Origin of the sequence: Isoptericola sp. S6320L (genome assembly GCF_023015685.1) — a bacterium.
In the GTDB taxonomy this organism is placed as follows: domain Bacteria; phylum Actinomycetota; class Actinomycetes; order Actinomycetales; family Cellulomonadaceae; genus Isoptericola; species Isoptericola halotolerans_A.
On record NZ_JALKAT010000033.1, the window covers coordinates 1 to 43,419 of the forward strand.

Consider the following 43,419-nt stretch of genomic DNA (forward strand, 5'->3'; position numbering starts at 1 on the left):
CCACCCACGGGTGGCCGGCAGCCGTGCGTCCGGGGTCAGTGCGGGCTGGCCGCCAGCGACGCCGCCCCGACGATGCCCGCCCGGTTGCGCAGGGTCGCCGGGATGATCTCGGCCCGCAGGTCCAGCAGGGGCAGGAACTTCTCGTGCTGCTTGCTGATGCCGCCACCCACGACGATGAGGTCGGGGGAGAGCAGCATCTCGACCGTCTCGAAGTAGCGCTGCAGCCGCTTGGCCCACTTCTCCCAGGACAGGTCCTCGCGGTCGCGGGCCGATTCCGCCGCCCGGGACTCGGCGTCGTGCCCGTCGATCTCCAGGTGCCCGAGCTCCGTGTTCGGCACCAGGACGCCGTCCACCAACAGGGCCGATCCGATGCCCGTGCCGAGCGTCGCCAGGAGCACCACGCCGTCGCGCCCCTGTGCGGCGCCGTAGCGCTGCTCGCCGACGCCGGCCGCGTCGGCGTCGTTGACCGCCACCGCCTCGTGCCCGGTCGCCTCGCGCACGAGCGCGGGCAGGTCGACGCCCTTCCACGACTTGTGGAGGTTGGCGATGAAGCGGACGACGCCGTGGTCCAGCGGCGCGGGGAAGGCAACCCCCACGGGGGCGTCGTCGGGCAGGTCGAAGCCGCCGATGAGCTCCGCCAGGATCTCGCCCACGGCCTCGGGCGTCGAGTGGTGGGGTGTGCGGATCCGCTGCCGGTCCGCGGTGAACTCCCCGGTGGTCAGGTCCACGGGCGCGCCCTTGATCCCGGACCCGCCGATGTCGATGCCGAAGGCCACCTGGTGCTCTCGTTGCTCAGCCATGGGCACCATCTTGGTGCAGGATCGTGCCATGAGCGAGAACAGCCCGCGTCAGACGCAGTACTGGTACAACACCGAGACCGGCGAGGTCGAGGAGGCGGCGCAGAAGTCGTCGTGGACGCACCTCATGGGCCCGTACCCCACCCGGGAGGCGGCCCAGCAGGCTCTCGACACGGCCGCTCGGCGGAACGAGAGCTGGGAGGAGGAGGACGCCGACTGGCGAGGCCCGTCCTGACGACGGCAGGCCGCTCGACCGGCTACTGCTGGAACGCGTGCTCGGGTGCCGGGAACGCACCGGTGCGCACCTCGGCGGCGAAGTCCGTGACCGCCTGGCCCAGCACGCGACCCAGCTCGGCGTAGCGGCGGGCGAACCGCGGCGACCAGTCCGTCATCCCCGCCATGTCGGTCCACACCAGCACCTGACCGTCCACGTCCGGTCCGGCCCCGATGCCGATGGTCGGGATGGCGAGGAACTCGGTGATGCGTGCGGCGACCTCCACCGGCACCATCTCCAGGACCACGGCGACCGCGCCGGCCTCCTGCACGGCGAGGGCGTCCTGGCTCAGCTCCTCGGCGGCGTCGTCGCCCCGGCCCTGCACGCGTGGTCCGCCGAGCGCGTTCTCCGACTGCGGCGTGTACCCCAGGTGCCCGACGACGGGGATGCCGGCCGACGTGATCGCCTGGATCTGGGCGGCGGACCGCCGTCCGCCCTCGAGCTTGACCGCGGAGGCTCCGGTCTCCTTCATGATCCGCACCGCCGAGGCGAGGGCCTGCTCCGGCCCGGCCTCGTAGGTGCCGAACGGCAGGTCGACGACGACGAACGCGTGCTGCGTCACCGAGGCCACCGCGCGGCCGGCCCGGACCATGTCGTCCAGGGTGACGGGCAGGGTGGTGGCGTGGCCCAGCATGGTGTTGCCGATGGAGTCGCCGACCAGGAGGGTGTCGATGCCCGCCGCGTCCATGATCGCCGCGGTGGCGGCGTCGTAGGCGGTCAGCATGGTGATCTTCTCGCCACGCTCCTTGGCCTGCTGCAGGTGGTGGACCCGCACGCGCCGGGCGCCGGCGGCGATCCCCGTCGGGGCGTCGTCGCCTGAGGTGACGGACCTCACACCGGGTGCGGGGTCGCTCGGGGCAGGAGTGTTGTGGCTCGTGGTTGCCATGGTCGATAGCGTAGGCGACAGCCGGTCGGGACCCTGTCTCGCTCCGGTCGGCGGTGCCGGAGCGGTACGTCACCCACGGTTAACAGGTATCGGGCAGGATGGGGTCATGGACAGGCAGCAGGAGTTTGTGCTCCGCACGGTCGAGGAGCGCGACATCCGCTTCATCCGTCTCTGGTTCACCGACGTGCTGGGGGTGCTCAAGTCCGTCGCGGTCGCCCCGGCGGAGCTCGAGCAGGCCTTCATCGAGGGCATCGGGTTCGACGGCAGCTCGATCGAGGGGCTGACACGGGTCTACGAGGCGGACATGATCGCCAAGCCCGATCCGACGACGTTCCAGGTGCTGCCCTGGCGCGGCGAGCGGCACGGCACCGGCCGGATGTTCTGCGACATCCTCACGCCCGAGGGCGAGCCGTCACTGGCGGACTCGCGCAACGTCCTCAAGCGTCAGCTCGCCAAGGCGAGCGACAAGGGCTTCACGTTCTACACGCACCCCGAGGTCGAGTTCTACCTGTTCAACCAGATGTCGGCGGCCGACCAGCCGCTCGTCCCGGTCGACAACGGCGGCTACTTCGACCACCTCGCCCGCGGCAGCACGCACGACTTCCGCCGTGCCGCGATCACGATGCTCGAGTCGATGGGCATCTCGGTGGAGTTCTCCCACCACGAGGCCGGTCCCGGCCAGAACGAGATCGACCTGCGCTACGCCGACGCGCTCACCACGGCCGACAACCTCATGACGTTCCGCACGGTGGTCAAGGAGGTGGCGCTCGAGCAGGGCGTCTTCGCCTCCTTCATGCCCAAGCCGTTGGCCGACAAGCCGGGCTCGGGCATGCACACCCACATGTCGCTGTTCGAGGAGGACCACAACGCCTTCCACGAGCCCGGTGCGCAGTTCGAGCTGTCCAAGACGGGCCGGCAGTTCATCGCGGGGCTGCTCGTGCACGCGGGTGAGATCACGGCCGTGACGAACCAGCACGTGAACTCGTACAAGCGCCTCTGGGGCGGTGCCGAGGCACCCAGCTACATCTGCTGGGGCCACAACAACCGCTCGGCCCTGGTGCGCGTGCCGATGTACAAGCCGGGCAAGGGCAACTCGTCGCGGGTGGAGTACCGCGCGCTGGACTCCGCCGCGAACCCGTACCTCGCCTTCGCCGTGCTGCTCGCCGCCGGTCTCAAGGGCATCGAGGAGGGCTACGACCTCCCCGAGGCCACCGAGGACGACGTGTGGGAGCTCACGGGGTCCGAGCGCCGGGCGCTCGGCATCGCACCGCTGCCCGACTCGCTCGACGAGGCGGTCGAGCTCATGGAGTCGTCCGAGCTCGTGGCCGAGACCCTCGGCGAGCACGTCTTCGACTACGTCCTGCGGAACAAGCGCAACGAGTGGGACGCCTACCGCGCGCAGGTCACGCCGTACGAGCTGCAGACGTCGCTGCAGTTCCTCTGAGCCGCGGTGGGGAACGGTGCGGCTAGGGTCGACCCGTGAGCTCGACGACGTCCGGCACCGGTAGACGCGAGACCCTGACCCGGAGGCTGCTCCGGGCAGGTTTCGCCGACCTGACACGCTCGTCCTCCCTGTGGGCCGACGACGCGCTCCAGCAGCGGTTGCGGCCGGACGACGGCGAGTCCTTGCTGCAGGCGCTCGGGGCCACGGCCGACCCGGACCTCGCGCTGCTGCAGCTGGTCCGGCTCGCCGCCGCGCCGGGCGCAGGGGACCGCATGGACAGTCTGCTGGCGGCCGACGCCTCGACACCGGCGGGACTCACCCGCGCGCGTCTCCTGGCGGTGCTCGGTGCGTCCTCGGCGCTGGGTGACGAGATCGTGCGGCGGCCGGAGCTCCTTGACGTCCTGGCCGACGAGGAGCCGAGCACCGGTGCCGACCCCGCCCAGGTCCGCGCGGAGATGCTGCGTGCCGTCGGGGCGGACCCCGCCGCCGAGGTGCCCGTCGCCGCAGCCGACCCGACCCCCGGCACCGACGAGACGCCGTCGTGGGCGGACACCGAAGCCCGCACCGCCACCGATGCGCTGCGACGGGCCTACCGGGCGCGCCTGCTGCGCATCGCCGCGACCGACCTGACGGCGGCCGACCCGCTGGTCGTGCTCCCGGGCGTCGCCGCGGCGCTGTCGGACCTGGCCTCGGCCGCCCTGGAAGGGGCGCTCGCCGTCGCCCGGGCACAGCTGCCGGACCATGGAGCCGGCGTGCGCCTCGCCGTGATCGGGATGGGCAAGACCGGCGGCCGCGAGCTCAACTACGTCTCCGACGTCGACGTCGTGTACGTGTGCGAGCCCGCGCTCGCCTCGGACGGCACGCCCGCCATGGAGGAGTCGGCGGCCATGCGGGTGGGCACGCAGCTCGCCTCCCGCCTGCAGAAGGTGTGCGCCGGGACGTCGGTCGAGCCGTCGCTGTGGGAGGTGGACGCCGCACTGCGGCCCGAGGGCAAGAACGGGCCGCTGGTGCGCTCGCTGGAGAGTCACCTGGCCTACTACGAGCGCTGGGCCGAGACGTGGGAGTTCCAGGCCCTGCTCAAGGCGCGGCACGTCGCGGGCGACGTCGAGCTCGGTGCCGCCTACCGCGACGCCGTCGACCCGTTCGTGTGGGCGGCCGTGAACCGCGACCACTTCGTGGAGGACGCGCAGGCGATGCGCCGCCGCGTCGAGCAGAACGTCCCGGTCGCCGAGTCCGACCGGCAGATCAAGCTCGGCAAGGGCGGTCTGCGCGACGTCGAGTTCACCGTCCAGCTCCTCCAGCTCGTGCACGGTCGCGCGGCCGAGGGCATCCGCGCGGCCAACACCTTCGCGGCCCTGGACGCGCTCGCGCACGCAGGGTTCGTCGGCCGCGAGCACGCGGCACGCATGGGGGAGTGCTACCGGTTCCTGCGTTCCCTCGAGCACCGGGTCCAGCTCTTCCGCCTGCGGCGGACGCACCTGCTGCCCACCTCCGAGGAAGACCTGCGCCGGCTCGCCCGCTCGCTGGGCATGCGCGGCCAGGGCGCCGACGACCTGATGCGTCGCTGGCGCGACACCCGTCGCGAGGTCCGTGCCCTGCACGAGGCCGTCTTCTACCGACCGCTGCTGCCGGCCTGGGCCCAGCTGTCGGACGACGAGCTGTCTCTCGCGCCCGACGCCGCCCGCGCCCGGTTCGCCGCCGTCGGCTACCGCGACCCCGACGGCGCGATGCGCCATGTCGTGGCGCTCACCGAGGGCACCTCCCGGCGCGCAGCCCTGCAGCGCCAGCTGCTACCGGTCATGCTCGGCTGGTTCGCCGAGGGCGCGGACCCCGACGCCGGCCTCCTGGCCTTCCGCAAGCTCTCCGAGAGCCTCGGGGCGACCCCCTGGTACCTGCGGCTGCTGCGGGACTCGGGCAACGCCGCCTACCATCTGGCGCACCTGCTGGCCTCCTCGCGGTACCTGGCCGACGCCCTGGCCAGGTCGCCGGAGTCGGTGCAGTGGCTCGCCGACACGTCGCGGCTGGAGCCGCGCGGGCCGGAGCGGCTCGCCGCCGAGGCCGACGCCGTCCTCACCCGCTCCGAGGATCCCGGCCCCGCGGCGACCAAGCTGCGTGCCCTGCGCCGCCGCGAGCTGGCCCGTACCGGTGCCGGCGAGGTGCTGGGCGTCCTCGACCCCGTGCGCGCGCAGGCCGCCATCTCCGACGCGGCGGACATGGTGCTGCTGGGCGGGATGCGCGTGGCCCAGTACTCGGCCCGCTCGGAGATGGGGCTCGGACCCGACCCTGCCGCCAACCCCACCCGCATGCTCGTCGTGGCGATGGGTCGCCTCGGTGGCCGCGAGATGGGGTACGGGTCGGACGCCGACGTGATGTTCGTGCACGACCCGGTGCCCGGCGCCGACACCAAGCAGGCCCAGGACTTCGCCCTGCGCACGGCGCGGACCCTGCAGAAGATGCTCTCCGCCGTCGGCCCCGAGCCGAACCTGCCCGTCGACGCGGACCTGCGCCCCGAGGGGCGCCAGGGGCCGCTGGTACGCACCTTCGACTCGTACGCCGAGTACTACGAGCGGTGGATCGACGTCTGGGAGCAGCAGGCGCTGCTCCGGGCGCGGCCGGTCGCCGGAGCGCTCGGCGGTGACGCCGACCTCGCGCGACGGTTCACCGAGATGGTCGCCCGGTACCGCTACCCGGCCGGCGGACTGGCCGAACCGGCGTCGCGGGAGGTCCGCCGCATCAAGGCGCGGGTCGAGGCCGAGCGGCTGCCGCGGGGCGCCGACCCCACACGACACCTCAAGCTCGGCCGCGGCGGGGTCTCCGACGTCGAGTGGGCGGTACAGCTCCTGCAGCTCCAGCACGCCCACGAGGTGCCGGCGCTCCGCGTCACGGAGACCGTCGCCGCGCTCGACGCCGCGGAGGCGGCCGGGTTGCTCGACGAGCTCGACGCGGAGTGGTTGCGCGAGGGCTGGGTGCTGGCCTCACGCCTGCGGTCCGCGCTGGTGCTGTGGTCCGGGAAGGTCGGCGGGCCGCGTGGCGACGTGCTGCCCGCCGACGCGTGGGCGTTGTCCGGGCTGGCGAACCTCCTGGGCGACGTCGGGACCGGCGGCGAGCTCGAGGAGCTCTACCTGCGCACGTCCCGCAGGGCCCGGACCGTCATGGAGCGGGTGGTCTACGGCGAGGAGTGAGCCGGCGCGCTGTCATTCCTCCGAGGTCAGGGTGAGGGCGTTGAGGCGGCTGCCCGCGTACCAGGTCGCGGCGACGAACCCGCCGACGATCAGGCCGTAGGCGAGGCCGAGACCGACGTCGGCCGTGACCAGGCCGGACGGCGCGATGGACTCGGTGACCGACAGCGCCCACTGCTGCACGCTGAGGTTCCGCGCGCCCGGCACGAAGCTGCCGACCAGGCTCTCCCAGATCAGCGCGTACACCAGGCCGATGATGACCGCGTGCCGGGTGACGATGGTGAGCAGCAGGAAGAGCACGCTGTACACCGCTCCGGCGGCCAGGGCCCCGGCGCCGAACGCGAGCACGGTGCGGGGGCCGGCGCCGAGCACGGCTGCGGCCAGCATCGTCGGGACGACGGCGAGCGCGACGACCGCCCCGACCGCGACCAGCAGCTTGCTCTGCACGATGGTGTGCCGGGAGACGGGCTTGGCGAGCAGGTGGACGATCGAGCCGTCGTCGATCTCCGGGGCGATCGCGCCGGTGCCCACGATGAGGCCGAACAGCGGCAGGAACGTGGAGAAGGCGACGGCGCGCAGCAGCGCCGCGGCGTCGGCCTCCGAGACGGGGGCGAGCAGGCGGGTGGCCACCGCGATCACGACGAGCAGCAGCGCCAGGGCGCCGAGCAGCCACAGGCGTCGGCCGCCCAGCATGCCCTGGGCGGTCAGGCGGACGATGGTGCGATTCACGATGGCTCCTAGTTCTCGACGAGGTAGGAGAACACGCTCTCCAACGACTCGTCCGCGGGCGAGACCTCGAACAGACGGACGTCCGCGTCGCGGGCGACCCGGGGGAGCAGCTCGGCGAAGCGGAGGAACTCCCGGGCCTGGACCCGCAGCACCCCGTCCTCGAGGCTGACGCCGGCGGTCGACGCGTCCGCCACGAGCGCGGAGGCGAGGGCCCGGTCGTCGCTCGAGGCGATGGTGTACTGGTGCGGCCGGTCGGTCATCAGCCGGCGGATCTCGCGGTAGTCTCCCGACGCCGCGTACCGGCCCGCGACGACCACCTCGATCTGGTGCGCGAGCTGCTCCACCTCCTCGAGGATGTGCGAGCTGAACAGCACCGTGCGCCCCTCGGCACCCATGCGCCGCAGCAGCTCGATCAGGTGCAGCCGCTGGCGCGGGTCCATCCCGTTGAACGGTTCGTCCAGCAGCAGCACCTGCGGGTCGTGCACCAGCGCGGAGGCCATCTTGACCCGCTGCTTCATCCCCTTGGAGTACTCGCCGATCTTGCGGTCCTGCGCCTGCTGCATGGCGACCGTCTCCAGCGCGCGCTGCGCGGCGGCGCCGGCGTCGGGCAGACCGTGCAGCTCGGCGCTCGCCACGACGAGCTGGCGTCCCGTGAGGAAGTCGTAGGTGGCCTCCCGCTCGGTGACGATGCCGAGGGCACGGTAGACCTCCGGGTTCTTCCACGTGGCCGCGCCGTCGAGCGTGACCGCGCCGGCCGACGGCGGCAGGAACCCGGCGAGCATGTTGATGAGGGTGGACTTGCCGGCGCCGTTCGGTCCCAGCAGCCCGGTGATCCCCGGACCGATCGACATCGTGACGTCGTTGACCGCGACGACGTTGCCGAACCAGCGCGAGCACGTGTCGATCGTGAGGGTGGCCATCAGACCTTCACCTTCCGGTAGCGGCGGGTCAGCGCCCAGTAGGTCAGGGCGACCACTCCCAGCGTCACGACGAGGAACACGAGCCCGGCGAGGTCGCTCGGCGGCCCGGCCGGCGTCGACGCCGTCACGCCGAACGCCCAGACCTGCACGCCGTCGACCAGCGTCATGGGGGAGAAGAGGCCGATCCACCCGGCCGCGGCCGAGTTGTCGGCGTCGAACGCGACCACGCCCTGGAGGCTGGAGACGATCGAGTAGCTGAGCGCCAGCACGGTGACGATCGCGGCGATGCCGAACCCGCGGCGTGAGGTGAAGGAGGCGATGAGCACCGAGAGGCTCGCCAGCACGGCGGAGAACAGCACCGCACCCAGCAGCGCCTGGGCGACGTCGACAGACTCGCGCCCGGCGTCGAATCCCGCGGCCAGCGAGCCGAGGTAGAGCACGACCAGCGGGACGGCGAGCAGGACGAGCACCGCCGTCGTCATCGCGGCGAGCTTCGCCCGGACGTAGTCGACGCGTTCGAGCGGCCGTGCCAGGTAGAGCGGCAGCGAGTGGAACCGCAGGTCCAGCGACACCGCCTGCGGTGCCGCCACCGCGACGAAGATCGCCAGCGCCGCCTGCATGATCATCGCGTACCGGGTGTACGGCACCACCGGGGCGTCGAGCTGACCCATGTTCGCCCCGACGACGGCGACGACGGCGAGCACGACCGCCGGCAGCACCAGGACGACGAACATGCCGATCGGCACGACCTTGGACCGCGCCGCGCGGCCGAGGCCGAAGGCGCCGCGCAGGCTGTGGGTGTACAGCCCGAGCGTGATCGCTCGGCGGGTCAGGCGCTCGCCGTCGTAGCCCCGGTAGCCGATGTTGTGGATGACGCCTGTCGGCGAGCCGTCAGCGTGCGACACGGGTGGCCTCCTCGTCGAACACCTCGGCGATGTGGTGGCGCCGGGGCTCCAGGCGGACCAGCCCGAGCCCGTGGTCCGCGACGACGTCGCGCACCAGGTCGTACGTCTCGTCGCCGGCGAGCTCCACCAGCAGCAGCAGCCCGTCCCGGGTGACCTCCAGGCCCGCGGCGCGCAGCGCGGCGAGCGCCGTGGCGGGCTCCGCGACGACCTCGAGCGCGAGCTGCGCGCTGGACCGGGTGAAGTCGGCGACCGACGACGACCGCAGGAGCGTGCCGCCGTCGATGATGACGACGTTGTCGCAGATCCGCTCCAGCTCGCCGAGCAGGTGGGACGTGACGAGCACCGAGATCCCGAAGTCGGTGTAGATGCGCCGCACCAGCGCGAGCATCTCGTCGCGGCCGGCGGGGTCCAGGCCGTTGGTGGGCTCGTCGAGGAACACCACGTCCGGGTCGTGCACCAGGGCCTGCGCCAGCTTGACCCGCTGCTTCATGCCGGTGGAGTACCCGCCGATCGGCCGGTAGCGCTCCTCGTAGAGCCCGACGTGCCGCAGCGTGTCGGCGGCGCGTTCGCGGGCCGCCGACGTCGGCAGCCCGGACATGCGCGCCAGGTGGACCACGAGCTCGGTGGCGGAGACGTCGCCGGGCAGGCAGTCGTGCTCGGGCATGTAGCCCACGCGGCTGCGCAGGGCGAGGCCTTCTGTGTCGATGTCGTGCCCGAGGACGCGCGCGCCGCCCGACGTCGCGCCCGTCAGCCCCAGGAGGATCTTGATGAGCGTCGACTTGCCGGCGCCGTTGGCGCCGACCAGCCCGGTGACGCCGTCACCGACGTCGATGGACAGCGACTCCAGGGCGGTGACACCCGGATATCGCTTGGTGAGTCGTTCCGTGGAGATGACTGGCACGGGCCTCACGCTAGCGACGCGGGCCGGCGGCGGATAGCCCTTCGGGCGCGGACCAGGGACTTCTCAGGGTGAACCCTGACGAGGTCGAGCCGGCGGGACGAGCGGCGGGTCGTCCGACAGGCCGGCCGGTGGCAGCGCGATCCACCCCTCGGTGCGAGCGTCCTGGACGGCGTCGGGCGGGACCGGCTCGCAGCGGCCGTGCAGCACGAGGCCTGCCACGAGGGCGCAGACGACGGCGTCGAGCGCGTCGTCGTGGTCGAGGCAGAAGGGTTCGTGACCACCCAGGTCCAGCCACGGGACGGACGCGGCGAGCTCCTCGAGGAGCCTGGCACGGACGGTCCCAGCCTCCGCCGAGCTGCCCTTGTACGTCCGGTACGGCAGCCCCCAGATCTTCAACGCCGCCGCCGGGTAGGTCTCGACCACGGCGCCCGATCCTCCGGTCCGGTCGACGACCGTCCCGGCCCGCACCAGACGGGACAGCACGGCCGCGCACCGCATGGCCGTGGCGCCGATCCGCTCGGCGGAGACGCTGAGCGGCCGGACCCCGACGCGTTCGACGACGTACCGGTCCGTCGCCCGCAGCAGGAGCGGTGCCCGGCTGAGCGGCACATCGAGGTCGAGGCCGCCGTCGCGGTGCGCGACGACGTAGTCGACGAAAGCCGTCGGCCAGCCCAGCGGGCAGTCGACGCCGGTCCTGTCCGCACGGTCGACCAGCGCGACGAGGTCGTCGTCGTCCGCGCCGAGTGCGACGTCCGTCAGGCGCGCTCCGTCGGCGTGCCAGTCGATCGTCGCGACGCCCGTCTTTCGCGGGTCGGTCGAGAGGTCGATGCCGCCGGACCGCATACGTGACCGCTCAGGACGCCAGGCGCTCGCGGGCGCTGCGACCGGTGCCGGCGGGCTCGGCGTCGCGCTCGGCGCGGGTGACCTCGGCCCAGACCTCGTCGAGGGAGAGGCCGAGGACGTCGGCGATCGCCGCGATGGTCGAGAACGCCGGGGTGGCGACGCGACCGGTCTCGATCTTCCGGAGGGTCTCCGGCGAGACTCCTGCGTCCAGCGCGGTCTGGAGCATCGAGCGGTCTGCGCGGGCATGACGGAGCACGGCGCCGAGGCGGCGCCCTCGCTCGACGTCCTCGGGGGTGAGCGGCAACCGGACCATGCTGCCGATTGTAGTACCGGGATAGTATGGCCGGGATAGTTATTGGGAGCACATGGAAGAGGCGTCGCATGATCGAGATCCTGAACCCTGCCGAGCTGGCCCGTGCGAAGCAGGCCGGCGCTCTGGTGGCGGACATCCTGCAGACGCTGAAGCGCCGGGCATCGGTCGGGACGAACCTCCTGGACATCGACCGGTGGGCGCGATCGATGATCGACGACGCCGGAGCGGTGTCGTGCTACGTCGACTACGAGCCGTCGTTCGGGCGGGGGCCGTTCGGCCACTACGTCTGCACGGCGGTCAACGACGCCGTGCTGCACGGGCGACCGCACGACGCCACGCTCCGCGACGGAGATCTGCTGACGCTCGACCTCGCCGTCCTCCTCGACGGGATCGCCGCCGACTCCGCGATCAGCTTCGTCGTCGGTGACTCGAGGCCAGCGGCGAGCATCGCGATGATCGAGACCACCGAGCGTGCGCTGGCGGCGGGCATCGCCGCGGCCCGGCCCGGGGCGCGCATCGGCGACATCTCGCACGCCATCGGCACCGTGCTGTCGGAGGCCGGGTACCCGATCAACACGGAGTTCGGCGGTCACGGGATCGGGTCGACGATGCACCAGGACCCGCACGTGGCCAACACCGGCCGGCCGGGCCGCGGGTACAGGCTCCGGCCGGGCCTGCTGCTGGCGCTCGAGCCGTGGGTCATGGAGGACACCGCCGAGCTCGTCACCGACCCGGACGCCTGGACGCTGCGCAGTGCAACCGGCTCTCGGACCGCGCACAGCGAGCACACCATCGCCATCACCGACGACGGGGCGGAGATCCTCACGCTGCCGACGCCGCCCGCGTGAGGTCGACGGCATTTCACTCGATCAGCATGATTCGACGCGGGCCGGGCAGCGGTGAGATGGACGCACGACCCAAGTGCCGCCCGGGACATCGCATCGAGCGCCTCGCGTTCAGCGACGGACCCCTCGCCATGCAGACTGCCTGGTCGAGGTCGACAGCGGTGCGGGAGGGAACGGAAATGACTCAGCAAGCCATGCCGATGCCGCGGGCGGGCGACGTCGACGAGGAGCGAAGCGGTCTGGCGACCGGCTTCATCGTGTTCGCCGCCGTCATGATGATGCTGGCCGGGAGCTTCCAGGCCGTCGCCGGCCTGGTCGGGATCTTCCAGGACGACTTCTACGTCACGACCTCGAACTACCTGCTGCGGCTCGACACCACCACGTGGGGCTGGATCCACCTGCTGCTCGGCGTGCTCGTCCTGCTCGTCGGGTTCGCCGTGCTGTCCGGCAGGACGTGGGGGCGAGTCGTCGGGATCGGTCTGGCGTCCCTCAGTGCGCTGGCGAACTTCATCTTCATCCCGTACTACCCGGTGTGGTCCCTGGTGGTCATCGCCGTCGACGTCTTCGTCATCTGGGCGCTGGCAGCACACGGGCGTCAGATGGCTCACTGACGCTCGTGGGGCTGCGGGCTGCGGGCTGCGCCCGTTCCCACCGACGTGCTGCACCGCACCGAGCGACGCAGAACGGCGGCTGACACCGCACGACGTCGGTGGACGTCCGTGCGGGTCAGCCGCCGTTCCGGCGACATCAGGAGGCCCTAGGCGGGCCGCCGATCAGATGTCGTAGTAGAGCTCGAACTCGTGCGGGTGCGGGCGCAGACGGATCGGGTCAATCTCGTGCGTGCGCTTGTAGTCGATCCACGTGGCGATGAGGTCCTCGGAGAAGACGTCGCCCTCGGTGAGGAAGTCGTGGTCGGCCTCGAGGTTGTCGAGGGCCTCGCCGAGGGAGGCGGGGACCTGGGCGATCTCCGCGTGCTCCTCGGGCGGCAGCTCGTAGAGGTCCTTGTCGACCGGCGCCGGCGGCTCGATGCGGTTCTTGATGCCGTCGATGCCCGCGAGGAGCTGGGCGGCGAACGCCAGGTACGGGTTGGCCGAGGGGTCCGGCACGCGGAACTCGACGCGCTTGGCCTTCGGCGAGTTGCCGGTGACCGGGATGCGGATGCACGCGGAGCGGTTGCGGGCCGAGTAGACCAGGTTGACCGGGGCCTCGTAGCCGGGCACGAGGCGGTGGTACGAGTTGGCAGACGGGTTCGTGAACGCCAGCAGCGACGGGGCGTGCTTGAGCAGGCCGCCGATGTACCAGCGGGCCATGTCGGACAGGCCGCCGTAGCCCTTCTCGTCGTAGAACAGCGGCTCGCCGTTCAGCCACAGCGACTGGTGCGAGTGCATGCCCGAGCCGTTGTCGCCGAAGATCGGCTTCGGCATGAAGGTCACGGACTTGCCGGCCTGCCAGGCGACGTTCTTGACGACGTACTTGAACTTCATCAGGTCGTCGGCGGAGTGCAGCAGGGTGTTGAACTTGTAGTTGATCTCCTGCTGGCCGGCGGTGCCCACCTCGTGGTGCGCGCGCTCGACGTCGAGACCGACCTGTGCCAGCGCGGCGCAGATGTCGTCGCGGAGGTCCGCGAACTGGTCGTTGGGCGAGACGGGGAAGTAGCCACCCTTGTAGCGGGTCTTGTACCCGAGGTTGCCACCTTCCTCCTCGCGGCCGGTGTTCCACGCGGCCTCGACGGAGTCGATCTGGTAGAAGCTCGAGTTCGCCGACGTGGCGAAGCGGACGTCGTCGAAGATGTAGAACTCGGCCTCGGGGGCGAAGAACGCGGTGTCCGCGATGCCGGTCGAGCGCAGGTACGCCTCGGCCTTGGCGGCGATCGTGCGCGGGTCGCGACCGTAGGGCTCGTCCGTGAACGGGTCCACGATCGAGAAGTTCATGATGAGCGTCTTGCGCTTGCGGAAGGGGTCGAGGTACGCCGTGGTGACGTCCGGGACCAGCTTCATGTCCGACTCGTGGATCGCCTGGAAGCCTCGGATCGAGGAGCCGTCGAACATCAGGCCCTCGGTGAAGGAGTCCTCGTCGAACTGCCCGACGGGGATGTTGAAGTGCTGCATCACGCCCGGCAGGTCGATGAACCGGACGTCGATGAACTCCACCCCCTCGTTGCGGGTGAAGGCGATTGCCTCCTCGGCATTGGTGAACATGCAGGCTCTCCTTGGTGAGACGGTGCCAGGTCGCTCGGCGCCCATGACGCTAGGGCCGCAGGGTTACCCTTGCATAGCGCGAATGTTTCGGCGGTGTTACGTGACCCTCTGGTTGCCGCGCGTAGGCTGATCACATGGCTTCACGAGGCGATCTTGGTTCCTGGTTGAACGGCGGAAACGTCCCGCCTGGTGAGACGCCGGGTCCCGACAGGCTCGGTCTGCCCTCGGCCGGAACCGGTTCGCGCGCGCCGCTGGGCCGCCGACTGGTCGCGCTGTGCCTCGACTGGGCGGTCGCCAGCGGTATCAGCTACGGATTCTTCGCCTACGACGCGGGCGCCACGCTGGCCGTCTTCGCCGTCATGAACCTGCTCCTGGTCGCGTCCGTCGGCTCGACGATCGGGCACCGGCTGCTCGGCCTGCGGGTGCGGCGACTCGGGGTCGCCGGGGAGCACATCGTCGGTTTCGGCCGCGCCGCGGTGCGCACCGTCCTGCTCTGCCTGGTGATCCCCGCCGTCGTGTGGGACACCGACGGCCGGGGCCTGCACGACAGAGCGGCCGGCACCGTCATCGTTCGTCGATGACCGTGCCGACCGCCGGGAGCTCGTCGGGCTCGGCGAGCCGGGGGCTCAGCGCCCGCGCATCCCCTTGCGGTCCGGACGGGCCTTCATGGGGTCGACGCCCTTGGGCACCGGGAGCCGGACCCCGCCGAGCGCCTTGAGCCGCTTGCCGACCTCGGCCGCCTCGGCGCGCGTCAGCGTCTTCTTCATCCGCTGCACCTTGCGGGCGACCTTCGGCAGGGGGATCTGGTCCGGCTCGGTGCCGACCTGCAGCGTGGTGATCGGGACGTTCTGCAGCACCCGCGCCGTGCGCCGGCGCTCGTCGTCGAGCATCCGCTGCACCCGGTGCGACGGGCCCTCGGAGACCAGGACGACGCCCGGCCGACCGATGCCCCGGAACACGAGGTCCTGCTGGCGGTTGACGGCGACCGGCTCGTCCTCGAAGCTCCACCCGCCGCGCACCGTGCCGAGGGCGGCACGGACGGCGCCCGGCTGCCCCTCGATCTGGGTGTACGCGGCGCGCTCGGCCTTGCGGGTGAGGACGAACATGGCCCCCAGCAAGGAGAACGGCAGCCCGATGACGGCCGCGTAGACCGGGTGGCCGGTGAGGAACCCGATGAGCAGCGCGATCGCGAGGATGCCGCAGAAGACCGCGAGCATGATCCAGGTGACGAGGGGGTCCTGCCGCCTCGTCATCTGGTAGGCGGCCCATACCTGGTGGTACCACCGCTGCTTCTTGGGCTTCTTCTGCTTCTTCGTGGGCGCGTCGGCGGAGTCGCCGGCGCCGGACTTGGTGCGGGCCATGGTGGTTGAGTCTACTGGGCCCGAGAGGCCATCAGGCTCGCGGCCTCCTGGCGCGCGGTCGTCGGCTCGGTGAGGTGCGCCAGAGCCGCGGGCACAGCCTGCCCGCGCTGGGTCATGGCCTGGCCCCACAGCCGCCCGGCGCGGTACGAGGAACGCACGAGCGGACCGGCCATGACGCCGAGGAACCCGACCGCCTCGGCGTGGTCGCTCAGCTCGACGAACTCCTCCGGGCGGACCCAGCGGTCGACCGGGTGGTGGCGCAGGGAGGGGCGCAGGTACTGCGTGATGGTGATGAGGTCGCAGCCGGCGGCGTGCAGGTCCTCGAGCGCCTGCTTGACCTCGTCGATGGTCTCGCCCATGCCGAGGATCAGGTTGGACTTCGTCACCAGGCCGGCCTCGCGGGCGCGGGTGAGCACCGACAGGGACCGCTCGTAGCGGAACGCCGGACGGATCTGCTTGAAGATCCGCGGCACCGTCTCCACGTTGTGCGCGAGCACCTCGGGGCGGGAGTCGTTGACCTCGTCGAGGAGCTCGGGGATCGCGTTGAAGTCCGGGATGAGGAGCTCGACACCCGTGCCCGGGTTGAGGGCGTGGATCTGCCGGACGGTCTCGGCGTAGAGCCAGGCTCCGCCGTCGGCCAGGTCGTCCCGGGCCACACCCGTGATCGTCGAGTACTTCAAGCCCATCTCCTGGACCGACTCGGCCACGCGGCGGGGCTCGTCGGCGTCGAAGTCGGCCGGCTTGCCGGTGTCGATCTGGCAGAAGTCGCACCGGCGGGTGCACTGGTCGCCCCCGATGAGGAAGGTCGCCTCCCGGTCCTCCCAGCACTCGAAGATGTTCGGACAGCCCGCCTCCTCGCACACCGTGTGCAGGCCACCGCCCTTCACGAGCCCCTTGAGCTCCTTGTACTCGGGACCCATGACCGCGCGGGTCTTGATCCAGTCGGGCTTCTTCTCGATGGGGGTGGTGGCGTTGCGGGCCTCGACCCGCAGCATGCGGCGGCCCTCAGGTGCGATGGTCACGACGTCGGTCCCTTCGTAGACGCGACTCAGCCTACGGCGGCTGTCGTGGACGGGGGGCGGGTGTCTTGATCGGTGACCGTGAGTTCCGTCACCAGGGGTGCCAGGTGCTCGACCAGGGCCGACGCCAGGAGCGGCCGGACCTCCTCGACGGTCACCGGCCGGCCGGCCTCGACGGACAGCGAGGTCACGTCGGCGTCGGCGATCCCGCACGGGACGATGGTGTCGAAGGCCGTCAGGTCAGGGTCGCAGTTGAGCGCCAGGCCGTGCATGGTGACGCCCTTGGCGACGCGCGCCCCGATGGCGCACACCTTCCGCTCGCGGCGCGCGGACGCTCCGTCCGCGGCGAACCAGACGCCGGAGCGTCCGTCGACGCGGACCGTCGCCAGCCCGAGCGTGGCGCAGACGTCCATCACGGCTTCCTCGAGCGTGCGGACGTACCGGACGACGTCGACGGGGGAGCGCAGCGCGACGACGGGGTACGCGACGATCTGGCCCGGCCCGTGCCAGGTGATCTTCCCTCCACGGTCGACGTCCACGACCTCGGTGCCGTCGGTGGGGTACTCGTCGCGTCGCGTGCGCCGCCCGGCGGTGTAGACGCCGTCGTGCTCGAGCAGGTAGGTGACGCCGGGCGCGCCGCCCCGGACGGACTCGTGCGTGCGGCGCTGCAGGTCCCAGCCCTCGCGGTAGTCCGTGAGGCCGGGCAGCGTGACGACGTCCATGCGGGCAGGCTACTCCTCGGCGTCCGGCTCGCTCGTGCGCTGTGCGCGGACCATCGTGACGAGCAGCTCCCGGAGCTCCTTCGCCTGCTGCTCGTCGAGGCCGCGCAGCGCGAGGTCCTCCGCGGGCTGCCTGCGCGCGGCCTCCTGCGCGGCGGCCATCCCGGCACCGGTGACCGTCACGGTCCGCCGCCGGCGGTCGCGCGGGTCCGTGGTCCGCGTGACGTAACCGGACCGCTCGAGCCGGGCGACGACCTTGCTCATGGTCTGCTCGGTGACGCCGGAGACGGCGGCCAGCTCGCGCTGGGTGTGCGGGCCGCCCATGAGGTGCAGCAGCACGGGGAAACCGGCATGGTTGAGCTCCCAGCCGGCCAGGTGCTCGTTCCACTCGTGCTCGATGCGGCGCACGACGGTGAAGAGCAGCCGACCGGTGGGCCAGTCGGCCGGTTCGTCGCTCGTCGGGTCGGTCACTTGCCCAGGATCCCCTTCCCGTGGAGAATACTCAACATGCTGAGTAATAGATGGACGGGCGTTGTCCGTGGTCTGGTCATTCTGGCAGCCATCGGCGTGTGGCTCGCGGTCGGGGCTTTCGGGGGGCAGGCCCAGGGCCAGCTCAGCAGCGTCCAGACCAACGACTCCGCGGCGTTCCTCCCGGCCAGCGCCGAGTCCACCGAGGCCGCCGAGCTGGCCGCGCAGTTCACCGACGACGAGGCGCTGCCCGCCCTCGTCGTGGCCGAGACCGCCGACGGCTCGCAGCTCACCGAGGACCAGCTCGCCGCGGTCCAGGCGTTCGCCGACGCCGCCCCCGACGCCCCGCTCGAGGGCACCAGCGGCGACGAGCCCGCCACGGTCGGCGACGCCAGCGTCGCCGACCCGGTCGTCGTCCCGTCCGAGGACGGCCAGGCCGCCCTGGTGGTCGTCTCCCTGGACGCCGATCTCGCGCAGGAGGACGTGGGCGCCGAGGAGTCCAGCGTCTCCGAGCTGGCGATCGGCGCGCTGCGCGCCCTGTCGGCCGCCGACACCGCCGACGGCGGGCTCGCCGGTTCCGGTCTCGAGTCCTGGGTCACCGGGCCCGCCGGGTTCGTCGCGGACCTCGTGGCAGCGTTCGGTGCCATCGACACCGTGCTGCTGCTCGTCGCCCTGGGCGCCGTCCTGGTGATCCTCGCGCTCGTGTACCGCTCGCCGGTGCTGCCGTTCGTCGTGATCTTCAACGCCGTCCTCGCCCTGAGCCTCGCCGGCCTGGTCGTCTACCAGCTCGCGGCCAACGACATCCTGACCCTGAACGGCCAGTCGCAGGGCATCCTGTCGATCCTCGTCGTCGGCGCGTCGGTCGACTACGCGCTCCTCGTCGTCGCCCGCTACCGCGAGGAGCTGCTCGTCACACCCTCGCCGTACACCGCCCTGCGCCGGGCGGTGCGAGCCTCGATCGAACCGATCGCCGCCAGCGCGGGGACCGTCATCGCGGGTCTGCTGTGCCTGCTGCTGTCCGACCTGTCCTCGAACCGCAGCCTCGGCCCGGTCGCGGCGATCGGCATCGTCGCGGCGTTCCTGTCCGCGCTCACCCTCCTGCCGGCGCTGCTGCTGGTCGGCGGACGCCGTGCCCGCTGGGTCTTCTGGCCCCGCATCCCGCACGCCGCCCCCGGCGCGGCCGACGGTCTCGGCACGCCGCAGGGCGAGCAGCCGGCCACCGTCGCCGCCGCCGAGGCGTCCGACGACGACGTCCAGGTCGCCGTCGCCGGTCACGGGGTGTGGTCGCGCGTCGCCAGGTTCGTCGGCCGGCACGACCGGCCCGTCTGGATCATCACCGCCCTGGTCCTCGCGGCGGGTGCGGCGTTCGTCCCGACCCTCGACGCCGACGGCACCGGCGACTCCGAGGTCTTCCTGACGCAGGTGGACTCGGTCGACGGGGAGGAGGCCCTGACCCGGCACTTCGAGGGCGTGTCGGCACAGCCGGTGACCGTCATCGCGCCGGCCGAGGACCTCGACGCCGTCGTGGAGGCCGCGGAGTCGACCGACGGCGTCTCCGCCGCCACGCCCGTCACCGACCAGCCTGCTCCGGCACCCGGGGCGCCCGCCCAGGGTGATCCCCTCGTCATCGACGGCATGGTGCGCGTCGACGTCACCACGTCCGCACCCTCCGACAGCCAGGAGGCCGTGGAGACGGTCTCCGCGGTGCGGGACGCCGTCCACGACATCTCGCCCGACTTGCTGGTGGGCGGTGCGGCGGCGGAACGCCTCGACACGCAGGTGGCGGGTCAGCGGGACCTGCGGGTCATCGTGCCGGTCGTGCTCGCGGTCGTGCTGCTGATCCTCATGCTGCTGCTCCGCTCGGTTCTCGCGGCGGTGCTGCTGATGGCCGCCAACGTGCTGTCCTTCGGCGCGGCGCTCGGCGTCGCGGCGCTGCTGTTCAACAACGTCTTCGACTTCCCGGGGGCGGACCCCTCGGTGCCGCTCTACGCCTTCTGCTTCCTCGTCGCGCTCGGCGTCGACTACTCGATCTTCCTCATGACGCGGGTCAGGGAGGAGAGCCTGCGCGTGGGCACCCGGCAGGGGGTCCTGCGCGGGCTGGCGGTGACCGGGTCGGTGATCACCTCGGCCGGCGTGGTCCTCGCCGCGACCTTCGCCGCGCTCGGCGTGATCCCGCTGCTCTTCCTGGCCCAGCTCGCCTTCATCGTGGCGTTCGGCGTGCTCGTCGACACGCTCGTGGTGCGCAGCCTGCTCGTGCCTGCGCTGGTGCACGACATCGGCGACCGGACGTGGTGGCCGGCACGGCTGGCACGGCACACGGCGCGCTGACCGGCCGGACCGCCCGGCGTCGGGCACCATGGTCCCCATGGTGGATCACGGGGACACGACGGTGACGGCCGACGCGGACGGCGTCGCGCCCGCCGACTACGCGCCGCTGCGGCTGGCGATCATCGGGTACGGGGGAGCCGGGCGCGAGATCCACGGCCGGCTCGCGGCCGAGGCCGGGCACACCGTCACGGCCGTGCTGACGCGGGACTCGGGCCGGCGCAACCAGGCCGCCGGCGACTGGCCGGGTGCGCGCCTGCTCGGTGACCTGGCCGAGCTGATCGAGCTGCGGTCTCGCTACGACCTCGTCGTCGTGGCGAGCCCGACGGCGCTGCACGCCGAGCACGCGGCGGCGCTCGCCCGCGCCGGCGTCCCGTTCGTCCTCGACAAGCCGATCGGCGTCGACGTCCACGAGGCCCGCGCGGTCGTCGCGGAGGCCGGTGCGACCGGCACGCCGTTCACCGTGTTCCACAACCGTCGCTGGGACCCGGAGCAGCGCACGCTGGCCGCGTTGCTCGGCCGCGGGCAGCTCGGCGAGGTGCACACGTTCGAGCGTCGCTGGGAGCGGTGGCGTCCCGTGCCGCGCAAGCGGTGGAAGGAGAACGACACGGCCGGCGGTGGCCTGCTGCTGGACCTCGGGCCGCACCTCGTGGACTCCGCCACCCAGCTCTTCGGCCGCGTCACCAGCGTGTGGGCGCAGACCCGGGCGCTGACCACGCCCACCGAGGACGACGTCTTCCTCGTGCTGGCGCACGAGCCGGGCGGTGGGTCGGCCGCCAGCCCGCACGCCGTCGTCTCCCGCTTGTGGGCAGGTTCCGTCGTCGGCGCGCCCGGGCCCCGGACCCGGGTCCTGGGGACCGGCGGCGCCTATCTGGTCACGACGTTCGAGCAGGACGCCTCACCGCTCGAGCGGTTCGACGACGACGCCCCGGCCGGGACGCACGGCTGGCTCACCCGCGGTCGGGACCGCGAGCCGGTGCCGGTCGCGCCCGGGGGGCACGCCGACTTCTACCGGTCGCTCGCGCCCTGGCTCGCGGGGGACGCTCCCGCCCCCGTGGACCCTGCGGACGCCGTCCGCACCACCGAGGTGCTCGACGCGGCACGGACGTCCGCCCGGGAGGGCCGCCAGATCAGCCTCTGAGCCGGGGCTGTGGACGGCCGGAGCAGGGCGATGCCCGTTCGGTGTTCCATGGGGGCGTGCAGACCGACGACGTCCTGACCGTCCCCGCCGATGCCGCCGCCCGCGCGGAGCTCCTGGAACGGCTGCGGCTCCTCGCCACCGTGGACCATCCCTGCGTGGAGCCGGTGGGCACCGCGGCGACGAGCTCCGACGGCACCCTCCGTGTCCCGCGCGGCGCCGGGACCGCGACCGATCTGCCGACGGTGCTCGCCGTGCGCAGCCGGTGCGACGTGCCCGAGGCAGCGGGGATCGCCGTCGCCGTCGCCCAGGGCTTGGCGGCGCTGCACAGCGCCGGGATCGTGCACGGGCCGCCCGCCGCCGCCGACGTCGTCGTGGCGCTCGACGGCCGGCCACGCCTCCGCCCGCGGCTCGCCTGCCCGGAGGGAGCCGTCGCGGAGGCCGACGACGTCCACGGCCTCGCGCTGCTCGTCGACTCGCTGGTCGACCCGGCCGACTCGGACGCGACCGTGGCGCTCCGGGCCGCCCTGGCTCCGGCGCTCGCGGGTGATCCACGCGTCCGGCCGGAGGCGGGCACGCTCGCCGCCAGGGTCGACGACGCCGTGCCGCCGGTGCCCGTACGGCTCCCGGAACCGGCCGTGCTCGCCGCCGCCGTGCTGGGACGTGGCCGGGGAGCCGAGCGGACGGCCGACCCGGGGCGCCGTTCCCGGCACCGCCGGGCGCGCCGGCCGCGGACCGGTCCGGTGCCGACCACCCGACGCCGTGCGGACCTGCGGCCCCGGCCACGCCGTGCGGGCGCCGTCCGGCGTGCCGGTGCGTGGCGGACCGGGCTCGGGGTCGCCGGCGTGGCCGTCGTCGTGGCGGCGCTGGTCGGCGTCGGCCTGCACGTCGCCGGACCGGCAGGTCCGCCGGCGGTGGTGACGGCGGCCGAGGAGCCTGCGCCCCGGGGACCGGTCGGCGCGGAGCCACCCGGCGCGGAGCCGCAGGGCGCGGACGCCGGGGACGTGGAGGCGGAGGACGACGACCTGACGCTCGACCGCACCGACCCGGCGGGAGCAGCGGCGGAGCTGACGCGGCGGCGTGCCGAGCTCCTGACGGGAGAGCGGGCTGTGGAGGAGGTCTCGCTGGCCGGCTCGGCCGCCCACCAGGCCGATGCTGCGCTCGTGGCCCGCGCGCAGGGGGACGGCACCTCGGTGTCCGGTGCCGAGCTCAGCGTCACCTCGGCACGGACGACCAGTGGGCCGGCCGACGGTGCGGCGGAGGTGGTCGTGGAGTACGTCGTCGGGCCGCACGAACAGGTCGGCCAGGACGGGAGCACGGTACAGGTACCGGGCGGGGAACGGCAGACGGCGGTCCTGACCCTCTCCTGGACCGCCGACGGGTGGCGCGTCACCGACGTCGCCTGAGGGGCAGGGTGCCCCGCCCGGTGCTGCCCGGTGCTGCCCGGTGCTGCCGAACGCCGACGGGCGAGGACCCCTGAGGGTCCCCGCCCGTCGGCGTGATCGGTCAGCGGGTCAGAGCCCGACCTCCGACTCGAACGCGGCCTCCTCGATGCGGTTCTTGATCGCGGTGAGGAAGCGGGCGGCGTCCGCGCCGTCCACCAGGCGGTGGTCGTACGAGAGGAAGATGTGCGCGAACTGGCGGATCGCGATGCTCTCCTCGCCGTCGGGCCCGGTCACCACGGCGGGCCGCTTGGTGATGGTGCCGGTCCCCAGGATGGCGACCTGGCCGACCGGGACGATCGGTGTGTCGATGAGCGCCCCGCCGGAGCCGGTGTTCGTGATGGTGAACGTGGCACCGCTGAGGTCGTCCGGGCCCACCTTGTTGTCCCGCGTGCGGGCTGCGAGGTCGCCGATCTGGCGGGCGATGCCGGCCAGGTTCAGGTCGCCGGCGTTCTTGATCACCGGGACGATGAGACCGCGCTCGGTGTCGACCGCCAGGCCGATGTTCTCCGAGCTGTGGTAGGTGATCTCGCCCTTGTCCGTGTCGATCGAGGCGTTGATCTTGGGGAACGCCTTGAGGGCCTCGACCGCGGCGAGCGTGTAGAACGGCAGGAACGTGAGGTTCGCGCCCTCGCGCGCCTTGAAGCCGGCCTTCGCCTGCGCACGGAGCCTGGCGACCTTGGTGACGTCGACCTCGACCACCGTGGTGAGCTGGGCCTGCGTCTGCATCGCCTCGAGCATGCGCTCCGCGACGACCTTGCGCAGCCGCGACATCTTCTCGGTCGTGCCGCGCAGCGGCGAGACCTCGGGGACCGTCGGCTTCTTCGGTGCGGACGCCGGAGCCTCCGACGCGGCGGGTGCCGCGGCCGGGGCGGCGGCCTTCTCCGCAGCGGCGAGGACGTCCTCCTTGCGGACGCGACCGCCCACGCCGGTGCCCTGGATGGACGAGACGTCCACGCCCTTCTCCGCGGCGAGCTTGCGCACGAGCGGGGTCAGGTAGGAGCTCTTGCCACCGGCGGGTGCCGCCGGTGCCTCCGAGGCGGGGGCAGGCTTCTCGGCCGCCGGAGCGGGCTGCTCGGCGGCGGGGGCCGGAGCGGGCGACGACGGAGCCGGGGACTGTGCCGGTGCCGCCTTCTCAGCGGCGGGCTCCGCGGGGGCCGGCTCGGGGGCGCCGACGGGCTCGGGAGCCTTGGCGGGCTCCGGCTCGGCCTGCTCCGCCGGGGCGGAGCCGGAGCCGACGAGCGCCAGCACGGCGCCGACCTCGACCGTCTCGTCCTCGTCCACGACGATCTTCTGGAGCGTGCCGGCCACGGGGGAGGGGATCTCGGTGTCGACCTTGTCGGTGGAGACCTCGAGCAGGGCCTCGTCGACCTCGACGGTGTCGCCGACCGCCTTGAGCCACCGGGTGACGGTGCCCTCGGTGACGGACTCGCCGAGTGCCGGCAGGGTCACCTCGGTGCCCTCGCCGTCTCCACCCGGCGAAGCCTGCTCGGCAGGCTCCTCGGCGGACTGCTCGGAGGACTCCGCGGGGGCGGGCTCCGGCTCGGCCTGCTTCTCCGGCTCCGGCTCGGCGGGCTTCTCGGGCTCGGCCTCGGGCTCGGGAGCGGCCTCGGCCGGTGCCGCAGCATCGCCGCCGCCCGATCCGTCGCCGATGACGGCGAGCGTGGCGCCGACCTCGACGGTCTCGTCCTCCTCCGCGAGGATCTGCTCCAGCACGCCCGCGACGGGGGAGGGGATCTCGGTGTCGACCTTGTCGGTGGAGACCTCGAGCAGGGGCTCGTCGACCTCCACGGTGTCGCCGACCGCCTTGAGCCAGCGGGTGACGGTGCCCTCGGTGACGGACTCGCCGAGTGCCGGCAGCTGCACGTTCTCAGACATGACCTGTGGAGTCTCCTTCGATCAGTGGGTCAGGCGACGTGCCGAGGCCGGTCGACCGGTGTTCCGGTCGGAACCTCTCCGGTTGCCGCGTTCCTGGGTCACTGCGCCTCATCTTGTCACTTCCTGGTGTTCGGCCCCAATCGTGGCCACCCTCCGAGAACTGTGACGCTCGGTACATCTCGCGCGGATCGGCCGCTTTCGTGTCATCGGGCACCTTCACCGTCGTCTCCGGGGTGACCGTGCTCACCCTCAGCCGGCAGAGGTAGTCTCGCGACATGTCGTTGAGGTCCGCGATGGACCGCCTGCTCGGGCGGTCCCCGTCGTCGTCGTCCAGTGCCGCGCCGTCCGGGGGCGGACGTGCCGCTGCCGTCGGGCACCTGCAGGAGTTCGTGCGTTCCCGGGTGGGCGTCGAGGCCTACGTCGAGCCGCCCAACGCGCAGACGCCCGCCACGGTGCTGCTCGTGGCTACTACGGGGGAGTGGACCCGTCGCCGGGTCCCCGACGAGCGCACCGGGTTCGACGTCGCCCGGTCGCTCGGCGTGCCGGTCTACAACGTGCGCTTCACGGGCTATCCGCAGCGGATGCGGGACTGGAACTCCGCGCAGCGCGCTGAGAGACGGCGGGGTTCCGCCTCGTCCTGAGGCCGGACGACGGCGCGGCCGTCCGGCACGGTGGGTCCCGCGCCGGACGGCCGCGACGATCAGGCCGTGCCGGCGCGGCCCTCGAGGAAGCCGAGCAGCGTCCGCACACCGACGCCCGTGCCGCCGACCGGCGTGTAGCCGAACGGGGCCTTCTCGTTGTACGAGGGGCCGGCGATGTCGAGGTGCGCCCACGGGGTGTCCCCGACGAACTCGGCGAGGAAGTGTCCGGCGAACAGCATCCCGCCCGCGCGGTCGGACGCCGCGTTGACCAGGTCGGCGGTGTTCGACTTCAGCCCTGCCTTCAGCTCGGCGGGCAGCGGCATCGGCCAGAAGGGCTCCCCGGTGGCGTCCGCGGCGACCTTCACCTCGTCGCGCACGTCGTCCGAGCCCATGACGGCGGAGGTCCGGTTGCCGAGCGCCACCATCTGCGCGCCCGTCAGGGTCGCGATGTCCAGGACGGCGTCGTGGCCGTCCTCCACCGCGGCGACGAGACCGTCGGCCATGACCAGCCGGCCCTCCGCGTCGGTGTTGGTGATCTCGACGGTCTTGCCACCGCGCATCGTCACGACGTCGGAGGGGCGCTGGGCGGTGGCGCTGGGCATGTTCTCGGCGAGGCACAGGTAGCCGGTCACGGCGACGGGCAGCCCGAGGCGGGCGGCGGCCACCACCGTGTGCAGGACGGCAGCGGCTCCGGCCATGTCCGACTTCATGGTGAGCATGCCGGCCGGCGGCTTGAGGGAGATGCCGCCGGTGTCGAAGGTGATGCCCTTGCCGACGATCGCGACCTTCCCGGTCGCCTTCGGCGGGGCGTAGGTCAGCTTGACCAGCCGCGGCCCCCGCGACGAGCCCTGCCCGACGCCGGCGATGCCGCCGTAGCCACCGGCGACGAGCTGCTTGTCGTCGAGCACGGTGACCTTCACGCCCTTGGCGCCGAGCTCCTTGACGGCCGTCTTGGCCGCGTCGGCGAACGCCGCCGGGTAGAGCACGTTCGGCGGGGCGTTGACGAGGTCGCGCGTGCCGTGCACGGCCGCGGCGAGCACCGTGGCCCGCTCGACGACGGCCTTGGCCCGGGCCGAGCGCGTGAACGTCGTCGACACCTGCAGCGTGGCGACGGGGGTCAGCCGGGTGGCGGCCTTCTCGTCGCGGTAGGCGGTGTACGCGTAGGCGCCCAGCAGCGCACCCTCGACCACGGCGCCGAGCTCGGCCTCGTCGACGGCGGGGAGCGCCACGACGGCGTCGGTGGAGCCGGCGAGCGCGCGCACGGCGGCTCCGGCGGCGACCCGCAGGGTCTCGTGGTCGAAGGTGCCGTCGGCCCGGCGCTCACCGAGGCCCGTGAGGACCAGCACGTCGGCCGCGACGCCGTCGCCGGCGGGCACCGTGCGCACCTCCTCGAGCGCACCGGTCACCCCCAGGCGCGGGGCCAGGGACTCGATCTGCTCGACGAGCCGGGTGGGGAGCTGGTCCGCCACGACGGCGACGCCGTCGGAGGTGGAGCAGGTCCCGACGACGAGCGCGTCGGCAGCGATGGTGGACGGTTTCTTGCCTGTCAGGGTGAGGTCAGCCACGCGGTCCAGGTTAGCGCGGCCGCCGGCGTGGGTGCGTCGGGCGCGTGCCGGTAGTCTGCGGGCGTGGTCCTTCCCCTGTTCGTCCTCGCCGTCGCCCTGTGCATGGCTCTCGCGGGGTGGGCCGCGTGGTTCGCGGCCCTCGACCGCGCCGTGATCCTGCGCCAGCTCTTCGGCGCGGGCGCGGTCGAGGCGGTCCTCGTCCTGCAGGCCGTGGTGGCGGGCGTGCTCCAGGTGCGCGGTCACGACGTCGACGGTGCGCTCTTCTGGGGCTACCTGCTCACGGCGGCCCTGCTGCTGCCGATCGCGGCCGTGTGGGCGTTCGCCGAGCGCAGCCGCTGGTCCTCCGTGGTGCTCTGCGTGGCCTCGCTGACGGTCGCCTTCCTGCAGTGGCGGCTCTGGATCATCTGGGGGGCGTCCTGATGGGCGCGGCCCCCGGGCCGGGCGCGACGGGGGGCGGGTTCGGCCGGCTGCTCGTGACGGTCTACGGCATCCTGGCCTTCGCGGCGACGGGCCGTTCGGCGTACCAGGTCGCGACCAAGCTCGACGAGGCCCCGGCGGCCTACCTGCTGTCGTTGCTCGCCGCGGCCGTCTACGTCGTGGCGACGATCGCCCTCGCCCGGGGTGGACGCGGCCGGTGGCGCACGGTGGCATGGTGTGCTGTCCTCGTCGAGGCGGTGGGCGTCGTCGTGGTCGGCGTGCTGTCCGTCGTCGTCCCGGAGCTCTTCGTCGAGGCCACCGTCTGGTCGGCCTTCGGGCAGGGCTACGGCTACGTCCCCCTCGTACTGCCCTTCATCGGTCTCTGGTGGCTCTGGCACACTCGCCCAGGACAGCACGCACCCGTGACCGCGCCGGACGAACCGACGGAGGCTCGATGACCCCGTACTCCCTCCTCTTCCACGGCGTGCTGCGCCGCATCGAGCCGGAGCGTGCGCACGAGCTCGCGTTCCGGGCGATCGAGACGGCCGGGCGCGTGCCCGTGCTGCGCGACGTGGTGCAGGGCGCGCTCGCGCCGTACCTCGGCCGCGGTGCCGGCGGTCCGGGCAGCGTCGAGGTGCTGGGCCGGACGATCCCGGCGCCCTTCGGGCTGGCGGGCGGGTTCGACAAGAACGCGCGTGCGGTGCGCGGGCTGACGATGCTCGGTTTCGGGTTCGTCGAGGTCGGCACGGTCACGCCGCGTCCGCAGCCCGGCAACGAGGCACCGCGCATGTGGCGCGAGCTCGACGTGCGCGGCGTGCGCAACCGGATGGGCTTCAACAACGACGGCGCCCTGGAGATGGCCGAGCGACTGCGTCGGCTCCGGGCGACGCCCGCCGGGCGTGCCGCCGTCGTGGGCGTCAACATCGGCAAGAACAAGACCACGCCGGCCGACGACGCGGCGCAGGACTACGCGACGTGCGCGCGGCTGCTTGCCCCGCACGCCGACTACCTGGTGGTCAACGTCTCCTCGCCGAACACACCGGGCCTGCGTGACCTGCAGACGACGGCGGAGCTGCGACCCATCCTCGCGGCGGCCCGGGAGGCCGCGGACGAGGCGACGTCGGTGGCGGGGGTGCGCAGGACGCCGCTCCTGGTGAAGATCGCCCCGGACCTGGCGGACGTCGACGTGGACGCCGTCGCGGACCTCGTCGCCGAGCTCGGGCTGGACGGTGTCGTGGCGGTGAACACGACCATCGGCCACGACCGCGGCCCCGGCGGGCTGTCGGGGCCGGTGCTGCTGCCCCGCGGTCTGGAGGTCGTGGCACGGCTTCGCGCGCGGCTCGGTCCGGAGCCCGTGGTCATCGGGGTCGGCGGCGTCACCTGCGCCGACGACGTCCGTGCCTACCTGCGGGCCGGCGCCGACCTGGTGCAGGGCTACACGTCGTTCGTCTACGAGGGGCCGGGGTGGCCGTCCCGGCTCAACCGGGCGTTGACGCGGTCGGCGGGCTCGGCCAGCGCGGGGCGAGTCGCGTGATCCGACCACGGTGGGAGTGGTCGCTGGTGGACCTCGACGGCCGGCGGCTCGATCCGTCGCTCAGCCCGGTGTTCACCGCCCAGTACGACGCCGAGCAGTGGCTCGGGGAGCACTGGCGCGAGCTCGCCGGCTCGGGGGCTGCGGCGGCGACGCTGCTGCACGACGGCACGCAGGCGACCCCGACGATCGAGCTGCGCGTCCCCTGACGGCCCGCCCTGCGGGCCGGGTGCACCCGGCACGACGGGTCGGGTTCACCCGGTGACGCGTCGCCAGGCCCGCGCGAGGCGCTCCACGGCCTCGGCGAGCGTCTCGGGGGTGGCGGTGTAGATGAGCCGGATCCGGTCCTGGGCGGTGCCGTCCGGCGTGAACTGGGGGCCGGCACCGATCCGCAGGCCCTCGGCGACCGCCGCGGCCGTGAGCGCCTGGGCGGCCGGCCGGCCGATCCCTGTCCAGAGGCAGAGCCCGCCCTTCGGCACCGGTACGTCCCAGTCGGGGAACCGGTCACGGACGAGCCCGACGAGCAGGTCGCGACGCTCGCGCAGCCCCGCCACGCGGGCGGGCAGGATCTCGTCGCGGCGCGCGAGGAGCTCGACGACGGCGAGCTGCTCGAGCACCGGGGTGGCGATGTCGAGGGCCTGACGGGTCCGCGCCAGGCGCTGCACCAGCTGCGGCGTCGCGCGCACCCAGCCGATCCGGATCCCGCCCCAGAATGACTTGGAGGCCGACCCGACGGACACCAGCCGGGTGTTGGTGCCGTCGCCGCAGAACGGGCCGGGCACCGTGCCGCCCTCGAGGTCGAGGTCGGTGAGCGTCTCGTCGCCCACCACGGTCACGCCGTAGCGGTCGGTCAGGTGCACGACGGCGTCGCGCTCGTCGGCGGTGAGGGTCCGGCCCGTGGGGTTGTGGAAGTCGGGGACCAGGTATGCCAGGCGGGCGCGGGTGCGGTGCACCGCCGACGCGAGCGACTCGACGTCGCCCGTGGGCACGCCGATGACGCGGGCGCCGGCCCGCTGCAGGGCCTCGATGGCGTGGTAATAGGTGGGGGACTCGACGACCACCGGCTCGGTGCGGCTGACGAGGGTGGTCGCCAGCAGTGCGATGGCCTGCTGGCCGCCGGTGGTGACGAGGATCTGGTCCGGGGTGGTCGGCACGCCGCGGGCCCGGTACCGGGCCGCGACGGCCTCGCGCAGCACGTCGAGGCCGAGGTGGGCGTACCCGCCCGTGCCCAGGTAGGCGGGCAGCATCTCGAGGGCGCGCTCGTACGCGCCGTGCAGCGCGTCCGGGGCCGACGGCGTCGCCTGGGACATCTCGATCGGCCCGACGCCGTCGGCGAGCGGCGGCAGCGGGCCGTCTCCCGCCGGCGTCTGGGGTCGCAGGGGCAGGCCGGCGGTGCGGGGCAGGATGGCCACGGTGCCGGAACCGACCTGGCTGGTGGCGAAGCCGAGCTCGCGCAGCCGGGCGTACGCGGCCGACGTCGTCGTGCGGGACACCCCGAGCGCGCGTGCCAGCTCGCGCTCGCTGGGCAACCGGGTCAGGGGAGCGAGCGATCCTGCGAGGACGGCGGAGCGCAGGGCGTCGGCGAGAGCGAGGTAGACCGGGCCGGAGGTGTGCCACGCGCCCAGGAGGCGTGACGCGGCCGGCGCGGAGAGGCTCCGCACGGCCGTGGTGGTCGGGGTGGCCAGGCTCATACGGCCACTCTTCTCTTATTGGCTATGGAATGCAACGCCAATGCCGGGGATCGTGGATGCCATGACCGACACCTCGACCACCCCGTCCGTGACCGCCGTGCTTGCGCCCGTGGCTGGCGCACCTGTGGTCGCCGCACCCGTGGCCGCCGCACCCGTGGCCGATCTGGGGCCGGTGCGACGTGGCGCGCAGCTGGTGCTCGGCCTGCTCGCCTTCACGGTCTCGATGGCGATGCTCGTGCACGCCGGCCAGGGCAGCATGCCCTGGGACGTGCTGCACCAGGGCCTCGTCCGCACCACGGGCTGGTCGTTCGGGCTGGTCGTGGCCCTCACCTCCGTGCTCGTGCTCACCGCCTGGGTGCCGCTGCGACAGCGCCCCGGCATCGGGACCGTCGCCAACATCGTCATCATCTCCCTCGCGATCGAGCCGAGCCTGTCCGCGCTCGAGACCCTCTGGCCGCAGCCGGGGACGATCGGCGGGGTGCTGCTCGCGCTCGGCGGGATCGTCCTCAACGGCGTCGCGACCGCCGCCTACGTCGGCGTCCGCCTGGGCCCGGGGCCGCGCGACGGGCTGATGACGGGCCTGGTGGCGCGCACCGGCTGGTCCGTCCGGGCCATCAAGACGGGCATCGAGGTGGGGGTCGTCGCGCTCGGCTGGGTGCTGGGCGGCACGGTCGGCTGGGCCACGGTCGCGTTCGCGCTGGGTGTCGGTGTCGTGGTGCAGGCGGCTGCGCGGTGGCAGCGGCTCGTGCCGGGCGGGCTCGGCGCACGGCCGGCGTCCACGGGGCGGCCGAGCGTCCGGCCGAGCGTCCGGCCGGTAGCCGCCGTGCCGTCGTCGGGCGGCGAGGCGAGGCTGCGTCGCCGGGCCCGGGAGATCGCCCGCGCCCTGGACTCGTTCGGTGAGCACGGGCGGACGCTCTGACAGTCCCCGGACGCGGACGAGCGTCTCTGTCCGTCCCGAAACAGGCCCTGTTCCGGGACGGACAGAGACGCTCGTCGGCTCGTCGCGGGTGGGCGTCAGGCGACGCGCGTCTTCGGCATCCCCTCGAGGGTCTTGCCCGGGTCGCGCTCGACGACGTCGCCCAGGACCTCGTCGATCCGTGCCATCAGCTCGGCCGGGATCTCGACACCGGAGGCCTTGACGTTCTCCGCGACCTGCTCCGGCCGGGAGGCGCCGACGAGCGCGGCGGCCACGTTGTCGTTCTGCAGCACCCACGCGACGGCGAGCTGCGCCATCGACAGGCCGAGCTCGTCGGCCACGGGCTTGAGGTTCTGCACGCGCTCGAGGACGTCGTCGCGCATGAACCGCTGGATCATCTTCGCGCCGCCCTTCTCGTCGGTGGCGCGCGACCCGGCCGGCAGCTCCTTGCCGGGCACGTACTTGCCCGAGAGGACGCCCTGCGCCATCGGCGACCAGACGATCTGGGACAGACCCTTCTCCTGGGAGGCAGGGACGACCTCGTCCTCGATGACCCGCCACAGCATGGAGTACTGCGGCTGCGAGGAGATGAGCCGGAACCCGAGGTCCGCCGCCAGCTCGGCGCCGGCGCGGATCTGGTCCGCCGTCCACTCGGAGACGCCGATGTAGAGCGCCTTGCCCTGACGGACGATGTCGGCGAACGCCTGCATCGTCTCCTCGAGGGGGGTCTCGACGTCGTACCGGTGCGCCTGGTACAGGTCGACGTAGTCGGTGCCGAGCCGCTGCAGCGAGCCGTTGATCGACTCCATGACGTGCTTGCGCGACAGCCCGGTGTCGTTGGGGCCGCCGGGGCCCGTGGGCCAGTAGACCTTGGTGAAGATCTCGAGCGACTCGCGGCGCTGGCCCTTCAGCGCCTCGCCGAGGACGGACTCCGCCGTGGTGTTCGCGTAGACGTCCGCGGTGTCGAACGAGGTGATCCCTGCGTCGAGGGCTGCGTGCACGCACTGCGTGGCGACGTCGTTCTCGACCTGGGAGCCGTGGGTGAGCCAGTTGCCGTAGGTGATCTCGGTGATCTTGAGACCGCTGTTGCCGAGGTACCGGTAGTTGACCATGCCGTCACCCTACGCCGACGGTCGGATCGATTCGACCCCCGCGGTGCGGCCGATGCGGCCGACCCGGCGGGACTCAGCTCGGCCAGACGCCGTGCTTCTTGTGCATCGGCTTGGGCAGCCGCGAGCGCCGGAGCTGGAACGCACGCATCACGGCGTACATCATGGTCCCGCGCGGGACGTCGTAGGTCTTCGTGCCGTCGGCGCCCACGGTGCCGAACTTGTCGCGCAGCTTCCGCTTGAGCCGCTGCCACATGATGACCGCATCGAGCAGGGTGATGAACACGACCGCGTACAGGCCGAGGAGCACCAGCGCGCCGAGGGTCGGGCTCTGCATCACCAGCAGGTTGAGGAAGATGAAGACGAACGCGACGGGGAGGAAGAACTCGCCGAGGTTCCAGCGGGCGTCGACGTGGTCACGGACGTAGCGGCGCACCGGGCCCTTGTCGCGCACCGGCATGTACCGCTCGTCGCCGGTCTGCATCGCCTTGTACTCGCGGTTGCGCTCCTCGCGCATCTTCTCCTTGTTCGCCTTGCGTGCCGCCCGGCGGTCGTTCGGCACCAGGGGCCGCTGGTTCTTGGCCGCGGCCTCACGACGCTTGGGCGTCGGCCGGCCCTTGCCCGCCCGCACGATGGCGGGGTCCTCGACGGAGGGGCTGTCGGCAGAGCCGGTGGCAGCGGAGTCGGCGGTGTCAGGCTTGCGGAAGATCACGCCACCAGGGTAGTCGAGCGCAGGGCCGTCGCGGGACGCCCCGGTAGCGTGGAGGGGTGAACCACACCGAGAAGGACGTGGCCGCGCTGCGCGCTCACGTCGACGAGCTGTTCCCTGCCGTCCAGGCGGACCTGGAGACCCTGGTCCGGATCCCGAGCGTCTCTGCGGCGGCCTTCGACCAGGCGCACGTCGCCACCAGCGCCGAGACGGTCGCCGGCCTGCTGCGCGGCGTCGGTCTGCCCGACGTGCGGATACTGCGGTCGGCTCGCCCGGACGGCTCGGCCGGAGCGCCCGCCGTCGTCGCCCGCCGTCCGGCGCGCACGGGGGAGCCGACCGTCCTGCTGTACGCGCACCACGACGTCCAGCCGCCGGGGGACGCGCTGGCCTGGGACACCGACCCGTTCGAGCCCACGCAGGTGGGCGAGCGGCTGTTCGGTCGCGGCGCGGCCGACGACAAGGCCGGGCTGATGGCCCACGTCGGAGCGCTGCGCGCCCTGGCCGCGGCCGGCGACGAGCTCGGCGTGGGCGTGACCCTCTTCGTCGAGGGCGAGGAGGAGTCGGGCTCGCCGAGCTTCGCCCGGTTCCTGGCCGACCACCACGAGCTGCTCGCCGCCGACGTGATCGTCGTGGCGGACTCGACGAACTGGAAGGTCGGTGTCCCGGCCCTGACGACGTCGCTGCGTGGCCTGGTGGACGGCGTCGTCACCGTCGAGGTGCTGGACCACGCGGTCCACTCCGGCATGTTCGGCGGCCCGGTCCTGGACGCCAACGTGCTGCTCGCGCGCCTCGTCGCGACGCTGCACGACGACGCGGGCAGCGTGGCGGTCGCCGGGCTCACCGGCGCCGGTGAACCGGAGGTCGACTACGCGGAGGCGGACTTCCGCGGCGACGCCTCGGTGCTCGACGGCGTCGCGCTCGCCGGGACCGGCACCATCGCCGGGCGGCTGTGGACCAAGCCGGCCATCGCGGTCATCGGCATCGACGCCACCTCGGTCGCGCACGCCTCGAACACCCTCGCGCCGCGCGCCGCGGCGAAGATCTCCGTCCGCATCCCGCCCGGCCTCGAGCCGGAGGCGGCCGAGGAGGCGTTGCGGGCGCACCTCGAGGGGCACGCGCCGTTCGGCGCCCGGGTCACGTGGACCCCGGGGGAGCAGGGCAAGGCGTTCGGGGCGCCGGCCGACTCGCCCGCCATGCGGGCGGCGCGCACCGCCTTCGCGGCGGCGTGGGGAACCGAGCCGGTCGACATCGGCGTCGGTGGCTCGATCCCGTTCATCGCGGACCTGCTCGAGGCGTTCCCCCAGGCGGCCGTGCTCGTCACCGGCGTCGAGGACCCGGACTCGCGTGCGCACGGGGCCAACGAGTCGGTGCACCTGGGCGAGCTGCGCAACGTCGTCCTCGCGGAGGCGTTGCTGCTGCGCCAGCTCGCGGGCGCGGTCTGACCGGGCGCCTCGTTCGGCAGTTCCTGTCCTGTTCGGCAGCTCGAGCTGCCGAACAGGACAGGAACTGCCGAACGAGGCGGGCCATCGGTGGGTGTCAGGCCCGGTCGGTCTCGCGGTGCGCCACGTCGACCGACCGGGCCCAGGCGGCGAGGTCCTCCGGGAGGGCGGGGCTCTCCACCCCGACGTCGTCGCCGAGCAGCGCGACGACGTCGGCGGGGGCGACGCGCGACCCGTCCCTGCCCAGGAACCGCCCGGCCACCCAGCCGCGGGCAGAGAACCTGCCGCGGCAGGTGAACACCTGCTCGATGTACACCACGCGGGCGTCCCAGCCGAGGACGCGGGTGCTGATCTCCACGCGCTCGAAGAGCTGCAGCGATCGCTTGTACGTCACCGTGGAAGCGGCCACGACGGGGTACCAGCCCCCGTCCTTCAGCAGCGGGAACCCGCCGAGGTCGGCGATGAGGTTCGAGCGGGCCACGTCCATCATCTGCAGGTACGAGCCGTTGTTGACGTGGAGGTACAGGTCCAGGTCGCCCGGGTGCACGCGGAGCACCGTCGTGGACGGGTCGAGCAGACCCCGCCCGGGGACGCGGCGGCGGGGGAGCAGGGAGGCCCTGGCGAGCTGGATCATCCTCGTCATGGCGTCACGATATGTCAGCGACGCGCGGTATCAGGTATCGGTGCTGCGGGCCGTGCCCGACGGCGTCACACCGGTGGCGCGGTGTCGTACTGCAGCGCTCGGCGCACCTGGGCCGCGACGTCCTCCGACTCCAGGCGCGCCACGAGGTGCAGCGCCATGTCGATGCCGGCGGACACCCCGGCCGAGGTGATGACGTCGCCGTCGTCGACGAACCGCGCCTCGGTGTCGACCAGGACGCTCGGGTCGATCCGTGACAGCTCGTCGTAGTGGTCGCGGTGGGTGGTCGCGGGCCGGCCGGCGAGCAGTCCCGCGGCGGCGAAGACCTGGGCCCCCGTGCAGACGCTGGCCATCACGGGCGTCTGCACGCGCACGGCACGCAACCACTCCAGGTGTGCGCTGTCCTCGAGCAGCCGGTGGGTCCCCCATCCGCCCGGGTGCACCAGCACGTGCAGGGGACCGACGTCGTCCGCCGAGCGGCTGGGCAGCATCCGCAGGCCGGCGGCGAGCCGCACGCCGTCGCCGTTGCACGAGAAGGTGCTCACGTGCGGCTTCAGCTCCGAGTGCTCGGACCACGAGGTGAAGACCTCGAACGGTCCGACCACGTCGAGCTCGTCCGCCTCGTCGAACACGAGGACTCCGACGCTCAGCCCGCCGTCGGTGCTCATCGCACGGTCATCGCCTTCCGTCCGTGTCAGATACCGGGCAGCGCCAGCATCTGGTCGAGGGCCACCTGGGCCCAGTGCGCGTCGTCGGCGTCGACGACGATGCGGTTGACCACGCGCCCCTCGACGAGGGACTCCATCGCCCAGACGAGGTGGGGCAGGTCGATGCGGTTCATGGTCGAGCAGAAGCAGACCGTCGAGTCGAGGTAGTGCACCTGCTTGTCCGGGTGCGCGGCGGCGACGCGGCGCACCAGGTTGAGCTCGGTGCCGATCGCCCACGACGAGCCCGGCTCGGCGTTCTCGAGCGCCTTGATGATGTACTCGGTGGAGCCGACCATGTCCGCGGCGTTGACGACCTCGTGCTTGCACTCCGGGTGCACCAGCACGTTGATGCCGGGCACAGCGGCGCGGATGTCCGTGACGTTGCGCTCCGAGAACCGGCCGTGCACCGAGCAGTGGCCGCGCCACAGGATCATGCGGGCGTCACGGAGCTCGTCGGCGGTCAGCCCGCCGTCGGGCTTGCGCGGGTCGAAGACGACGCAGTCGTCCAGGCTCATGCCGAGCTGCAGCACCGCCGTGTTGCGGCCCAGGTGCTGGTCGGGCATGAACAGGACCTTGCCCGTCCCCTCGACGCCGCCGACCTTGTCGAACGCCCAGCGCAGCGCCACCTGGGCGTTCGACGACGTGCACACCGTGCCGCCGTGCCGACCCGTGAACGCCTTGATGGCGGCGGTGGAGTTCATGTACGTCACCGGGATCGTGTCGGCCGCGACGCCGGCGTCCTCCAGCACCGCCCAGGCCTCCTCGACCTGCGAGATCTCCGCCATGTCCGCCATGGAGCAGCCGGCCGCCATGTCGGGCAGCACGACCTGCTGGGAGTCGGCCGTCAGGATGTCCGCCGACTCCGCCATGAAGTGCACGCCGCAGAAGATGACGAACTCCGCCTCCGGCCGCGCGGCGGCCGACTGGGCCAGCTTGAACGAGTCCCCCGTGACGTCCGCGAAGTCGATGACCTCGTCGCGCTGGTAGTGGTGGCCGAGCACGAAGGCGCGGTCACCGAGGGCCGCCCGTGCGGCGCGGGCACGCTCGACCAGGTCCGGGTCTGACGGGGAGGGGAGCGCGCCGGTGCACTCGACACCGCGCTCGGACGCGAGGTCACGGCCCTGCCCGAGCAGGAGCAGCGGGGACGATGCCGGTTCGACGAAGGTCGACGTCTCGTTCAGCAGAGTGCTCACGCGCCCCATCTTCCCACGACGCGCAGATGTGTCACGATCGGCACCGTGCACGCGCTCATCGTCGCCGCGTCGGGCGGCCCTGACCCCGAGGACCCGGCCGTCGGGGCCGCGGCGCTCGCCGCCGCCTGGTCCGCCGCCGCGCCTCGCTGCGCCGTCGAGCCCCTCGTGCTGCCGGCCGCGGAGCCTCCGCCGCCGGCGCGCCCGGGCGACGGCCCGGCGCCTGTCGGGGTCTTCGTGCCGACGACGGCGCTCGGGCTGTCCAGCGTCGGGCCACCACCGGTCGCCCCCGAGGTCGCCCTCCTGGGCGAGCGCATGGGCGGCGCGGACCTCGTCGTCGTCCACGTCCGGGTGCTCGACGGGGCGGCCCTGCACAGCGGCCCCGCGGCCGCGGCGGCACGTGCCGCCGCACCGCACGCCGTCCCCGTCGTCGTGCTCGCGGGGCGCTCCGAGGTGTCGCGCCGCGAGCTGGCCGCGGCCGGCGTGGTGGGCGTCCACGAGGTGGGCGAGCCGTGGGACGCCGCCTCGGTGGGGCGTGCGGCTCGCACCTGGGCGCCCTCGTGGGGCACGCTGTGACCTGACTCATCGACTCGCCGAGAATCCGGCGTAGGATCGGGAACAGCCGAACCGGCCCACCTGTTGGAGGAAGCATGACCGACACCACCGAGATCGCCACGCACGGCGTCGAGCTCTCCGAGGTCGCCGCGAACAAGGTTCGCACCCTCCTCGAGCAGGAGGGCCGCGACGACCTGCGGCTGCGCGTCGCCGTCCAGCCCGGCGGCTGCTCCGGCCTCATCTACCAGCTCTACTTCGACGAGCGTCTGCTCGACGGGGACGCGCTGCGCGACTACGACGGCGTCGAGGTCGTCGTGGACCGCATGAGCGTCCCGTACCTCGACGGCGCGAAGATCGACTTCGCCGACACCATCGAGAAGCAGGGCTTCACGATCGACAACCCGAACGCAGGCGAGTCCTGCGCCTGCGGCGGCTCCTTCGGCTGAGACCAGACTCAGCGACGTGACGCGGCCGAGCTCCCCGGAGCCCGGCCACCGAGGCGGACGGTCAGGGCCCACCAGGGCCGGCCGTCCGCCTCGTGCGTCTGCGCAGCGGTGACGGTGTGCCCGCGCAGGCGGGCCCAGGCGGGGACGTCGTGCTGAGCGGCCGGGTCCGTGGCCAGCACGGTCAGCTCGGTCCCCGAGGGCAGCTCCTGGGCACGCTCCGCGAGCCGGATCACCGGTAACGGGCAGCGGAGCCCGCGCGCGTCCACCACGTGCTCCTCGCTCGGTCCGACCGTGCTCACAGGCCCCGGACCCCCAGCATGTCGCGCACCGTGGCCACCGCACCCGGCAGGACCTCGAGAAAGCGCTCGACGTCCGCGGCGGTCGTCGAGCGGTCCAGCGCGACACGCACGTTGCCGTGTGTCAGCACGCCCATCGCGGCGAGGACGTGCGACGGCTCGAGCGTCCCGGCGGTGCAGGCCGACCCCGAACCGACGGCGAACCCGGCGCGGTCCAGCTCGGTCACGAGGGCCTCGCCGTCGACGTAGAGGAACGAGAACGTCACGACGTGGGGCAGCCGGCCGGAGGGGTCGCCCACCACCTCGACGTCCGGTATCGCTGCCACCCGGGCGCGGATCTCGTCGACCAGGGCACGGCGCCGGGCATCGGCCTGCGCCCGGTCCTCGTGGACCGCCTGGAGCGCGACGGCGGCCGCGAAGGCGGCGGGGACGCTCACGCCCCCCGGAGCCCACGGCTCGGGGTCCTCGGGGCCCGTGGCGACGGTGCGCGTGCGCTGCCGGACGGCGACCACGCCCACGCCGGCAGGTGCTCCCCAGTCGGCGGGGTCGGCGGCGAGGACGTCCCAGGCGGGATCCACCGTCGCGTGCCCCAGGCTGGCACCGGCGTCGACGAGGAGGGGGACCCCCGCGGCGCGGGCGGCCTCGTGCACGGTCTCGACCGGCTGAGTCGTCCCCACCTCGCCGTTGGCGTGCTGCAGCGCCGCGAGGGCGACGCCGCCGCTCCCGAGCGCCGTCGCGTAGGCGTCGGCGTCGACGCGGCCGTGCTCGTCGACCGGGACCGTCACCCGCCGGCCGCCCGGGGGAAGGGCGTGGTCGGCGGCATGCAGGACGGCGGCCCGTTCCACGGCACCGACGACGACGTCGCTCCCGTGCCGCCGTCGTGCCCGGACGACCTGTGCGACGGCGGCGTGCAGAGCCGCGGTGTGCGACGGGGTGAACCGGACCTCCTCGGTCCGGGCGCCGAGGACGTCGGCCACGGCCTCGCGTGCGCCGTCCAGCAGGGCTGCCGCGCGGCGGCCCTCGGTGTGCAGCCTTCGCGGGTCCGCCCACCCGTCGTCGAGCGCCTGGAGGAATGCGGTCCGCGCGAGCGGGTGCCAGGGGGCCCGGCCACCGTTGTCCAGGTGGACCCGGTGCGGGTGGGGACGGTCCGTGCTGCCGGTGGGGTGTGTCACACGGAGCCCTTCGACGTGGTGGTGAACGGGTGCGCAGCGCGCCCCACCATGATGCCGTGAGCCGCGCGAGGGCGGCGAATGCGTGCGCGATCTGACAGGCCTACGGGGCGTGTCGCGAACCGTCCGGATGGCGACGGAGAGCGGTGTTCCCGTCACGTAGGAACCGGGCCCTTCTGGCGTCGAAAGCGTGAAGGGCGCGCTAGGCTGCTCCCATCGAGGACGAAGGTCCTATCCGTGCGCTCTGAGCCAGAGCGCGGCGGTCGGACGAGACGTGAAAGGCCTCCCTTGCACTCGAAGAGCCCCACCCGCACCCGGCGGGCACTGGCGTTGCGTGCGACGGCTCTCGCCGTCGCGGTCGCGACGCTCGCCTCCGGCTGCGCCAGCGACGCCGCCCAGCGTGGATACCTGCCCGGCTACAGCGACGGGGAGGTGACCAACCAGACCGGTCGGATGACAGACCTCTGGGTCGGATCCTGGGTCGCAGCACTCGCCGTCGGTGTCATCACCTGGGGGCTGATGCTGTGGTGCGTCGCCGCCTACCGCAAGCGCCGCGACGACCACCGCCTGCCGGTGCAGACCCGCTACCACATGCCGCTCGAGATCATGTACACGATCGTGCCGACGCTCATGGTCCTCGTGCTGTTCTTCTACACGAACCGCGACATGACGGCCGTCCTCGACACCACGTCCGAGGAGCCCGACGTCAGCATCCAGGTCATCGGCAAGCAGTGGAGCTGGGACTTCAACTACCTCGACGACGACGTGTACGAGTCCGGGCAGCAGCTGCTGGACCCCGGCTCGCAGACCGTCGAGGACGAGGTCGACGGCGCGCCGGGCACGTCCCAGGCGCTCCCGACGCTGTACCTGCCCGTCGGTGAGCGTGTCGAGTTCACGGTGGAGTCGCGCGACGTCATCCACTCGTTCTGGATCCCCGCGTTCCTGTTCAAGATGGACATGATCCCCGGGCGGTCGAACACCTTCCAGGTCGTGCCCGAGCGCGAGGGCACCTACGCGGGCAAGTGCGCCGAGCTCTGCGGAGAGTTCCACTCGGGGATGCTCTTCAACGTCAAGGTCGTCGACCGCGCCGAGTACGACGCCCAGATGGCCGAGCTCGCGGCCAAGGGGCAGACCGGCGAGCTCGGTCTCGACCTCAACCGCCAGCAGCACGGTGAGTTCACCGACGAAGAAACCACTCCGGAGGTCGAGGGCTGATGGCCACCACCGAGACCGCGTACGGAGCGGAGGCCGTCCCGGGCCTTCGGCCCGAGCGGCAGACCCTGGGCCGTACGGTCGTGAAGTGGATCACCTCCACCGACCACAAGACCATCGGCTACATGTACCTGATCACGTCGTTCTTCTGGTTCGCCGTGGGAGGGATCCTGGCGCTGCTCATCCGCGCCGAGCTCTTCATGCCCGGCATCCAGATCGTGCAGAGCAAGGAGCAGTACAACCAGCTCTTCACCATGCACGGCACGATCATGCTGCTGCTCTTCGCGACACCGCTCTTCGCCGGCTTCGCGAACGTCATCATGCCGCTGCAGATCGGCGCGCCGGACGTGGCGTTCCCGCGCCTGAACATGTTCGCCTACTGGCTGTTCCTCTTCGGCGGGCTCATCGCCGCGGCCGGCTTCTTCACCCCGCAGGGTGCGGCGTCGTTCGGGTGGTTCGCCTACGCGCCGTTGTCCAACACCACGTTCAGTCCGGGGTTGGGAGGAGATCTCTGGGTCTTCGGCCTGGCGCTGGCCGGGTTCGGGACCATCCTCGGTGGCGTCAACTTCATCACGACGATCATCTGCATGCGCGCGCCCGGCATGACGATGTTCCGGATGCCGATCTTCACGTGGAACACGCTGGTCACGAGCCTGCTCGTGCTCATGGCGTTCCCGCCGCTCGCCTCGGCGCTCTTCGCCCTCGGTGCCGACCGTCGCTTCAACGCCCAGGTCTTCAACCCGGACAACGGGGGAGCGGTGCTGTGGCAGCACCTGTTCTGGTTCTTCGGGCACCCCGAGGTGTACATCATCGCGCTGCCGTTCTTCGGCATCGTCTCCGAGATCTTCCCGGTGTTCAGCCGCAAGCCGATCTTCGGCTACAAGGGCCTCATCTACGCGACGATCGCGATCGCCGCGCTGTCCGTGACGGTCTGGGCGCACCACATGTACGTCACGGGTGCGGTCCTGCTGCCGTTCTTCGCGTTCATGACGATGCTGATCGCCGTGCCGACGGGCGTGAAGTTCTTCAACTGGATCGGCACGATGTGGCGGGGCAAGCTCACCTTCGAGACCCCCATGCTGTGGTCGATCGGGTTCCTCGTCACGTTCCTGTTCGGCGGCCTGACCGGCATCATCCTGTCGAGCCCTGCGCTGGACTTCCACCTGTCGGACTCGTACTTCGTCGTGGCGCACTTCCACTACGTCGTGTTCGGCACCGTGGTGTTCGCGATGTTCGCCGGCTTCTACTTCTGGTGGCCCAAGTTCACCGGCACCATGCTCAACGAGCGGCTCGGCAAGATCCACTTCTGGATCCTGTTCATCGGCTTCCACATGACCTTCCTCGTGCAGCACTGGCTGGGCGTCGAGGGCATGGCCCGTCGGTACGCGGACTACATGCCCGACGAAGGCTTCACCTGGGAGAACCAGCTCTCGACGGTCGGTGCGTTCATCCTGGCGGCCTCGACGCTCCCGTTCCTGTGGAACGTCTACTCGACCTGGCGCAACGCACCCCGTGTCACCGTCGACGACCCGTGGGGCTACGGCCGGTCGCTCGAGTGGGCGACGTCCTGCCCGCCGCCGCGGCACAACTTCACGTCGCTGCCGCGGATCCGGTCGGAGTCGCCGGCCTTCGACCTGCACCACCCCGAGGTCGCTGCCATGGAGGACCCGCACGTCAACCAGGACGGCCTGGAGCAGGTCTACGGCGGTGCCGACCGCCGTGGTCAGGCCCAGCACGTCGAGGAGCTCTCGATGCAGGAGTATCCGGAGAAGCACGCGTCGGCCACGGTCGTCGACGAGCCTGAGGACGAGGAGAAGAACAAGTGAAGATCGAGATCCGCCTCTTCATCTGGCTGGCTCCCTTCTTCGTCGTCGTCGGCGTGCTCTACGGGTTCTTCAGCGGCTGGAGCGAGCCGGTCGGCTTCCTCGGGATCCCGCTCGTCGGCGGGCTGATGGCCATGATCGGCGCGTACCTGGCTCTGCAGGCCCGTCACATCGATCCGCGCCCCGAGGACGACGAGCAGGGTGAGATCGACCAGGGCGCCGGCGACCAGGGCGTCTACGCCCCGTGGTCGTGGTGGCCGCTGGTGCTCGGAGCCGGTGCCGCCGTCGCGTTCCTCGGTCTCGCCGTCGGCTGGTGGGTCTTCTACATCAGCCTGATCCTCGGCCTGGTGGGCCTGGTCGGCTGGGTCTTCGAGTTCAGCCGCGGTCAGCACGCTCACTGAGCCGTCTCACGGCACCTGACGAAGGGCCCCGTCCTCGCTGGAGGATGGGGCCTTTCGTCATCCACGAGATAGATTGCCCGGTCCGTGGAACGGGCGCGCGACCCCGTGGCCACCACAGGCCCCGGGAACCCGGCCTGCGCCCGGGACAGGCCGTTCTCGGCTCGGGGACTGGCACCGCGTGGCCTCGCGGACAGATCCACATGCCGACGAAAAGCCCGGCTCCTGCGCTGTGTGCGCGGGAGCCGGGCTTCTGGTCGTGCGGAGACGCCCTGTGCAGGGGTGTCTCAGGCGGGGACGATGAGTCCGGTGGTCTGGGTGCGGGCGCGGTCGAGGCGGGCGGCGACGTCGCGCCAGTTGGCGATGTTCCAGAACGCCTTG

The 43,419-nt window shown here is 72.5% G+C and carries 44 protein-coding genes; 21 read left to right on the top strand and 23 right to left on the bottom strand.

Annotation, left to right across the window (positions count from 1 at the left end):
• Positions 1 to 35: 35 nt before the first annotated feature.
• Entirely contained in the window at positions 36 to 800 is a 765-nt protein-coding gene (ppgK, locus tag MWU57_RS14810; RefSeq protein ID WP_246910164.1) for a polyphosphate--glucose phosphotransferase, read from the bottom strand.
• A gap of 28 nt (positions 801 to 828) precedes the next feature.
• Between ppgK and MWU57_RS14815 the strand changes: the two genes are divergently transcribed.
• Positions 829 to 1,032, top strand: coding sequence for an SPOR domain-containing protein (locus MWU57_RS14815; protein ID WP_246910165.1), 204 nt, complete (start codon positions 829 to 831; stop codon positions 1,030 to 1,032).
• A gap of 22 nt (positions 1,033 to 1,054) precedes the next feature.
• Here the strand turns inward: MWU57_RS14815 and panB are convergent, their stop codons facing one another.
• On the bottom strand, positions 1,055 to 1,957 hold the full coding sequence (gene panB, locus MWU57_RS14820; RefSeq protein WP_281495780.1) for a 3-methyl-2-oxobutanoate hydroxymethyltransferase: 903 nt from the start codon (positions 1,955 to 1,957) through the stop codon (positions 1,055 to 1,057).
• Positions 1,958 to 2,063: 106 nt separating this feature from the next.
• On the opposite strand from panB, the gene glnA (MWU57_RS14825) reads away from it, so the two are divergent.
• Positions 2,064 to 3,401, top strand: a complete 1,338-nt coding sequence (gene glnA, locus MWU57_RS14825; RefSeq protein ID WP_106269570.1) for a type I glutamate--ammonia ligase — start codon at positions 2,064 to 2,066, stop codon at positions 3,399 to 3,401.
• A gap of 35 nt (positions 3,402 to 3,436) precedes the next feature.
• Entirely contained in the window at positions 3,437 to 6,583 is a 3,147-nt protein-coding gene (locus MWU57_RS14830; protein ID WP_246910167.1) for a bifunctional [glutamine synthetase] adenylyltransferase/[glutamine synthetase]-adenylyl-L-tyrosine phosphorylase, read from the top strand.
• A gap of 12 nt (positions 6,584 to 6,595) precedes the next feature.
• Here the strand turns inward: MWU57_RS14830 and MWU57_RS14835 are convergent, their stop codons facing one another.
• From MWU57_RS14835 to MWU57_RS14860, 6 genes are all read right to left on the bottom strand, one after another.
• Complete coding sequence (locus MWU57_RS14835) at positions 6,596 to 7,309, bottom strand: ABC transporter permease subunit (RefSeq protein WP_106269568.1); 714 nt, start codon at positions 7,307 to 7,309, stop codon at positions 6,596 to 6,598.
• 8 nt (positions 7,310 to 7,317) lie between these two features.
• Positions 7,318 to 8,229 carry an ABC transporter ATP-binding protein gene (locus MWU57_RS14840; protein WP_106269567.1) on the bottom strand — a complete coding sequence of 304 codons (912 nt, stop codon included), beginning with the start codon at positions 8,227 to 8,229 and terminating at the stop codon, positions 7,318 to 7,320.
• Positions 8,229 to 9,134 carry an ABC transporter permease gene (locus MWU57_RS14845; protein ID WP_246910169.1) on the bottom strand — a complete coding sequence of 302 codons (906 nt, stop codon included), beginning with the start codon at positions 9,132 to 9,134 and terminating at the stop codon, positions 8,229 to 8,231. The genes MWU57_RS14840 and MWU57_RS14845 overlap by 1 nt, the downstream gene beginning before the upstream one ends.
• Positions 9,121 to 10,035, bottom strand: a complete 915-nt coding sequence (locus MWU57_RS14850) for an ABC transporter ATP-binding protein (RefSeq protein ID WP_106269565.1) — start codon at positions 10,033 to 10,035, stop codon at positions 9,121 to 9,123. The genes MWU57_RS14845 and MWU57_RS14850 overlap by 14 nt, the downstream gene beginning before the upstream one ends.
• A gap of 63 nt (positions 10,036 to 10,098) precedes the next feature.
• Positions 10,099 to 10,878 carry a DUF429 domain-containing protein gene (locus tag MWU57_RS14855; RefSeq protein ID WP_246910171.1) on the bottom strand — a complete coding sequence of 260 codons (780 nt, stop codon included), beginning with the start codon at positions 10,876 to 10,878 and terminating at the stop codon, positions 10,099 to 10,101.
• A 10-nt stretch (positions 10,879 to 10,888) separates the two neighbouring features.
• On the bottom strand, positions 10,889 to 11,191 hold the full coding sequence (locus MWU57_RS14860) for a helix-turn-helix transcriptional regulator (protein WP_246910173.1): 303 nt from the start codon (positions 11,189 to 11,191) through the stop codon (positions 10,889 to 10,891).
• A gap of 68 nt (positions 11,192 to 11,259) precedes the next feature.
• Between MWU57_RS14860 and map the strand changes: the two genes are divergently transcribed.
• The gene (gene map, locus MWU57_RS14865; protein WP_246910175.1) at positions 11,260 to 12,039 is read left to right on the top strand and encodes a type I methionyl aminopeptidase; all 780 of its coding nucleotides are present in this window, start codon (positions 11,260 to 11,262) and stop codon (positions 12,037 to 12,039) included.
• Positions 12,040 to 12,215: 176 nt separating this feature from the next.
• Positions 12,216 to 12,647 (top strand): hypothetical protein, encoded by a 432-nt coding sequence (locus MWU57_RS14870; RefSeq protein ID WP_246910177.1) that lies wholly within the window; start codon positions 12,216 to 12,218, stop codon positions 12,645 to 12,647.
• Positions 12,648 to 12,809: 162 nt separating this feature from the next.
• Here MWU57_RS14870 and glnA (MWU57_RS14875) read toward each other — a convergent pair whose 3' ends face one another.
• Positions 12,810 to 14,234, bottom strand: coding sequence for a type I glutamate--ammonia ligase (gene glnA / locus MWU57_RS14875; protein WP_106269560.1), 1,425 nt, complete (start codon positions 14,232 to 14,234; stop codon positions 12,810 to 12,812).
• 134 nt (positions 14,235 to 14,368) lie between these two features.
• Here glnA (MWU57_RS14875) and MWU57_RS14880 point away from each other — a divergent pair, with 134 nt between their 5' ends.
• Positions 14,369 to 14,815: an RDD family protein gene (locus MWU57_RS14880; protein ID WP_246910179.1), complete on the top strand. Its 447-nt coding sequence runs from the start codon at positions 14,369 to 14,371 to the stop codon at positions 14,813 to 14,815.
• Positions 14,816 to 14,860: 45 nt separating this feature from the next.
• Here the strand turns inward: MWU57_RS14880 and MWU57_RS14885 are convergent, their stop codons facing one another.
• Genes MWU57_RS14885 through MWU57_RS14900 form a run of 4 tightly spaced genes read right to left on the bottom strand, consistent with a single transcriptional unit; the run spans position 14,861 to position 17,804 of the window.
• Positions 14,861 to 15,595: a DUF4191 domain-containing protein gene (locus MWU57_RS14885; RefSeq protein ID WP_106269558.1), complete on the bottom strand. Its 735-nt coding sequence runs from the start codon at positions 15,593 to 15,595 to the stop codon at positions 14,861 to 14,863.
• 11 nt (positions 15,596 to 15,606) lie between these two features.
• Positions 15,607 to 16,617, bottom strand: coding sequence for a lipoyl synthase (lipA, locus tag MWU57_RS14890; protein ID WP_106269557.1), 1,011 nt, complete (start codon positions 16,615 to 16,617; stop codon positions 15,607 to 15,609).
• Between the two features lie 26 nt (positions 16,618 to 16,643).
• Complete coding sequence (gene lipB, locus MWU57_RS14895) at positions 16,644 to 17,336, bottom strand: lipoyl(octanoyl) transferase LipB (protein ID WP_246910181.1); 693 nt, start codon at positions 17,334 to 17,336, stop codon at positions 16,644 to 16,646.
• A gap of 9 nt (positions 17,337 to 17,345) precedes the next feature.
• Complete coding sequence (locus MWU57_RS14900) at positions 17,346 to 17,804, bottom strand: MarR family winged helix-turn-helix transcriptional regulator (protein ID WP_246910183.1); 459 nt, start codon at positions 17,802 to 17,804, stop codon at positions 17,346 to 17,348.
• Between MWU57_RS14900 and MWU57_RS14905 the strand changes: the two genes are divergently transcribed.
• From MWU57_RS14905 to MWU57_RS14915, 3 genes are read left to right on the top strand one after another with little or no spacing between them, the layout of a single operon-like run.
• Positions 17,805 to 20,129 carry an MMPL family transporter gene (locus MWU57_RS14905; protein ID WP_308221192.1) on the top strand — a complete coding sequence of 775 codons (2,325 nt, stop codon included), beginning with the start codon at positions 17,805 to 17,807 and terminating at the stop codon, positions 20,127 to 20,129.
• A 37-nt stretch (positions 20,130 to 20,166) separates the two neighbouring features.
• Positions 20,167 to 21,267 carry a Gfo/Idh/MocA family oxidoreductase gene (locus tag MWU57_RS14910; RefSeq protein WP_246910185.1) on the top strand — a complete coding sequence of 367 codons (1,101 nt, stop codon included), beginning with the start codon at positions 20,167 to 20,169 and terminating at the stop codon, positions 21,265 to 21,267.
• 56 nt (positions 21,268 to 21,323) lie between these two features.
• Positions 21,324 to 22,670 (top strand): hypothetical protein, encoded by a 1,347-nt coding sequence (locus tag MWU57_RS14915; protein ID WP_246910187.1) that lies wholly within the window; start codon positions 21,324 to 21,326, stop codon positions 22,668 to 22,670.
• Between the two features lie 108 nt (positions 22,671 to 22,778).
• Here the strand turns inward: MWU57_RS14915 and sucB are convergent, their stop codons facing one another.
• Positions 22,779 to 24,584 carry a 2-oxoglutarate dehydrogenase, E2 component, dihydrolipoamide succinyltransferase gene (gene sucB / locus MWU57_RS14920; protein ID WP_246910189.1) on the bottom strand — a complete coding sequence of 602 codons (1,806 nt, stop codon included), beginning with the start codon at positions 24,582 to 24,584 and terminating at the stop codon, positions 22,779 to 22,781.
• Between the two features lie 275 nt (positions 24,585 to 24,859).
• On the opposite strand from sucB, the gene MWU57_RS14925 reads away from it, so the two are divergent.
• Complete coding sequence (locus tag MWU57_RS14925; RefSeq protein WP_106269551.1) at positions 24,860 to 25,225, top strand: oxidoreductase; 366 nt, start codon at positions 24,860 to 24,862, stop codon at positions 25,223 to 25,225.
• A gap of 59 nt (positions 25,226 to 25,284) precedes the next feature.
• Here MWU57_RS14925 and MWU57_RS14930 read toward each other — a convergent pair whose 3' ends face one another.
• Entirely contained in the window at positions 25,285 to 26,790 is a 1,506-nt protein-coding gene (locus tag MWU57_RS14930) for a leucyl aminopeptidase (RefSeq protein ID WP_246910191.1), read from the bottom strand.
• Between the two features lie 63 nt (positions 26,791 to 26,853).
• On the opposite strand from MWU57_RS14930, the gene MWU57_RS14935 reads away from it, so the two are divergent.
• From MWU57_RS14935 to MWU57_RS14950, 4 genes are read left to right on the top strand one after another with little or no spacing between them, the layout of a single operon-like run.
• Complete coding sequence (locus MWU57_RS14935; protein ID WP_246910193.1) at positions 26,854 to 27,210, top strand: hypothetical protein; 357 nt, start codon at positions 26,854 to 26,856, stop codon at positions 27,208 to 27,210.
• Positions 27,210 to 27,665: a hypothetical protein gene (locus tag MWU57_RS14940; RefSeq protein ID WP_246910194.1), complete on the top strand. Its 456-nt coding sequence runs from the start codon at positions 27,210 to 27,212 to the stop codon at positions 27,663 to 27,665. Before MWU57_RS14935 ends, MWU57_RS14940 begins: the two co-directional genes overlap by 1 nt.
• On the top strand, positions 27,662 to 28,741 hold the full coding sequence (locus MWU57_RS14945) for a quinone-dependent dihydroorotate dehydrogenase (protein WP_246910196.1): 1,080 nt from the start codon (positions 27,662 to 27,664) through the stop codon (positions 28,739 to 28,741). The genes MWU57_RS14940 and MWU57_RS14945 overlap by 4 nt, the downstream gene beginning before the upstream one ends.
• The gene (locus tag MWU57_RS14950; RefSeq protein ID WP_106269546.1) at positions 28,738 to 28,947 is read left to right on the top strand and encodes a hypothetical protein; all 210 of its coding nucleotides are present in this window, start codon (positions 28,738 to 28,740) and stop codon (positions 28,945 to 28,947) included. Before MWU57_RS14945 ends, MWU57_RS14950 begins: the two co-directional genes overlap by 4 nt.
• Positions 28,948 to 28,992: 45 nt before the next feature.
• Here MWU57_RS14950 and MWU57_RS14955 read toward each other — a convergent pair whose 3' ends face one another.
• Positions 28,993 to 30,429 carry a PLP-dependent aminotransferase family protein gene (locus MWU57_RS14955; protein ID WP_246910198.1) on the bottom strand — a complete coding sequence of 479 codons (1,437 nt, stop codon included), beginning with the start codon at positions 30,427 to 30,429 and terminating at the stop codon, positions 28,993 to 28,995.
• Between the two features lie 61 nt (positions 30,430 to 30,490).
• Here MWU57_RS14955 and MWU57_RS14960 point away from each other — a divergent pair, with 61 nt between their 5' ends.
• The gene (locus MWU57_RS14960; RefSeq protein WP_246910200.1) at positions 30,491 to 31,348 is read left to right on the top strand and encodes a YitT family protein; all 858 of its coding nucleotides are present in this window, start codon (positions 30,491 to 30,493) and stop codon (positions 31,346 to 31,348) included.
• 95 nt (positions 31,349 to 31,443) lie between these two features.
• Here the strand turns inward: MWU57_RS14960 and MWU57_RS14965 are convergent, their stop codons facing one another.
• Positions 31,444 to 32,457 (bottom strand): aldo/keto reductase family protein, encoded by a 1,014-nt coding sequence (locus MWU57_RS14965; protein ID WP_246910203.1) that lies wholly within the window; start codon positions 32,455 to 32,457, stop codon positions 31,444 to 31,446.
• A gap of 73 nt (positions 32,458 to 32,530) precedes the next feature.
• Positions 32,531 to 33,166 (bottom strand): DUF3043 domain-containing protein, encoded by a 636-nt coding sequence (locus MWU57_RS14970; protein ID WP_243401128.1) that lies wholly within the window; start codon positions 33,164 to 33,166, stop codon positions 32,531 to 32,533.
• A 56-nt stretch (positions 33,167 to 33,222) separates the two neighbouring features.
• On the opposite strand from MWU57_RS14970, the gene MWU57_RS14975 reads away from it, so the two are divergent.
• A complete protein-coding gene (locus MWU57_RS14975) occupies positions 33,223 to 34,605 on the top strand; it encodes a dipeptidase (RefSeq protein ID WP_246910206.1) in 1,383 nt (460 codons plus the stop codon).
• A 94-nt stretch (positions 34,606 to 34,699) separates the two neighbouring features.
• On the opposite strand, the gene MWU57_RS14980 is transcribed toward MWU57_RS14975, so the two are convergent.
• The 3 genes from MWU57_RS14980 to nadA all read right to left on the bottom strand — a co-directional run bounded on the left by MWU57_RS14980 (position 34,700) and on the right by nadA (position 37,151).
• Positions 34,700 to 35,245: a thioesterase family protein gene (locus tag MWU57_RS14980; RefSeq protein ID WP_246910210.1), complete on the bottom strand. Its 546-nt coding sequence runs from the start codon at positions 35,243 to 35,245 to the stop codon at positions 34,700 to 34,702.
• A gap of 65 nt (positions 35,246 to 35,310) precedes the next feature.
• Entirely contained in the window at positions 35,311 to 35,910 is a 600-nt protein-coding gene (locus MWU57_RS14985; protein WP_106269541.1) for a DJ-1/PfpI family protein, read from the bottom strand.
• Between the two features lie 26 nt (positions 35,911 to 35,936).
• Entirely contained in the window at positions 35,937 to 37,151 is a 1,215-nt protein-coding gene (gene nadA / locus MWU57_RS14990) for a quinolinate synthase NadA (RefSeq protein ID WP_374108566.1), read from the bottom strand.
• Positions 37,152 to 37,187: 36 nt separating this feature from the next.
• Between nadA and MWU57_RS14995 the strand changes: the two genes are divergently transcribed.
• Entirely contained in the window at positions 37,188 to 37,715 is a 528-nt protein-coding gene (locus tag MWU57_RS14995; protein WP_246910216.1) for a hypothetical protein, read from the top strand.
• A gap of 74 nt (positions 37,716 to 37,789) precedes the next feature.
• The gene (locus MWU57_RS15000) at positions 37,790 to 38,140 is read left to right on the top strand and encodes an iron-sulfur cluster assembly accessory protein (protein ID WP_106269538.1); all 351 of its coding nucleotides are present in this window, start codon (positions 37,790 to 37,792) and stop codon (positions 38,138 to 38,140) included.
• An 8-nt stretch (positions 38,141 to 38,148) separates the two neighbouring features.
• On the opposite strand, the gene MWU57_RS15005 is transcribed toward MWU57_RS15000, so the two are convergent.
• The gene (locus MWU57_RS15005; protein WP_246910218.1) at positions 38,149 to 38,439 is read right to left on the bottom strand and encodes a sulfurtransferase TusA family protein; all 291 of its coding nucleotides are present in this window, start codon (positions 38,437 to 38,439) and stop codon (positions 38,149 to 38,151) included.
• Positions 38,436 to 39,608 carry an aminotransferase class V-fold PLP-dependent enzyme gene (locus MWU57_RS15010; RefSeq protein WP_246910221.1) on the bottom strand — a complete coding sequence of 391 codons (1,173 nt, stop codon included), beginning with the start codon at positions 39,606 to 39,608 and terminating at the stop codon, positions 38,436 to 38,438. Before MWU57_RS15010 ends, MWU57_RS15005 begins: the two co-directional genes overlap by 4 nt.
• Before the next feature lie 285 nt (positions 39,609 to 39,893).
• Here MWU57_RS15010 and coxB point away from each other — a divergent pair, with 285 nt between their 5' ends.
• From coxB to MWU57_RS15025, 3 genes are read left to right on the top strand one after another with little or no spacing between them, the layout of a single operon-like run.
• Positions 39,894 to 40,820, top strand: coding sequence for a cytochrome c oxidase subunit II (gene coxB, locus MWU57_RS15015; RefSeq protein ID WP_106269535.1), 927 nt, complete (start codon positions 39,894 to 39,896; stop codon positions 40,818 to 40,820).
• Positions 40,820 to 42,643 (top strand): cytochrome c oxidase subunit I, encoded by a 1,824-nt coding sequence (gene ctaD, locus MWU57_RS15020; RefSeq protein ID WP_106269534.1) that lies wholly within the window; start codon positions 40,820 to 40,822, stop codon positions 42,641 to 42,643. The genes coxB and ctaD overlap by 1 nt, the downstream gene beginning before the upstream one ends.
• A complete protein-coding gene (locus MWU57_RS15025) occupies positions 42,640 to 43,041 on the top strand; it encodes a cytochrome c oxidase subunit 4 (protein ID WP_106269533.1) in 402 nt (133 codons plus the stop codon). Before ctaD ends, MWU57_RS15025 begins: the two co-directional genes overlap by 4 nt.
• Positions 43,042 to 43,419: the final 378 nt, after the last annotated feature.

Coding starts and splice junctions, on each gene's coding strand:
- glnA (WP_106269570.1), top strand. CDS start 2,064: ATGGACAGGCAGCAGGAGTTTGTGCTCCGCACGGTCGAGGAGCGCGAC.
- ctaD (WP_106269534.1), top strand. CDS start 40,820: ATGGCCACCACCGAGACCGCGTACGGAGCGGAGGCCGTCCCGGGCCTT.
- MWU57_RS14815 (WP_246910165.1), top strand. CDS start 829: ATGAGCGAGAACAGCCCGCGTCAGACGCAGTACTGGTACAACACCGAG.
- ppgK (WP_246910164.1), bottom strand. CDS start 800: ATGGCTGAGCAACGAGAGCACCAGGTGGCCTTCGGCATCGACATCGGC.
- MWU57_RS14940 (WP_246910194.1), top strand. CDS start 27,210: ATGGGCGCGGCCCCCGGGCCGGGCGCGACGGGGGGCGGGTTCGGCCGG.
- MWU57_RS14910 (WP_246910185.1), top strand. CDS start 20,167: ATGGTGGATCACGGGGACACGACGGTGACGGCCGACGCGGACGGCGTC.
- MWU57_RS14855 (WP_246910171.1), bottom strand. CDS start 10,878: ATGCGGTCCGGCGGCATCGACCTCTCGACCGACCCGCGAAAGACGGGC.
- MWU57_RS14960 (WP_246910200.1), top strand. CDS start 30,491: ATGACCGACACCTCGACCACCCCGTCCGTGACCGCCGTGCTTGCGCCC.
- MWU57_RS14955 (WP_246910198.1), bottom strand. CDS start 30,429: ATGAGCCTGGCCACCCCGACCACCACGGCCGTGCGGAGCCTCTCCGCG.
- glnA (WP_106269560.1), bottom strand. CDS start 14,234: ATGTTCACCAATGCCGAGGAGGCAATCGCCTTCACCCGCAACGAGGGG.
- MWU57_RS14880 (WP_246910179.1), top strand. CDS start 14,369: ATGGCTTCACGAGGCGATCTTGGTTCCTGGTTGAACGGCGGAAACGTC.
- MWU57_RS14860 (WP_246910173.1), bottom strand. CDS start 11,191: ATGGTCCGGTTGCCGCTCACCCCCGAGGACGTCGAGCGAGGGCGCCGC.
- MWU57_RS14925 (WP_106269551.1), top strand. CDS start 24,860: ATGTCGTTGAGGTCCGCGATGGACCGCCTGCTCGGGCGGTCCCCGTCG.
- map (WP_246910175.1), top strand. CDS start 11,260: ATGATCGAGATCCTGAACCCTGCCGAGCTGGCCCGTGCGAAGCAGGCC.
- MWU57_RS14885 (WP_106269558.1), bottom strand. CDS start 15,595: ATGGCCCGCACCAAGTCCGGCGCCGGCGACTCCGCCGACGCGCCCACG.
- MWU57_RS15000 (WP_106269538.1), top strand. CDS start 37,790: ATGACCGACACCACCGAGATCGCCACGCACGGCGTCGAGCTCTCCGAG.
- lipB (WP_246910181.1), bottom strand. CDS start 17,336: ATGGACGTCGTCACGCTGCCCGGCCTCACGGACTACCGCGAGGGCTGG.
- MWU57_RS14985 (WP_106269541.1), bottom strand. CDS start 35,910: ATGAGCACCGACGGCGGGCTGAGCGTCGGAGTCCTCGTGTTCGACGAG.
- MWU57_RS14840 (WP_106269567.1), bottom strand. CDS start 8,229: ATGGCCACCCTCACGATCGACACGTGCTCGCGCTGGTTCGGCAACGTC.
- MWU57_RS14980 (WP_246910210.1), bottom strand. CDS start 35,245: ATGACGAGGATGATCCAGCTCGCCAGGGCCTCCCTGCTCCCCCGCCGC.
- MWU57_RS14870 (WP_246910177.1), top strand. CDS start 12,216: ATGACTCAGCAAGCCATGCCGATGCCGCGGGCGGGCGACGTCGACGAG.
- sucB (WP_246910189.1), bottom strand. CDS start 24,584: ATGTCTGAGAACGTGCAGCTGCCGGCACTCGGCGAGTCCGTCACCGAG.
- panB (WP_281495780.1), bottom strand. CDS start 1,957: ATGGCAACCACGAGCCACAACACTCCTGCCCCGAGCGACCCCGCACCC.
- MWU57_RS14945 (WP_246910196.1), top strand. CDS start 27,662: ATGACCCCGTACTCCCTCCTCTTCCACGGCGTGCTGCGCCGCATCGAG.
- MWU57_RS14965 (WP_246910203.1), bottom strand. CDS start 32,457: ATGGTCAACTACCGGTACCTCGGCAACAGCGGTCTCAAGATCACCGAG.
- nadA (WP_374108566.1), bottom strand. CDS start 37,151: ATGGGGCGCGTGAGCACTCTGCTGAACGAGACGTCGACCTTCGTCGAA.